Below are 45247 nucleotides of genomic sequence, written 5' to 3'. Positions count from 1 at the left end.
CGTCCTGACCAATCATTGCGTACTTTACGGTTTCAGGCTCGCAAAGTACGCGCTTGCCTTTTTTAGGAATTCAATCTCCCGCTTGCGCAAATCAAGCTCTTTATGAGCGGCTTTGAGTTGACGCTCTAATGTTTGATAGTCTTGGCGACTTGGGCTTTGGCCTTTGGTTGAGGCAGCTTTAGGATTCTTCATGGTTTCATAAATCCAGTTCGTTAATGTACCGTAGTTTATACCCAAATCTCGAGCCACTTCCGCGTAACTCAGCTCGCCTGATAATGCTAAACTCACTGCCTCAGCTTTGAATGAGTCATCGTAACGATTGCGTTGCATTTGACACCTCTCTTTTTACGTTAAAAGGTGTCCGTCAATTCGAGGGCAGATCAGATTACAAACCTTAAACCTTATGGTATCTAGGCTTTATCGGGCATAAAAAAAACGCATGACATTGTCATGCGTTTTAAAATTTGTCGACGATTTTTAATCACGCAATTTTGACAATAAGCGCAAGAATTCAATGTATAACCAAACCAAAGTGACGGTTAAGCTAAATGCGCCGTACCACTCCATGTGTTTTGGAGCGCCTGAATTAACGCCATTTTCAATAAAATCAAAATCCAACACCAAATTCAATGCCGCAACGCTGACCACTAAAAGACTAAAGCCAATGCCAATCACCCCACCTTGATGTATGAATGGAATGCTTGTACCAAAAAACGACATGATGAAACTTACCAAATACAATAAGCAAATGGCACCTGTTGCCGAAATAACCATTAACTTGAAGTTTTCGGTGGCGCGAATTAACCCCGATTTATAAGCTAAAAGTAAAGTTGCCATTGTGCCTAATGTTAAGGCAACGGCTTGTAGTGCAATGCCAGGATAGCGCAATTCAAAAAAAGCAGAAATGGCACCTAAAAACAAACCTTCTGCAGCAGCATAAATGGGTGCTAAGTAAGGCGCGGTGTGGGGTTTAAAACTAATGACCAATGCTAAAACAAGCCCAATAATTGCGCCCGCGATTGACAACATGTTTGCCATGCCCGCATTGTCAGGATTCTGCATGACCATTGACCAAGGCCACGCAGAAGTCAATGCCACTATTAACAACAAAATACCTGTTTTATTGACCGTGCCATCAAGAGTCATGCGGTCTGCCTGTGTACCAATACTTGGCTCGAAAGTCTTGTCACTTAGCATTGGGTTGCCTGAGCGAAATTCCATCATTATTTCCTTATAAAAACAGTATTTAAACTCTATTTTTGCATATCAAAACTTAATAGACATTAATTAATAAGCAAAAAATAGAAACAAAAACGCGTACAGATTCATACTGACACTTAGCAGAGATAATACATTAAAAACATATGAAACCACATTTTTTAGTGGCGCTTTATAGATACCAGTGGTCGTCTTGCAAATAAGATGACGTTTGCGTATGTGGCATCAGTCGTCTCATGGCATAATTGAGTTATACATTATCACAAAAATAAATGATTTTTTTGTTTGCTGAAAACACCAGCTTATACTTTATAAGGACGTGAATCATGAAAATAATACGTAATGGCTTGATTTTGCTTTCAACCTGCCTATCGCTGACCTCACATGCTCAACAAGATTTCACAATGTCTGCTGGGGTCATTGGCTCAGTTTTTGAAGATGAGAACCGAGATGGTGTTCGAAATAAAGGCGAAGCGGGAATGCCAGGGGTTCGTCTCGTGACTCAAGACGGTTTATTTGTCGAGACTGATGCAAATGGGCTATTTCACATCAGTGACCTCGAGTCACAAGGCCGCTATTTTTCAATTAAATTAGATGAGCAAACGTTGCCTGGAGACTACGAGTTGACAACACAAAATCCTCAAGTCAGATACGCTTCCAGCACTTTGAGTAATTTTAATTTTGGTGTGGTTCAACGCAAAAAGTAAGCTGTGCAAAAAGGCTTTGAATATTTTTGTGTTGGTCTTCGTCAAAATTAAGGGTAGAGCGCTCACAAAGACCTCACCGAAGGCACAGAACTTGGTATCATTCAGCCTTAGATAAAGGATTTCTCCATGCTATTGCTATTGAATAAACCATTTGGCGTTATTTGCCAGTTCACAGCCCAAGACGGTCATACAACACTCAAAGAGTTTGTTAAAGTGCCAAACGTGTACCCAGCAGGTCGATTGGATACGGACTCAGAAGGCTTGTTGGTCTTAACAGATGATGGTCGATTGCAAAATCAAATTAGCCATCCAATGCATAAAAAGCCCAAAACATACGTGGTACAAGTGGAGGGCACGCCTTCTGATGCCAGTCTAAAAAAATTGCGTGCGGGTGTGTTGTTAGGTGATGAAACGACTTTACCCTGCCAAGCTGAAATTATTGATGAGCCATCGTGGTTGTGGGAACGTCATCCCCCCATTCGTTACCGCGCGAGCATCCCTACACACTGGTTGCAAATCACCTTAACTGAGGGTAAAAATCGTCAAGTGCGTCGCATGACCGCCGCAGTTGGTTTACCCACGTTGCGCTTAATTCGCACGCATGTAGCAGGTTATAGTTTATTTGATGATGGACTGTTAATGTTAGGCGATGTGCGCGTGGTCGATGCCACACCAGCCCCACCATCACCCGCGCGTTCTGCACCCGTCAATCACCGCCGTGGCTCATATCAACCTAATTTTGTCAGTAAAAAATCAGGTAGCATGCCGACCAATATTCGCAGTGCGCGAGTTGGCGCAGCCAGTCAAGCAAGTCGCGATCGCCGCAACTCAGCAAACGCCATCAGAAAAAAATCATCATAATTTACAATGGGTTGTGATATGAAGTTAAAGTTAAATGGTTCTTTCGCTTTTACTTTGTTTTTGTCTGTTTCTTTGTTACAGGCATGCCAAAACACGGTTCAAAATGAGAAGCAGAGCTTGTCAGAAACCCGTTTTGTTGCCTTGAATCAGCTCAAAAATATTAAGCTGGAAGTGGCTGATGACGATGCGAAGCGACAGGTCGGCTTGATGAACCGTCCAAGCATGGCGGACAACGCGGGCATGTTATTTGTCTTTGATGAAGAAAAACCCTATTGCTTTTGGATGAAAAATACTTTGATTCCATTGACCGTGGGATTTTTAGATGTCAATGGTGTATTGGTGCAAACTGAAGACATGCAGCCGCAAACTGAAGTTGTTCATTGCGCCCGTTCAGCGGTCAAGTACGCTGTTGAAATGAATCAAAATTGGTTTAAAAGCCAAAATGTTGAGGTGGGCACTCAACTTTTAAAGGTTTCTCCGTAAGCATAGTCATCACATGAGCCATTTCATCGAGCAACTCAACGCGCCTCAACCCGCCAGCAGTCTTTTCTTTGCGCTGCGTTCAGCACCCCGCAAGCAGCAAGTGCCGCTACGGGCATTGTATACGCTGCATAAAAAATGGCGTGAAGCCTCTGAATATGTTGACCAACATCAAGCGGTGACCACATTAAACTGGTGGCATCATGAATTGGAGAAAACGCTCGCTGGCGAGATTAACCATCCTGCTTTAATTGAGTTGAAACCTTTTTTTTCCGCAGAAGATAAAAGCCCCACTCAATTTTTCAAGCAATTGCAAGGTCTATTGCATGGACACATGCATTGGCATCACCTGACGCGCGTGGATACACTTGCGCAGCTTGAGCCAACTATTGACGCCATTGCGGGCTCATTTAGCCAAGCTTGGCTTGGTTTGACATATGGCTCAGACAGCCTTGAGTTAAATAATTATGCTCAAGCTGCGGGTCGAGTCATTTGGTGGGTCGACCATACCCGTCACATTGGGCATGAGTTGACGCCATCGCGTTTATGGTTGCCCATGGTTTGGTTAAAAGAGTTAAACTTACCAGCTCATTTATTATTAAAAAAAGATGCGCCAATTGCTGAGCGTTCTTTTCATGGGGCAGATTTAATGAAACGATTGCTCCAACAAGGTCGTTCGTCTTTGTCCGAATACGAACAAGCATATCGTTCTTTGAATCGTGAGCAACAAAAAACGGTGCATAGCCTACATGTGCTTGTTGAGTTACGTAAACGTCTATTAGATGAAATAAATGCTCATCCAGCTGAAGTTTGGGAGGGCGTTGTCAGCCTGTCTCCACTTCAAAAATGGTGGGCTACAGCTAGGCTTTGATGGTTATAAGTACTTGTTTTAAAGTACTTTCTTTAAGCCAATAAGCCAACTCAGTACACAATCAAAAATTAAACACACTGACCGCCTGCAGCAGGGCGGTTGCTTGCGCTCGTTTACGTAACAATACAAAAGCAAATCAAAGAAAACAAAAAAGCAATTTATATAACATTTAAAATGTTTTTATCTGTATCTTTATGCTTTTATATTAAATATTATATTTTGCAATTTGTTTGAATTGTGAAGCATGTTTCTTAATGGATTTAGAATGAGTTTATTGAATAAGCGTCGAGTTTGGCCTCACTTAAGCGCGTTGGCATTGGCTTTATTATCAACGTACACACAAGCTGCGCATGCGGATGATGCTAAACGGTTAAAAGTTGGTTTGGTGTTGGGCGGCGGCGGTGCTCGAGGCGCGGCTCATGTGGGCGTCATTAAAAAACTTGAAGAGTTACGCATCCCCGTTGATTGTATTTCGGGAACAAGCATGGGGGGCTTGGTGGCTGGGGCTTTTAGCACGGGCATGTCATCTGAGCAAATGAGCCAAGCCTTAGCTGACGCAGATTGGCGGGATATGTTTAATGATTCACCGAATTATGCCGAGTTGACACCGCGTAACAAAAATATTTCTCAAACGTATATCCCCGCAAGTGAAGCGGGCATCAAAAATGGACATTTGAAGTTTCCATCGGCTGTTTTGGGTGGACAAAAAATTAAGTTTTTTATTAATCAATTGGTAGAAGCGGATAAAGCGCCTCAAATGATTGAGAATCAAAAACTGCCTTTGTCTCTTATTGCAACGGATATCGTCACAGGTCAACGGGTTGCGTATCGCAATGGTGACTTAGCAACGGTTATGCGCGCCACCATGTCTGTCCCCGGCTTAATTGCGCCTGTTAAGTATAATGGGCGAACCTTGGTGGATGGCGGTTTGGTTGACAACGTGCCGATTCGAGAAGTCAAAGAGATGTGCCACCCTGATGTCGTCATCGCGGTGAATGTGGGTTCACCGTTGCTTAAAGAAGAGGAAATTGAGTCTTCACCGTTGTCGGTGACCGCTCAAACATTGAATTTATTGACCGAGCAAAACGTTACACAATCTTTGGCCATGTTAAATCGTCAGCAAGACGTTTATATTCAACCAGATTTAGACGGCATTACGGCGGCTGATTTTGAACGCAACCAAGAAACAATCAAGCGTGGCTATGCTGCTGCCAATCAAGCCGAAGCTCAATTAAAAAAACTGTCACTGACAGCAACACAATACAGTGGTTGGCGAGCTGAGGTACAGAACAAACCAAGACCGAGTCCAATTATTGATAAAGTCGAAGTGGTTGAAGGTAATGCGCAAGACAGTATTAACCTTACTCAACAGATTAAGCAAAAACCCAATGAGCCTTTAAACACGACTCAATTAAAAAATGACCTGTTATATGCCTATGGTGATGGTCGCTATTCGAATATGGATTATCAGTTACTGTCAGACCATGATAAAACGACCTTACGTGTATTGCCAACAAAAAAACCTTGGGGACCAAATTATGCAAGGGCAGGGCTGAACTTTTCTTGGGGAACGCGAGAAACAGCGGCATATAATTTACGTTTAGGTTATCAAATGACCGAAATCAATCGCTTAGGTGGCGAGTTGTTATTTAGTGGGCAATTAGGCAATACCAACCGTGCAGTTGTAAACTGGTATCAACCGATTGACTCTCGCCGTAGACTATTTACGGATGTTTCTGTGGGGTACAGCGACCAAAAAGTGAATGTCTACCAAAATGGCCGAGCCCAATCTTCTTACAACACGAACCTCACAGAAGCAAGTGCCGCACTCGGTTTTAACTTTAACCGCTATGGTGTCATGAAACTGGGTGTGGTTCAACGCCGTCCTCATGCCAGTTTAGACATTGGCTCGGAGAGCTTACAGACAAGTAGTACCGCTCAATCAGCGCACGGTTGGTATGTGTCCGCTGATTTTGATCGAATGAATCAACTGTATTTCCCCACAAAAGGTTGGCTTGCTCGTGCCAGTTATTTTGATATGAATGATTACAGTAAAGTGTCCGCTGAACTTCAAGGCGCTTATAGCATTAAAGACTTTGTTTTCACTGGCAAATTGGCTTATACAGGTTCACCCAAAGGTCAGTTGCCTCTTAGTGATGCGGCATTTTTAGGTGGGGCCAATAACTTGGCAGGTCTTAGTAATCAGCAGGTCATTGGAGATAATCTTCAATATGCAGGCTTAAGGGTTGAGCGTGTCTTGAGCAAAATGCCGTTGGGTATACGAGGAGATTTGCGTCTAGGACTATCAACGGAGATAGGTAAAATGAGAACCCGCTATAGTGAAACCCAAGGCCAAGGCTGGATTAAATCTGGCAGCATCTATCTTGGTGGTGAAACGCCTGTTGGACCATTGTATGTGGGCGTGTCTAAGGCGACAAATAATAGTCCGCGTGTGTATTTATTCATTGGCACGCCATGAGCTACGCGCAATTAGCCCCTTATGGGTTTCATTGCCGCTTAAACGGTTCAAGTATTAACTTCTATAAGTTTTAACTTAAAAAGCACGTGATTAAACGTGCTTTTTAGTTTTTCAATCAAAGACGAACATGCTTTCACGTGCTTTCACCGTGGAAAAAATATAGAACTTGTACGAATATTGAGGTTGGATTTTTAGTATCATATCAATCTATTTTTATCTTTATATACTTTATTTTGCATTTTGATTTTTGCTCATTCATTTAACATCGTTTGCCTTAACTCAAAGACAAAAAAGACAAAGATTAAAATCGATATACGTGCTAAGTGAGGGGTATATTTTTTGCTTATATGAACAGCACATTTAACCATGTAGGAACGTATGAAATTCAAACCCAAGATGATTGGTCTGGCACTGCTTGGAAGCTCTAGCCTATTTTTATTAGGCTGTAGCCACTTGTCAGAAGACTACAAAGCCCCTGATTTAGAGCTACCGTCTGTTCCAGAGGGGGTTAAGCAAAGTATTTCCTCCACATCATGGTGGGCGTCTTTTGGTGACCCTGTTCTCAATGGCTGGGAGCAAGAAGCATTGGCACACAACTGGGATTTAGTTAAAGCCTACGCACGTATGGAGGAGGCACGGGCTGGTTTGGCGAGTACTCAATCGTTGATTACACCTAGGGTTGACGTCGTCGGCGGGCTTTCAGGTTCGCGCTATAAAGTTGGAACGAACACTTCAGTTGACGAGCTTAATCGCCTCACACGCAGTGCATCAGTTGGTTTGGCGTTGAACTGGGAGCTGGATGTATGGGGGCGCGTCAAACAACTCAATGAAGGCGCCAAAGCGCGTTGGAGCAGTTCTGAATTAATGCAAGATGCCACGGCGTTGTCTATTTCTGGATTGGTGGCCGATACATATTTTCAGTGGCGAACATTGCAAAGCAAACTTGCCATCACCCGTGACGCCGTAGAGCAACTCAAAAAAATCACTGATTTGGAGCGTCGCAGATGGAAAGCGGGGCTGGGTACGGAGTTAAGTTATAGCCAAAGTTTAGCCGAATTAGATTCTGTAGAATCCAAGTTGCCTTTGCTGGTTGAAGCAGTAGGGCGAGCGGAGTTGGCCCTTCAGGTTTTAGCAGGTCGTCCACCGCGAGACATAGAGCAAGCACTGCCGAAAAAGACAGCCGCGATTAAAGTTCCCGCCACACCTAAAGTACTTGATACTCAACTTCTGTTGCGACGACCAGACGTGGCCGCAGCAGAATGGGCGCTTAAGGCGGCGTACGCCGATGTCAATGTCTCTCGCTTGGAACGTTATCCGCGCTTGAATTTATCCATCTTGGGTGGCTTGCTCGCATCGAGCAGTGCCGCCATAGCGGGCGTCCCCCTGTGGTTAGATACGGGTTTAAATGCAGCTGCACCATTGTTTGATGGTGGTTTGAATGCCTCCAAAGTAGATGCAAGTCTCGCACGCCGTGATTATGCCAAAGCACAGTACCACCAAGCGGTATTGCAGGCTTATCGAGATTTACAAGAAGCCGTCTTGGCTCAGACCAGCAGCGATCGTTATGTGCTCATGGTTGAAAAGGAGCTGGCTTCAAGAGAAAGGGCACTCCAATTAACACAAAAAAGCCGTGATGCGGGTCGAAGCAGCCAGTACGAAGTCCTCGCCGAACAACTCAAAGTTTTACAAGCGAAGTTGACGCTGAGTGATGCGAAACAAGCCCAATGGCTGTCACGCAGTCATTTTTTCAAAGCAATTGGAGGAAATTTATAATGCTATTTCATGTCTATAACGAAGAAAAGCCCGCTGGCTTTTTCATACACGAGCCAGACGGCTTGTATCGAGCCATCTTGGATGCCGATTGGATTTTATATTTGTTATTGCCGTTGCTTTTGCTTGTCGCAATTTTTGCACTGATGTATTTATGGCGTTTGCATGAGATTCCCAAGCACAAAGCCGAACATAAAAAAATGATTCAAGCTGAATTGGTCAGTGCATTAACCATACTTGGGCTATTTGAGCATTGGGTGTGGGCTGTGGCCTTGTTTATTGCTTATACCAACTGGAACAGCGTCGAAGAATTTTTTGTTAATGTGCTTCGCCGTTCTCGTGAAATTGAGCCCATTGCAGCCCAAGAAAACGCGGCATCTAACGCCCCCCAATCCCCACAAACTGCCAGCCCAGAAGGTGAAGCATCATGAAAATTGTTTTAGTTCCTTATATTTTAATTTGTTGGCTGCTGCTCAGATTTGGCGTTGTTAAGCGTTCGCTCGGCAATTTTATTGCCATGGGGCTTGGCGGGGTGCTTTTGCTGTTCATGTTATTTACGTTTACACGCTTTTACGCTGTATTGGACTTAACAGGCTCCTCAACAGTAAAAGCGCCGCATATCGTCCTCAACTCACCTGCGGGAGGCGAGATTGACAAAATTTTCGTGACCCACAACCAAAAAGTTAAAGCAGGTGATTCTATTTATAGCTTCAAAACCGATCGCTATGAAATCGCCTTGACCGCCAAACAAGCAGAACTGTCACGGCTGAAAGCTCAATTGGACAAACTTAGAAACGATTTAAAACGTTTAGAGCCTTTGCGCAACGACGTGGTGTCACAAGCAGAATATGACAACAAACAAATCGAAGTGACCAATCAACGAGAATTAGTCATCAAAGCCACTCAAGATATTTCTGATTTACAGTGGAAAATCGACCATGCCTTGGTTCAAGCCCCAACAGACGGGCAAGTCAATGTGATTTACGCTTCAGAAGGGCAATACTTTGGTGAGCAACGACCATCGGCGATTTTGATGTTCACAAACAAAAAGTTCATTGAAATGCGCATACCCGACCAATCATACGCGTTCATTAAGCCACAGGCATTTGCGGAGTTTTATGTAGACGCATATCCTGGAAAAATCTTCCGAGCGCGGGTACAAAGTGTCACCGAATCAACAGGAGAAGCCCAAGGTTCATTGTTGTCGACGCCGCAAAGCGTCACGCAACAAGTCATGAAAAACAGCAACGATATTGGTCGCACCGTTATCTTAGAGTTTGAAGAGCCTGCAGGCGTACACATTCCAATTGGAGCCACAGGACAAGCGTGGATTGCCGCAGAAAAACCTGTGCACATTTTAGGGTTTTTGGATGTCATCGCGGGCATGTTGCTCCGTTTTGCAGCCGCAGAGTCTTATCTCAAAGCGTTGTAATCAATATTAAATTATCGTAAAAACACAGATGCGTGCATAGGCTCATGGTCCTATGCCCTCTGTGTTTTTTGTATTTTTTTCCTTTGAAAAGGCGGGCTAAAATTAGGTTTTCGACCTCAAGCCAAACTTATCGGATAATATGCTCGTTCTTTATTTTGTACAGGCACTCGTTCTGTTAAAATGAACAAAACTTAACAGCTCAATCAGCTAAATCAGCTCAACATCCATGACATCACTTATCCAAAAATACAATATTCCCGGCCCACGTTACACCAGCTACCCAACTGTTCCCTATTGGAATGAAAACGACTTCACAACAGAACTCTACCTTGACAGCTTAACCCGCTCCTTTATTGAATCAAACGTAAAAGAGGGCATAAGCCTATACATTCACCTGCCATTTTGCGAAAGCCTGTGTACTTTTTGTGCATGCCACAAGCGCATCACAAAAAACCATAGCCATGAAGAAGGCTATATTCAAGCAATCGCACGCGAATGGCAAATGTACCTTGAACATTTCAAAAAACATACGGGCGAGACGGTCAACATCAAAGAAATTCACCTCGGCGGCGGCACGCCCACATTCTTTTCTCCTGAAAACTTACAGCTCATGATGAACAGCTTGCTTAAAGATGTTCGCGTTGCGGATGACCATGAGTTCAGTTTTGAAGGGCACCCGAACAACACAACACGCGAACACTTGCAAAGCCTTTATGATGTCGGTTTTCGCCGAGTCAGTTTTGGTGTGCAAGACTACGATGCCCGCGTACAAAAAGCCATTCATCGCATTCAACCCTTTGAAAACGTAGAAAAAGTTCACATCGCTGCCCGCGAAATTGGCTACACCTCAATCAGCCACGACCTGATTTTTGGGCTGCCATTTCAAACAATCGACTCCGTGCGCAACACCATAGAACAAACATGCGGCCTCGCACCCGATCGGCTTGCGTTTTATAGCTACGCACACGTTCCTTGGATTAAAGGCAACGGGCAACGTGGTTTTGACGACCAAGATTTACCCAGTGCCGAGCTTAAACGTGAATTATATGAGCTTGGTAAAGACCTATTTGCCCAAAACGGCTACATCGAAGTTGGCATGGATCATTTTGCCCGAACCAACGACGGCTTATGCCAAGCCATGCACAACAACACCCTGCACCGCAACTTTATGGGCTACACCACAACCACGACACAGCTCATGATTGGCCTTGGTGTTTCAGCCATTAGCGACTCATGGTATGGCTTCGCGCAAAACGAAAAAAACTTAGACGCCTATCTCCAGCGCGTAAACAACGGCGAATGGCCGCTCATGCGTGGGCATCTTCTCACACAAGAAGACCTTATCATCCGCCGCCACATCCTCAACCTGATGTGCCGACTACATACTGGCTGGCGTGATGAATCCATGCAATTTACCGCCTTAAACGACACCTTATCGCGCCTTACTGAAATGCAAAACGATGGACTATTGCACATAGACGACAACAGCCTGACCATCACCGAGCTTGGACGACCATTTGTGCGCAATGTGTGCATGGCGTTTGATTTAAGGATGCTGGCGAAACAGCCCGAAGCACAGTTGTTTTCAATGACGATTTGATGCTTGGGTGTACCGTTTATTTTTAAAAAAATACTCAACACTTGATAAATAATATGCCATCCCATAAAACCCAATTCACCGCCCCAAAATCCGACAATGCGCGCCTAGCACGGCTGTGTGGTGTCCTTGATGAAAATCTGCGCCAAATCGAGCAGGCCTATAATGCGACCATTGTGCGTCGAGGTTCGCGTTTTAACATCAGCGCTTCAAGTGCATCACGAGCCGCTGAGGTCAAAGAAGCCTTGGCGCATTTTTATGATATGGCGCGGCGTGATTTGTCGATTGATGACATTCAGTTGGGCATTGTGTCGTTGCAAGCGGGTTTCATTAAAAAAAGTAAGGGCGATTTGACGACCGATGAGCAACGTCATGATGCACGGGTATTGTTGCATGCAGCGCGTGCAGTGGTTGATGCTGATGAGTCTCGATTGCCTAGCCATGCGCTGGCGCAACACCTGCCGACGCTTGATGATGCGGGGCCAGTGTTACAAACACGTCGCCCTGATTTGCAGGCACGCACGCCGCGCCAAAAAACCTATCTTGAGAATATCTTATCGCACGACATTACCTTTGGCGTTGGCCCTGCGGGTACGGGCAAGACGTATCTTGCTGTTGCGTGTGCCGTTGACGCGCTGGAGCGCGATACGGTTAAACGCATTGTTCTGACCCGACCTGCGGTTGAGGCGGGTGAGCGTTTGGGCTTTTTGCCAGGGGATTTGACGCAAAAAGTCGATCCGTACTTACGCCCGTTGTATGATGCTTTGTATGATTTGATGGGGTTTGATAAAGTACAAAAACTCTTTGAAAAACAAATGATTGAAATTGCGCCACTGGCTTATATGCGCGGACGCACCTTGAATCATGCGTTTATTATTTTAGATGAGGCGCAAAACACCACGCCTGAACAAATGAAAATGTTTTTAACGCGCATTGGCTTTGGCGCGCGCGCTGTGGTGACGGGTGACCCTTCGCAATTGGATTTGCCACGCGGGATGAAAAGCGGCTTGGCGGATGCGGTACAAACGTTGCAGAAAGTCAAAGGCATTGCTTTTTCAGAGTTCACCAGCGCGGATGTGGTGCGTCATCCTTTAGTGGCGCGAATTGTCGATGCTTATGAGGCAAAAGCCAAGGCGGCGGCGAAAGAACAAGCACGCTTGGAGAAATTAGCTCAACTTGAGCGCGATGTTAAGAAGCAGGGTGAATGATATGTCTAAACTTAATTTGTCCGTGCAATACGCTGACACCAGCCATAACTGGGGCGATGTGTTGCCCAGACCGTTGTTGCGCCGTTGGGTCAAAGCGGCTTTGCAAGTCGATGCCGCATTGACCATCCGCTTTGTAGATGAAGTAGAAGGGCGGCGGCTGAATGCTGAGTTTAGAGGCAAAGACTATCCGACCAATGTATTGACGTTTACCTACGATGACGACATCAATGAGTTACCTGAAGAAGTGCGCGCAGCGATTGCAGCGGATGAAGGTGAGCAGATTGAGGCGGATATCATTTTGTGCGGTGCGGTGCTGCAGCGTGAAGCGGCAGAGCAGGGCAAAACCATCATTGAGCATGCCGCACATTTAGTGGTGCATGGTGTTTTGCACGCCCAAGGCTTTGACCATATCGAAGATGAGGAAGCGGAAATTATGGAAAATTTGGAGACGCAGATTGTGCAAGGATTAGGATTTGTCGACCCATACGCGGCTGAACGACAAGGTGCGCAACCGCTATGAAAAAGAACAGTTTTTTTGAACATTATTTGCATGTACTTGCCCAACAAGGCTACAGCCCCGATTACGCACAAGAAGCGTGTGCTAAACGTTTGCAGCGCAATGAAGATGACTGGATTGCATTTAAAGAAAAACGCTCAAACAAATTCAAAAAGTTTTTTAGCAAAGCAGAAGTGCCCACAGGGGTTTATCTTTGGGGCGGCGTGGGGCGTGGTAAAAGCGTTTTGATGGATACGTTTTATGAGCATTTGCCATTAAAACGTAAAATCCGCATTCACTTTCATGAGTTCATGCAAAGCGTCCACCGTGAGCTTGAGGCTTTTAAAGGCACGTCAGACCCACTGGATGCCGTGGCGGCACGTGTTGCAGAAAAATACCGCTTGGTTTGTTTTGATGAGTTTCATGTCTCGGACATCGCGGATGCCATGATTTTGTACCGTTTGCTTGAGGCATTGGTGAAAAACGGCGTGGGTTTCATCATGACGTCAAATTACAAACCCGATGATTTATATCCAGATGGATTGCATCGCGACCGCATTTTGCCCGCGATTGATTTAATAAAACGCATGTGTGACGTGGTCAACGTTGACACAGGCGTTGATTATCGCAAGCGCAGCTTAACTTCGGCACAAACCTATTACACGCCCAATGATGAAACTGCTGAACGGGCATTGAAGCAATTGTTTCATAGTGTGGCAGGCGCAAGCGAAGGAGAGAGCCTGCACATTGGTCATCGAGACATCAAGGCGATTGCATTTGCAGGGCGAGTCGCATGGTTCGATTTCAATGCACTATGCGCCACCGCACGCTCACAAACCGATTATTTGGAGTTACTTGGACGATTCGACACATTCATCGTGTCAGATATTCCAGTCATGTCGCCAGCCATGTTTGCAACGGCACGGCGTTTCACATGGTTAATTGATGTGATGTACGACCACCGAACCAAGCTGTTTATCAGTGCGCAAGCCGAAGCCACAAAGTTGTACACCGAGGGGCAAATGGCGAATGAGTTTGCCCGCACAGTGTCGCGCTTAACCGAGATGCAGTCGCAAGAATATCTCGAAGAAGCACTGATTCCTGTTAAACATTTATAAAGACTCGCATTTTGACTGTTGATTTTCATTGTCACTCAACCGCGTCTGATGGCGGGCTTGCTCCCGCTGCCTTGGTGACTCGTGCCTTTTCAAACGGTGTGACGCAGCTTGCTCTCACCGACCACGACCAGTTGGCGGGTTTGGCCGAGGCTCGAAGCAGGGCGGATGAATTGGGCATCAAGTTCATCAATGGGGTTGAAATTTCAGTGTCATGGCGCGATTTAACGGTACACATTGTCGGTTTAAACATTGATATACACCACGCACCGCTGGTCAATGGCTTACAAAAAATGGCGAATAGTCGTCATGCCCGAGCTTTAGAAATGAGTGCGCAATTAGAAGCCGTAGGTATCCAAGGGGCTTTTGAAGGTGCTTTAGCCCATGCGAATGGACGTTTAGACTTGCTCAGCCGCACGCATTTCGCCCGTTTTTTGGTACAAAAAAAGAAAGCTTTCAACGTCCGCGCCGTCTTTATGGATTATCTTGTTGCAGGTAAGCCTGGTTTTGTTGAACACCGTTGGAGCTGTTTAGACGATGCGGTGACTTGGATTCGTGGGGCAGGTGGTATACCCGTTTTAGCGCATCCTGGCCGTTACACGCATACGGAAGAGGGCGGCGAGAGTGATTTGTTTGAACAATTTATTCAAGCGGGCGGTCAGGCGGTGGAAGTCGTGACGGGCAGCCACAGTAAAAAACAATATCGTTTTTACGCTGAAAAAGCACAACAGTACGGCTTGCTGGCATCGGCGGGTTCAGACTTTCATGCAAAAGATGAAAGTAAAATGGATATTGGAAAAGTTCCGCCGTTGCCCGCTGGACTGACGCCTGTTTGGTCGTTGTGGTCATGAATGCTTTTTTGGCATACGCTCAGTTGCTAAATTCGGTAAAATGCAGCCTTTATAAGCTTTTGAAAGCTCTGTTATGAATATTGATATGGCGGAATTAATCCGCGATTTAACCATCTATATTATTCCAATTATCTTTGCAGTGACATTGCATGAGGCCGCTCACGCTTACGCTGCTCGTTATTTTGGCGACAACACGGCGCACAGCATGGGGCGAACCTCTCTTAATCCGATGGTTCACATTGACCCCATCGGAACAGTCGTGATGCCTTTAGCGATGTTTATTTTCACCAACGGCAATTTCTTTTTCGGCTACGCTAAACCTGTACCCGTCATTACATCACGGTTACGTAACCCCAAAGCAGACATGGCAATGGTTGCCTTGGCGGGACCAATGGCCAATGCGGTCATGGCTTTAGGCTGGGCTGTTTTTGCGCTTTTAGCGGCTACCTTTTTACCGACGCAAGAATTTTTTAGTTTAGTGGCTAGGGCTGGTGTTTTAAGTAATTTGTTGATGTTCGCGTTCAATTTATTTCCATTATTGCCGCTGGACGGTGGTCGAATATTGGCAGGAATATTGCCAGACTCATTGGCACGCCCTTTCTCTGCGATTGAACAATACGGCACATTTATTATTTTATTTTTAGTTATTTCAGGTAGCGGTTTGATTGGGCAATATTGGATTTCACCGATTATGAACATCATGGCTAAAATCATCAGTGCATTGGTGTTTCCGCTGGCTCGCATCCTTGCTTAATGTCGTTTTTTATAGGTGTTTACAATGTTTCAAGAACGTGTTTTATCTGGCATGCGCCCAACAGGGGCTTTGCACTTAGGCCATTATCATGGCGTGTTGAAAAACTGGGTTCAGTTGCAAAGCGAATATCCATGTTTGTTTTTTGTCGCTGATTTACACGCACTGACCACACATTACGATGATCCAAGCATCATCCAAACCAGTACGCACGAAATGGTCATTGACTGGTTAGCGGCAGGGGTAGACCCATCTCAAGCCACGTTATTCGTTCAATCGCAAGTGCCCGAGCATTCTGAGCTGTTCCTTTTACTCGCCATGTCTACGCCGCTGGGTTGGCTTGAACGAGTGCCCACCTACAAAGAGCAAATTGAAAAGCTGAAAGAAAAAGACTTATCCACTTATGGTTTTTTAGGCTACCCCTTGCTCCAAGCCGCAGACATTTTAATCTACCGCGCTCAACATGTGCCCGTTGGTGAAGACCAAGTGCCTCACTTAGAAATGACGCGTGAAGTTGCGCGCCGCTTTAATCACTTGTATGGGCGTGAACCCAATTTTGAAGCCAAGGCTCAAGAGGCCGTGAAAAAACTGGGTAGTAAAATGGCTCGTCAATACAACGAGTTGCGCACGCGATACCAAGAGCAGGGTGAAGACGAAGCGTTAGAACGTGCGCATGCCTTATTGGACGAATCAAAAAATATTGCTCAAGCCGACAGAGAGCGTCTATTCGGTTACTTAGAAGGCAGTCGAAAAATTATTTTGGTTGAACCACAAGCGCTTTTAACCAAAGAATCGCGCATGCCTGGCTTAGATGGGCAAAAAATGTCAAAGAGCTATGGCAACACCATCGCCATGCGTGAAGATCCTGAGTCTTTGACTAAAAAAGTACGGACCATGCCCACAGACCCAGCTCGAGTGCGCAAAACTGATGCAGGTGACCCAGAGAAATGCCCAGTGTGGTCTTTGCACCAAATTTACAGTAGCGTTGAGACCTGCTCATGGGTACAAGATTCATGCCGCAATGCAAAAATTGGCTGTTTAGAATGCAAACAGCCCGTCATAGATGCCATGCTCAAAGAGCAGCAACCTATTTTGGAGCGCGCACAACAATATCTTGATGACCCAACTTTAGTGCGCAACATTATCGCTGACGGCTCTGAAGATGCGCGCAAAATGGCGCAAGAGACAATGCGCGATGTCCGAGAGGTCATGGGCTTGTAATAATTTCGAAATGCCATCTTGAAAAAGATGGCTCTATCACCATTTAAATCATATATTTTTTAAGAGGCTCTTATTGCCTCCATGTTTAATATTGTCTTTAACACTGTCAAAATCAAAGGTACAAAATGTCTGAGTACGATACAGAACAACACCCAACTCAACAAGACAACCCAGAAGCTCAAAATAACGAACGTTTGAGCGATTCAGAACCTTTAAACGCTTCTGAACACGAGCCGTTAGAAGACGCACCAAGTCCATTAATCCTATTAGAAGAGCAAGTTGCTCAATTAAAAGACCAATTGCTTCGCACTCACGCAGAAATGGAAAATGTGCGTCGCCGCGCCAGCGATGATGTCAGTAAGGCGCACAAATTTGCTATTGAAAAGTTTGCGGACAGTTTATTGCCCGTACAAGAGAGCCTTGAAAAAGCACTGGCCGATAATTCAGGGGATTTAAACACCTTACGTGAAGGCGTTGAACTGACCTTCAAACAACTCTCATCCGCTCTAGAAAAAGGCGGAGTTGTCGTCGTCGATCCTAAAGGTGAGTTATTTGACCCGCATTTGCATCAAGCCATTTCTGCCACGCCATCGGAGTTGCCCGCCAATACCGTCATTGAGGTACTGCAAAAAGGGTACAAAATTGCAGATCGTGTCTTGCGACCTGCCTTAGTCATTGTGGCCGCGTCATCAAATTAAATATTAAAAAGCCGTGTTATAACGGCTTTTTAATATTGAAAGATAACAATCCTCGTTAATGACGGGGATTTTCTATAGCATCGTGATTCAATAAATGAAGACATACACACCAAGCGAAACCACCTCTAAGCGAAACTGGGCTCATATTGGAGAGTCGGGTTCTTATCTTGGTATTTGGTTCTTGTATCAAACACACCGGTGGTTAGGCAGGCTACCATTTAGACTGGTGTTATTTCCAGTTATCCTTTATTTCTTTTTAGTGAGACGGTCTGCTCGGCAAGCCTCGATGGAATATTTATATCAAATGAGCCTTTTTGTACCGACGCTGAAAGCAAATTTTTTGACGTCATTTAAACATTTTCTGACATTTGGAGATGCACTTTTGGATAAAGTGTTGGCGGCATCAGGGCACCTTACACTCAATAACATTGAGGTTGAAGGGCGAGAACCTGTGCAAGCATGCATCGACAAGGGTCAAGGTTTTGTATTATTGACTGCGCATCTAGGTAATATGGAGGTATCTCGCATTTTGGCGAAGTACCGAAAAATTCCATTGAATATTCTCGTTCACACTCGACATGCTGAAAAATTTAATCGGGTATTGCGGCGTTTAGACCCACAATGTCAAGTTAACTTAATACAAGTAACGGAGTTAAATACATCGCTTGCTATCAGTTTGTCTCAAAAAGTTCAAGCAGGTGAGGGCGTCGTTATTGCTGCAGACCGCATTCCAGCTAGCGGCAACATGAATCACATGGTGCCCGCAGATTTTTTAGGACGCACAGCTTATTTTCCTATTGGCCCGTATGTTCTGTCACATCTACTTCAAGTTCCAGTTTTTTTTGTAACTTGTGTTCGTAAGCAAAAAAGTTATCACATACAGTATGAGTTATTTGAAACTTGTATAAGCATCTCTAGAAGTTCGCGGGAAGAGTCCTTACGGATTTATGCACAAAAATTTGCACATTTGCTTGCGGTACGCTGTAAACAAACGCCTTTACAGTGGTATAATTTCTACCCTTTTTGGCATGCAGACCTATGAAAATCAAACAATTGAATCAGCATTTGGCATATACCGAAACGGCTCTGAAACCACAGTTTCACGATCTTGACCCCCTCGATATTGTTTGGCATGGGAACTATGTAAAGTATTTAGAAACAGCGCGATGTGAACTGTTAAAGTCCATTGGCTACGATTATCCAGAAATGAAAGAATCAGGGTTTGCGTGGCCTGTGGTTGATATGAGATTAAAATATATTCGACCAGCGAGATACGGTATTGAATTGATTATCGCGTGTGCAGTGACCGAGTGGGAAAATCGCTTGAAAATCAATTATGAAATTAGAGAACGTGCGTCTGGGGTTTTAATTCACCGTGCCTACACGATTCAAGTTGCGGTCAATCTAGAGTCTTATCAGATGTGTTACCAGTCGCCTGAAGTCTTAGGGCGTGCTCTTAAAACGATTCGAGTCTGAAATTTTAGAATATCATTATGAAAAAACTTTTTTTCTGGTTAAGTATTTTGGTGGCTGCGTGGGGATATGCATCCATTGCTCAAGCTGCAGGAGACGCCCAATTACTCTCAAAAATTGCCAATCTTGCTGCCAAGCCAGAAGCCATGAGTGCAAATTTTACACAGACGAAACAAATTAAAGGTTTTCGCTCCCCAGCGGTATCATCTGGAAATATTATTTTGGCTCGTCAAAAAGGAATGCTGTGGCGGACTCTAACGCCTTTTCAATCGGTTCTTAAAATAACTGAGACTGGAATCGTTGAAACGCAAGGCAACCAAGTTAATCAAATCGCCAGCGGTCAAGGCCTAAAAAATGTTACAAAAGTTATGTCTAGTCTGTTGTCAGGTGACTTTTCAGATTTGCAGCAGTATTTCAGTTATACGGGCTCTATTCAATCCAAGTCTTGGGTGCTTCACTTGACACCTAAAGATAGTCAAATGTCTCGAAAAATATCTAATATCCAACTTTCGGGTGATTCATTTGTCAAACGCGCTGTTATATACGAAACCAATGGAGACGTGAGCACCATTGTTTTTACTAACACCCGTGCAATTTCAGCCAATGGTCTGACTTTTTAAAGTTATCATTTTTAAAAATTAACACGTTTTATTTTTTGTAATTATTTATGAATATTAAGCCGAACAACAACAATTCTTGGCAAGTAATCGTCTTAATATTTTCTGCAGTGTTGATGTTGGGGGTTTTAGGTTTCAAATGGCCCTCTTCTTCAAGTTGGATTAGCAAGAATCCTTTGACACTTTTGCCTCATGGCTACAGTGGTTTATCGCCTCAAGATCAAGTTTTATTAGAAAAAGCACAACAGCAACAAAGACGCACTTCTGAAAAACAAATTATTTTATTATTCTGTGCAGATAAACCAGAGCAGGCAGAGAATGCCTTGAATAAGGCTTCGCAAATTTTGGAGCAATACCAAAATATCATTGAGCCCAGCAAAGTTCAAAATCCAGAAGTCATTCAATCGATCATTGATTTTTACTCCCCCCATGTTTACCAATTGTTGACGGATGAGCAAAAACAAAAAATTCAGAATCAGAGCGACCAAGAGTGGATTGCTGAAGTCAAGCGCAACTCATTGATGCCGTTTTCGGTTGGCCTGTCCTCCGCCGATGACCCTTTTGCTAATCTCCAAACGTGGCTGTTACACCAATCAAAAAAAACCGCGGTTTACCAAGGGGATACAGGCCACTGGGAAACTGAATTTGATGGAAAAAAATACCAAATACTGTTTTATCAATCTGTAGATGAAGGCTTGAGCTTGGATGCCAATAGCCAGTTGTTGGATATTTTGGAGCAAATTAAACACTCAATAGCCCAAGACAATTCAAATGTTTTGGTTCATATGGCAGGTATTCCATTGCATGTTGCTGCAGCCACAAAACAAGCAAACTATGAAGTGAGCCTATTCGGAAGTATTTCTACTGTAGCGGTCTTGATTTTGCTATGGCTGGCATATCGCAGCATACGAGCGACATTGGCGGTTACTTTGAGCTTGGCTTATGGAATGCTGCTGGCTTTTTTTGTCACGTTATTTGTATTTGGAGAAGTTCACATCTTGACCTTGGTGTTTGGTACAAGCTTAATTGGGGTGGCCGAAGACTTTGGTTTCCACTTCTTAGCCGCCCGTCAAAACATGCGACAAAGCCATATGGCGGTGGTGAAAAAACACATTGCTCCAGGTATGTTTTTTGCGTTTTCAACAACAATCTTGTCGTACTTATTTTTAGGTTTCCCCCCCTTTCCTGCGCTAAGACAAATTGCCGTTTTTTCTGCAACAGGAATTACTGGAGCCGCTGCATTCGTCTGGGTATTGTTTCCATTGCTGTTTAAGCAGATGGGCGAACCAACTCAATTAAATAAGTTGTTTGCCCGCTCATGGCGAGTTTATATACACTTAGCTTTTCACTTTTCTACAAAAGCAAAAGTTTTAGCAGGGCTTGGTTTCGTCTTGTTGATTGTGATAAGTTTGTCTCGCTTAACCTTTAAAGATGACTTACGCCAGTTACAGAATTCGCCTCAATGGCTTTTGGAGGAGCAACGACTTGTTGGACAAGTTTTGCGTGAATCAAATAGCCAATTTCTCCTCATTACGGCACCGTCTGAGCAACAGTTGTTAGAAAAAGAAGAGCAGCTGCGTTCAGTACTGGAGCCTACTTTAAGTTCATTTCCAAATATCCATTATCGTGCAATTTCCGAGTGGATTCCTTCCATTCAAAGGCAACGGGATAATGAGACCATAGCAATACAAAAATTTAAAAGTATAAAAGATAGATTGGGGTTAACAAAAGAACCCATAGAGTCGACTTACATAACACCAACAGAAGCGTTGAGTCAGCCTTTTGCAGCAATCCTAAAATCTCAGTGGCTCGGCGAGCAGACTGATGGTCGTTGGGCTTCGGTGGTGAATATTTTAGGCCCTATTAATGCCTCGCAACTAAAGACCATTGAGAATTCGACTCAAAAAATGGATGGTGTCATTTGGGTTGATAGTGTGGCTCAATACAGTCAGTTACTCGCAAAATACCGAAATATAATCATCACCTTGCTCATATTGTCATATTTGGCAACGTGGTTTTTACTCAGAGCAAGATATAACCGTCACGCTTGGTTAATTCTTTTGCCGCCAGCACTGTCTAGTCTTTTGACATTGGTTGTATTGAGTTGGCTGGGCATTTCTGTCCAATTATTTACGGTCTTACCATTGCTGCTTGTTTTGGGTATGGGAGTGGACTACGGTATTTTTCTTGTTGAACACGTCAAGGAGCAGGAAAAAATGTGGATGGTAACTTGCTTAAGTACCATCAGCACTATTTTATCTTTGGGTATGCTTGGTTTTTCACAAACACCAGCCCTGCATGTTTTAGGTCTCAGCTTGGGGCTTGGCGTGACTTTTTCCTGTGTGTTAGCGGCGTTTGTTGGTAAGTATGTCGCTAAACAAAAACTGTTGACCGCAGAATAAGGTTATTTCTCGTACAACGGTTTCTCGGTAAAACTGCGATAAAGTAATTTGGGAAAGCGCAATAACATACCGAAGAACAAACGAGTATGCATCCAGCTGATGAGCGCATTGTCTTTGAACGCTAGAAAATGTGAAACGCCATTTTGTGGGTAACATACTTTGGTGGGAACATTGATAATTCTAATGCCTGCCCAGTCTGCTTTTACCACTATTTCTGTATCCCAACTCATTCTCTTATTGAAGTTACTTTGCTGGAATAACGGTGTAATTTGTTGAAGAGGATAGATTCTAAACCCACACATTGAATCTTTAATTCGAAATGAAAGGGTATTGATCCACACCCAAACATGAGTTAAATAGCGAGCAATTAGCCTGCCTTTAGGGACTGTATGATCAAACTGAGGAAAACCGCAAATCAATGAGTCAGGGTTGCGAGACGCAATATCTAAGAACTTTGCTAAATCAGACAAGTGATGCTGGCCATCCGCGTCTATTTGCAGTGCATGACTAAATTTTGCCTTAAATGCGTAAGACATCCCCGTCATTACGGCTGCACCTTTACCCTCATTACAATCATGTGACAATAAGGTGACCTTGCTTGGGCCATAATGTCGTGCCAACTTTTTTAGTTTGTTTGAACATTCATGGTCGCTGCCATCATTGACCAAAATACAATAAACATTGTTGCTTAAGACCTCGCTCAGTACGTCATCTATCCGTTGTGGATGGTTGAATACGGGGATTATGACTGTTGGTTTAAACATTATCACTCTCCCAAACAATCACGCCTGAAGCATGTCGGCCCGTATTGGATTCATAGCTAAAATTAGTACTCATTTTAGTTGGATTATGAGAAAGCATTAAGTTGATGACCTGTTTTGGCTTTATTATTTGCGAAAATTTCAGTAGTTTTATGGCGTTAACATTCGCGTGATGTAAGTCAAATTCAATTTTGGCATACTCAACAGCCCAGTCCAACTGGGCAATCCCTGGCAAGATGGGCTCGTCTTTAAAGTGTCCTTTAAAATATTGCAACTCTTGCGGAATTTCAAGCTCAAGGTTCGAGTGTAAATTTGAATGAGTGATATTAATTATTTTTGGATATTTAACCATTGGGGGCGTCTCTAGAATAGATAAAATGGTGGGGTACTCTATTTTATCTTGGGCGTTACGTGGGATTTTTTCTACAAACCGCCAACGTCGTGGTATAGCTAAACTTTCGAAATGCGTTTTTAAAAACGACTTTAAATAGTCGACTATTTCACTGCGGCTTTTTGTTTTGTATAACTGAAAACCATTAGGCGATAATTCAATGACTGCACCTAAAACCGTGCGTTGAAGAATTTTTATGACCGCTACGTTAGCAGAAGTTATCCAACTTATAGTTTGCAGTTGTTGCTCCATGTGGGTGAGAGAAATTCTTTTTTCTTCTAGTTTAATCACTCGATCCGCTCGACCTAATAGCTTGAAACTCGGGAATGGGGCATGTTGTACGGCTACTTTATCAGCACAGGTGTACCAGTGTTTAGGTTGATTTAAATGGGGGGCTTGTATACATAACAAACCGTCCTCATCCATTTTGATTTGAACATTAGGTAATGGCGTGAAAAAGTCCTGTATTTCTGATTCTGGATGGCTCTTTTTAAATCCAACAGCACCCGTTTCAGTGCTTCCATAAATTTCGACAACGCAGCTTTTCCAAATATTTTGCACACTCTGAACATGTGTATCAAATAAAGGACCGCCCGCAGAAAAAACATGGGTGATTTGGGACTTTAAAAATTGCCAACTGCTTGTGTGTGTTAGTCGACTTAAAAAAGCAGGCGAGCTTATCAATGTAATATTGGCTGCCTTCGTTGAAAGTAAACTTTCTGGAAAAAGAATGGTTTCAGTTTTAATAGGGCGGAGGTTAACAAGCGGTAGGAGGAGCCTAAATATAAAACCAAAAAAATGCTGATGACTAACTGTGGCGTAGATTTGTGTATTTTTTAATATGGATTCAAACAGAAGATTTAAAGAAGCCAATTCTTCATCTAACTGCCGAACATGTTTTTGAACGGGTTTAGGAAAACCTGTTGAACCAGAGGTCAAAAAATAGAATGGGGTATCGAGTTTTATACTAGATGATGGTGATGATTTTCGCCTAGCATCGGTCGTATTGGACAAAAAAGTGTAGCTCAAAAGCTGTTCATGAGGTGTGAAATCACCGACAAACCCACCGACCCATTTTGACAAATGCACCATTGTTCCTGGGAGCTTATCATTTGGAATATACACGACTTGCTCAGCGTAAAGCGCACCTAAGAATGCCGCAGCAAACTCGTCAATTTTATCAAAATACAAAGCCCAATTTAATCGAGGTAACTCACTCCATGTCTGATACCACGAAAAAACTTTTTGAGAAAACTCAATCCAATTCACAGGCGTATCATCTAAAAAAACGATGCTTTGCCCGTTGGGTCGTATGAGCTGTTGATGTAAAAACTCAAATGGTTTGCTCATGGCGAGTCCGATAAATTTTTCGATAAAACCATTCAACCACAAACAAAAAACCCATCAAAATGTAAGCGATGAAGCCGTTATAAACCGTCCAAATTTTCAAGTCGTCGTGAAATATAGTCCACGCCGAGATTAAGCCATTCAAAACAAAAAACACGCACCAGACCTTGGTGACATTACGGGTGTAGATTATTGCGTGTGATGGAAACGTTTGGTTTTTGTCAAAGCTGAGTCGAGCAAAGCGTTCAATAATGGTTTGCGATGCATATAAACTCGAATAAAAAACACTAAGCATTGCAAAATTTATAATCAGTGGATACCACCGCAAAGGCATATTGCTATTGAAGTAGTAGGACAACAAGCAAATTAGTATACCCAAAGCTGCAATCACGCCATCATAAAAATAGCGCACTCGAAGCAAGAAAAATCGAGCAATTAGGATTGGAGCTATGATGAAAGAAATGAGTTGTATCGAAATTTTGTCCAATGAAAAATACAAGACAAAGGGATAAGCAATTGTTATCAAAGTGAAAATCAATAAGAGTATACGTTTCATTCCTTTTCACCAACAACAAATAATTACTGCGCCGCTTCGAAGGCTTTAACAACATCATCAATGGTACGTACCGATTTAAACATTTCTGGCTCAATACGTTTATTCGTCAACTGACGCATTTTGACAATTAAATCAACGGCGTCAATGCTATCAATATCCAAGTCCTCATACAATCTAGCTTCAGGCTTAATGATTTCGGGATCAACGCCAAAAAGTTCTTGTAAGTTTTGACTCAATACTTGGTAAATTTGTTCTCTGTTCATATTATTTATCAATTGATGGTGCGATTTTCTGAAACCATTTTTGCCAAGGACTGGATACTTGAAAAATATTGGCTATTTTCAGCGGCATTTGCAGAAATTTGTAAGCCGTATTTTTTTTGCAGAGCCACCCCTAACTCCAAAGCATCTATCGAATCTAGACCTAAACCTTCGACAAAAAGAGGGGCAGAGCTATTAATTTCTTCTGGGGCAATATCCTCTAACATCAAAGTATCAATAATGAATTTTTTAAGTTCAAATTCCAAATCATTCATTGGGGAGTCTTTCAGAAAAATAGCGAGTCAAGTCTATCGTCAACTGGCGTGCAGCAATACCCGCATTGCTGTCGCTGTAATTTAAAACGGGGAAGTCACTTTGAACACTTAGTGAAAAATGCATTTTTTGAGGAGGGATATTATACCACCTTTCACCCTTCCGTAAAGTCGGTGGTGTGCAGCAAATTAAAATGGGCACAATAGGACTTTGAGCTCGAAGCGCAATATTGGATGCGCCTCGCTGTAGTTGATAACCTCGACCCGTTTGTGTTCGGGTCCCCTCGGGAAAAATGATGAGGTTGGTTTGATTAGACAACCTGTCTACGCAATTCATAATCAGTTCTTCTGGATTCTGTGCGTCATTGGCAATATAGCCAGCCGCTCGAACGACCCCCATCATGACTGGATTCTTAAAAATCTCTTTTTTTATGATGCAATCTACATCATCTAAGAATGCAATTAAAAAAACCACATCTAATAAAGTGGGGTGATTCGAAATGATAAGAAGTCCGCGCCTTTGCTTGAGCTTATCGAACCCTTGAGTCTGATAAGATAAAACCCCCATCATTCGCATAAACTCGATGAAAAAGAAGAAGCATTTTTGAATGGCTGAGCGTGCTATTTTTCTACAAATCTTCTTATTGGGTATCATTAGTAATATCGGGAAAAAGATGATGCCTAAAACAATCCCACCTAAGCCGAATACAGTGAAACTCAAGCCTGTCGCAAATAAACGCCAATAGTAATTAAAAGATTTATTAGATTTATTTTGTATCGTTTCCATCATGACCAATTCTGTGGATATGCCATTGAGTGGCGTTTGAAAGGTAAGACCACGATTTTTGTTGTTTATTTAAGAACCAAGCAAAAAAATCCAGTTCTGTAGGCACATCGGTCATCATTGGCGTGAATTCATCTTGTCGGTTTTGCCAATCAATCGAGTAATCATTGCCAACAGAAATCAAAAGTGCATACGCAAATACGGCGGGCTGTGTAAATTCTAAATCAGCAGAATATTGTAATGGAACCGTTTCGTCATACACGACAAGTAATACGTCTTTTTGGTTGTCGTAACACTGAGCCGTTGTTTCAACAAGGGCGTTGACCAAACCGTCCCGTCCTGCCGCTAGAGAGGTAATCTCTTGGTTGTTGTGTTGTAATATCGAAATGTTGCCCGCAACAGCATTGTGGACGGACAAGCCAAAGTTGAGTGAAGACAAAGATTCTCGGTGCGCTAATTGAACCAATAATTCTGTAGATTTTGCTAAATCACCGTGTCTGGAACAATATACTTGAGCGACTTCATTCGAGCGAGGAATATGGTCGACCACATGATAAACCATACGGGTTATTCGATTCAGCCGCCTGCGTTGCATGGGGGGAATCGCTGATGAATTGGGTGACTCATCTCCATTGGGGCAAAATGGGACAAAGCTCCATTGAACCCAATCTTTTGCATCACATAGACCTGGCGCCCAAGCAGACCAGCCTTTAATTGAAAAGTGTATTGTTGATTTCATTTTTAACCATGCTGGATAGCCCATGCACCAATATAAGAAGTGCATGGGAGCTTAAAATGCTGAACATGTGTTCCATTATTATCAACCCAACGTTGAGATTCACTCTTTGCTACGTTGAGTTGTGAGAAAAAGGAGTAATCTTTCATTGAGGTCAAAGGCTTTTGATACGCTTTAGCCAATGCTTCTTTTGCAGTCCAATATTGATAAAACCACATGGCGTTTTGGCCATTTTGTGTCACCCAGTCGCGCTCTTGTTCGTGCGCCAAAAACAATGCCATTTCGAACATTGATGCTCGAACTTTAAATTTTTCAATATCGATACCGACAGGTTGACCATTGCTATTGATTATAGCCGCCACCCAATCGTTGCTATGAGAAAGGCTAATCGTCGTATTGACCTTCGTTTGATTGCTCCATATTTCAGGTGCACCAGCATTATTATTGATGATTGACTGATGAAAGTTATTTGGTGAGTGCTTATTTAATAAATACTGTCCAACAAATCGGCCCGCAAGATAGTTTTTTCGTGTTTTTGAAGTCGTTTTGGTTTGAAACTCAAGTTCTTCAGTCCTCGACAAAAAGGAGCGTGGCAAAAAGTGAATGTCATCCATCTTAGACAAGGGCATTAATGCCATGTGGCAGCCAACATCACAACAGATTTCATGAATTTGTTCGATATCAAACATTGGCATTTAATTACTTAATCAAATCACCGCGTAAGGCTACGCCAGAAGCTAAAAAGCCAACATGACACTCATATTGCGTGTTGCTGGAGTAAACATTTTTTTTATAATAGCTCACGATGTTGTCCACTTTGCTTGCACCTGCTTGTTTAGCCGAATTTTGCAGTGCAATCAAAGAAGAAAGCATTGCTCTTTGACATGTAGCATCATTTGCTTTACCAAAAGCATTGGTCTTACGATTGGCCACAACACCTGCTTTTAATATCGTTCCGTTTGTTGCCTTTGCAAAATTAAATAAGACGGTTCGATCCAATTTTTCTTGAGCATCAGCTGAGTTCAAAACATCAACAATGGGTAGATAGACCACTTCGTCGCTTGCTTTAGTATTTGCAGGTAAAAAAACATGTGTGGCAACAGTTAAAATAACGAGCAATTTATTTAACTTCATATCGTTTTCCTTTAAGTAGCACTTATTCACATCGCTTGAAAATCAAGGAGGTGTTGATGCCTCCAAACGCGAAGTTGTTACTCATGATGTATTCAACTTTTTTGTCGGTATAACCTTTTTGTACAAAGCCCAAAGGCGGCAACCTGCCATCAATCTGCTTCAAATTAACCGTTGGACAAAACCAGCCTTCATGCATCATGTGAATTGACAGTATGGCCTCTATTGCACCGCAAGCGCCAAGTGTATGTCCCATATAACTTTTGAGTGAACTCATGCACACATCTCTTTGAAAAACATTCCATGTGGCAATGCTTTCACTGATGTCACCATGTTCAGTGGCTGTTCCATGTGCACTGACATACCCAATCTCACTGGTCGGGATTTTTGCTTGTTTTAAAGCCAATCTGAGTACACGTTCCATTGTTGTTGCCTGTGGTTGTGTGACGTGGCAACCATCACTGTTTGTTCCAAAAGCAATTATTTCTGCGTAAATTTTTGCACCACGAGCTTTGGCGTGCTCATACTCTTCAAGTATTAAAGTAGCCGCGCCTTCGCCCAGAACGAGACCATCACGGTCCGTATCAAAAGGGCGAGGGGACTCTTCGGGGGTGCTATTTTTGGTGCTGGTGGCAAAAAGGGTATCGAAAACTGCTGCTTGTGTGACATCTAGCTCCTCTGCGCCACCCGCAACCATTGCGACTTGTTGTCCTGAAGCAATTGCTTCGTAGGCGTAGCCAATGCCTTGGCTGCCAGATGTGCAAGCACTTGAGGTTGTGATGATGCGCCCCGTTATTCCAAAAAATACGCCAATATTAACAGGAGCCGTGTGGCTCATCATACGAATGTAGGTCGTGGCATTGACGCCATCTACCCGTTTTTTCACTGGGATTTGCCCAAAATCGCACAACGCATTTGGAGAGCCAGAAGATGAGCCATACGAAATGCCAACCTCACCAGATTTTATCCAAGGATCGCCCAATAGCTGCGCATCTTTAAGTGCTTGCTCCGTAGCGAGAGTTGCCATGAGTGCTACTCGCCCCATTGAGCGGATGGCTTTTCGATTATAGTGCGGCGGTAGTTCAAAATTTTGAGCAAAAGCACCTAAGCGCGTATTTAAGTCCGCATACTCATCCCATTCATGAATATACTTAATAAAATTTTGCTCTCTTTTTAAGTTTAGAAGTATGTCTGACCAATCATGTCCAACAGGAGTGATGCAGGCCATTCCAGTAACAACGACTCGTCTTGGATAAGAATTCATCCGAACATCCCTCCATTGACCGATATGACTTGGCGCGTGATGTAGGCCGCTTCGTCTGACATTAAGAAATTGACCAATCCAGCCACTTCTGCGGTTGTCCCCATGCGTTGCATCGGAATGATTTTTAATGCTTCAGCTAGCACATGAGGCTCAACCATGTCGGTATCAATAAGTCCAGGAGCAACACAATTGACCGTAATTTTCCTTTTCGCCAGCTCAACGGCCAAGGCCTTCGTTGCGCCAATAATCCCAGCCTTTGCCGCACTATAGTTCACTTGGCCTCGATTACCCGTCATCCCCGACACAGATGAAAGCGTAACAATTCGCCCAGATGAGCGTCTTTGTATCATGGGTAAAACCAGCGGACGAAGCACGTTGTAAAATCCATGCAAATTAGTATCTATCACATCATCCCATTCCTTATCCATCATTGCTGGGAATGCGTTGTCGGCTGCAATACCCGCATTGCATACCACACCGTAATAACATCCGAATTGCTCAATATCTTGAAGAAGTTTGGCTTCAGTATCTTCCCGTTGGGTGACATCAAAACATAAACCTCTTATCTGGTGCTCAAACTTTTGAAAGGATTTTAAGGACGTCATTGCTGATTCTATTGCGCTTTGCTTACGCGCATGAAGAACAACGCCATAGCCTGATTCTAGTAGGCGTTGTGCAATGGCAAAACCAATACCTCGGGTAGAGCCAGTAACTAAAATATCTAGTTGATTGGGATTGGGCAGCATTTTTTATCTTTCCAAATTCAGGTATTGGTGTTTGTGGCGTTGGGCTGGTATACGGACAACCTTGCTTGTGCCAATAGTTGTCCATCCTGATTGACAACTTGACAATCAAACGATCCCAAACCTTCAGATGACTGGAGCAAACACTCACAGCTAACAGTTAAAGTATCGCCTACCTTAAAATAAGGGGTAAAACACATGAACTCACGCGTACCCAACAAATAGCCAATGGGCGCATGGTATTCATTATTGATTAAGTTTGCTCTGGCATTGAATCCAGACCAAGCGGCCGCAGATTGAGCCATAAACTCGATTCCAACATAGGTGGGAATTTTTTGATTTTGTGCAAAAAGATGAGATTCATCCAAATAAATTTCTGTGGTTATTTTGTTGTCATCACACGAAACAATCGCATCCACCAACGCCATGGGTGACTCGTGCGGAATATATGGATGTGCTGGGCAAGGAAGAGTAGGGCTGTTTGTCATCATTTTTCCTTTGTGAAAATTAAACAGGCATTACTACCACCGAATCCAAAAGAATTAGTCATGGCAACGTTCAAAGACTGAGTTGTATTACTATCTGCTGTAACAAAATTCATCTGCGGAAGGCTATCGTCAGTTTTGCCAGACATCCAGTGAATGGGTAGTCGTGATGCTTCATCACATTCGCTGGATTTATTTTGCATCAAGGTCAAGCAACAGAAAAGTGCCTCAATCGCACCCGCGGCTCCCAAGGTGTGACCCGTTAAGGGTTTTGTAGAACTCATTTGAGTTTTGGAGTATTTAAATATTTTATCAACGGCAATTGCTTCCATTGCATCATTTTGCAACGTGGCAGTGCCGTGTAGGTTGAGATAATCAATGTCTGAAGGAGAAAGCTCTGCTCGAGTAAGCGCTTTTCTCATACAACTTTCTGCCCCCAAACCCTCTGGATGTGGAGCCGCCATGTGGTGAGCATCTGATGCCTCTCCCCAACCTTTAAGACACAGCTCTGACGGCTGCCGTGTCATGATAAATAAAGCTGAAGCCTCTCCGAGATGGATGCCTTTACGCTGTGCTGAAAATGGCTGACAGCGTCCACCATCAATTGCATCTAAGGCCAAAAAGCCGCCAGCTGTGAGTTGACTTAGCACATCTGCGCCTCCAACCAAAACGACGTCACACAAATTTTGTTGCAGTAACCTAGCACCTGAAATAAATGCTTTTGCGCTTGAGGAGCAGGCTGTTGAAATGATATAAGCGGGGCCTTGAGCTTCCAACAGCCATGCCATAAATTGAGCTGGATTGCCGTACTCTTGCTGTTGGTAACGATAATTTTCAGGCAATGTCGCATTCTTTTCGAACGCTTCGATTGCATTCTCACCCGACTCAATGCCTGCATTACTTGAACCCAAAATGACTGCAATTCTATTTTTTGGAATGGATTGGGTAATGGTTTGCCATTGAGGCTTGATGAGTTGAAAATTTCTATATAGAAGGGCGTTTATTTTTGTTAAAAACTGAATAGGCAGATTTTTGGGAAGTGTTTCCTCTTGAATTTCAGGAAAAATACGACCTAAAAAAATGGGTTTGTTGGGAGTGAAACTATCAATAACATAATCATTTGAGGGTTTTTTTTCACTCAATAGCGCAGATGTCAAGTATTCTCGACCCTCGCCTAATGCGCAAACGCCATCAAATGCATGTATAAAGACTTTACAAGGTTCCATAATAATTTTTTAGCCACTTAATCACCGATTGCATCAACTGTAATCGCATATTGATTTTGTTGATTGATTAGCCGAGTACGTTTTAAACTTTGATTCGTCGCATCCGAAAGGTTGTAGTAAATTTGATAAATAACTTCAGAATTGCAAGTTAGCTCTCGCATATTCGGAGTACTGAGCAAATGACAATTTACAGGCAAAACTTGACGTAATTTCTCTGCATCTGCATAGAGTATTTGTATATCTTGGAATACTTGCTGAGGTTGAAGAAACTCTGGAGCATAAGTCTCTTTTTCGATTCTAGTTGTGTAGCCATCAAAATGAAGTGACATCAACCGTTGCCCAAATTTTAATAAGACCAGTTGAACAGCCTGATTATTAACTTCCAACACTGCTTGAACTTGATGTTCCTGATTGTGTGCTTTGATATTCAATACCTGCGTCTGGGTAAAACTGACACCCCAGTCTTTAGGCTGGAGTAACGGCATCTCAAATCTTTTTTGCGGTATGACAATGTCTTGCGACGTTTGAACATGCGAGCAGGCAGTTAAGATTTGCAATAATGAGAGCAACAATGCCAAAAGTACAAGTTTAAAGACATTCACATTCATGTAGTAAGCAACTCGTGAAGAGCCATCAAGCGCCTTTTTGATTGATATACAAATGGATTATCAACATCCCAAGCATAACCAGCCAAAATTGATGAAAGCATATTGCGAATATCCGTTTGTTGTCTTTTGCTAAATACAATGTCTTGGAATTTACCTTCATACCATGCTTCGACATAAGTCCTGAAAACATCCACGCCTAAGCGCAAAGGTTGTTCAAAGTCCTCATTCCAATCCACTGGATTGCCTTCGCGCTCTTGAATTAAGCAATTGGCGGCTAAACTTGCAGATTTAACCGCGATGGTAATTCCTGACGAAAATACAGGATCTAAAAACTCCCCCGCATTACCCAATAACGCATAGCCTTGTCCAACCAGTGATTTAACATTAGCTGAATAACCTATTATTGTTTGAACGGGGATTGGCCAATTAGCATTTGATAACAAATGTGACAAATAATCATCTTGATGAACCAAGTTTTTCAACTTTTCATCATAAGAAGCACCCTCGATTTTTTTAAAGAAAGTGCTTTCAGCAACGACACCAAATGAACACCTGCCATTAGAGAAAGGAATGAGCCAATACCAAACATCAATATGGCTTGGGTGAACCGTAATTAAAATTTTATTGCGATCAAATGTTTTATCCGAGATATTGTCTTCAATATGAGTAAAAATAGCCTGACGAACGGGTAAAGTAGAAGGGCTTTCTAAATTTAACAACCTTGGAAAGACCCGAGCAAAGCCACTCGCATCCAAAACAAAATTTGCTTTGACTTGGTATTTTTCATCATTCTCGTGATTGCAGACAGTCACAATGCATTTTTTCAGCGCAGCATCATACTCATAAGATATTACTTCTTGACGGAATTTTATGATTGCGCCTTGTTTTTCGGCTTCTTTAATTAAAACCTGATCAAAATCAGCGCGTTGGACTTGAAATGTAGTACCCCAACCAGAGGAAAATTTCTCCCGAAAGTCAAAATGTGTGCGTTGCCCTTGATAGGAAAACTGAGCACCATTTTTAAATTGAAAGCCATAATCCACAACAGCTTGCAACATTCCTGCCTCTTCAATGAAGGCCATGCTCTGAGGTAGCAGACTCTCGCCGATTGAAAATCGTGGGAAAGTACTTTTTTCTAAAATCAGAACATCAATAGGTGTTTTTGATTTAGTTCTTAAAATTCCAGCAGCTACTGAGCCAGAAGGGCCAGCCCCAATAATCAACACATCCGTTTCAATGATATTCATTATAAAAACCTTATTGGATTTTTTAAAAGCCTCAGAACCAGATTCAAAGTTAAATCATTGCATGTAAGCTTTAGTTTAAGCACAAGGAGCTTATTGAAATTTTACCTATGTAAAAAGAAAGCAAGAAAAAACGTAATTCTAGCATAGAGCCATAGGTATTGGATTAACTTTATGAAGGAATGCTAACTAGTCATGCTAAAAACTCAAAATATTAAGACTAATTGCAAAAAAAGTTTTAGCAAATTGAACTAACTTTGACCCAATTGTCTCACGGTGAGTTTGAAAGAAATTTATGACCAAAAAATACAAAGGTTGCGTAAGCTAATAAAAAAATACCGACCTTGAAGGTCGGTATTTTTTTATTATTTTTACTTCTCGACAAAAGCCCGCTCAATCGCATAATCACCGGGTTCCCCCATGCGCGGCGACTCAACGAAGCCCATGTCATTCAGCATTTGACTGCTTTCTGCGAGCATGGATGGTGAGCCACAAATCAAAACGCGGTCGTGTGCGGCGTTGAGCTGTGGCAAGCCTATGTCTTGTGCCAGCTTGCCATTTTTGATTAAGTCCGTGAGACGACCTTGATTCTTGAATGGTTCGCGTGTGACGGTGGGGTAGTAAATCAATTTTTGCCGCACCTCTTCGCCAAAGAACTCATTGGCTGGTAGTTCATTTTCAATGAAATCTTTATAGCCCAGCTCGCTGACCATGCGCACGCCATGAATCAACACGATTTTTTCATAACGCTCATATACTTCTGGGTCTTTGATGATGGACATAAATGGCGCAAGTCCCGTACCCGTAGCAAATAAATACAGGTTTTTGCCTGGCAATAAGTTATCTTGTACCAATGTCCCTGTGGCTTTTTTGCTCACGAGAATCTCATCGCCAACTTTGAGGTGTTGCAAGCGTGAGGTCAGAGGGCCGTCTTGTACTTTAATTGAATAAAACTCGAGGTGTTCTTCATAATTTGCGCTAACAATCGAGTAGGCGCGCATGAGCGGACGACCATCGACCATTAAGCCAATCATGACAAATTGACCGTTAATGAAGCGGCAACTTGGGTCGCGTGTGCAGGTGAAGCTAAAAAGCGTGTCGTTCCAATGATGAACACTGGTAACGGTTTCGTGATTGATATTAGACATAAAAATTTGATGTTCTTTAAAAGCAAAAAAGACAGGGTTGTCGTGCAGTATATGCGGCAACGCTAAAAAAAGTTCCAATTCAATACTTAAAGCTTAAGATGGGTCTTTAATCAGATATTGCAATTTATCGGTTTTTTTCGCCCATTCGTCAGCGTCAGGCAACGCGGACTCCATGCGTGAAATCGTTGGCCAAGCCTTCGTCAACTCGGCATTCAGTGCAATCATATGCTGTTGGTCGGCGGGCACGTCTTCCTCTGCAACAATTGCTTCTACAGGGCATTCAGGGATGCACACCGCGCAGTCAATACACTCATCAGGGTCGATGACTAAAAAATTAGGGCCTTTTTTGAAGCAGTCAACGGGACAAACGTCCACACAATCAGTGTAACGACATTGAATGCAGGCTTCGAGTACAACGTGAGTCATGGGTCTTCCTTTTAAAAGCGGATGATGCGGGCGTAGCGGTCAATACAATGTCTTTGTATCGTTTTATCCGTTTCACCTAAAAATACAAAAGCCGTATTTTAGCGCAATTTACGCTGTTTTGTTGAGGCGAATGCGCCTTGCAACGCTATAACACATGATTTTTACAGTAAAAAATACAAAAAATATCCTTCATCGTAAAAATCGCTACAATGGGCACGTTTTTACTTCTGGGTTAGGTCATGTCAAATATCAACACAAACAAACGCGCCCTTATTCTTTTTGCCCACGGTTCGCGACAATCAGGTTGGCGCGAGCCATTTGAGCGGGTGGCACAGCGGCTTGAACAGCAAAATATTGATGCTCAAGTCGAACTGGCATTTTTGGAATTTATGCATCCAACCTTAAGTGAGTCTTTGGAAAACGTCATCACACAAGGTATTCATCACATCACGATTGTGCCGATGTTCTTTGGCGTTGGTAACCATGTTGCGCGTGATTTAGATGAATTAATTCAAGCAGTTAAGCAAAAACACCCTTACATTCAACTGTCCGTAGCGCCTGCAGTGGGGCAAAGTGATAATGTTATTCAAGCAATGGCAAGCTATGCCGCATCTTTCACCCGTTAATGCGCCATCACTGCGTGCGCTCATCATTTATCAGCCAAAGCCAAGCCCACAAGCAACACACACGGCGCATCGTGTAGCTCAAAACCAAAATCGGCCAACTGCCCCAATACCGTGCGTTGCTCGCTTTGGTTCGACCAACTCACGCCTTGCATGATGAGGGCAGGGGTGTTGGGTGAAAAGCCTTTGTCCAATAAACTGTGGGCAATTTGCTGCAACTGCCGTCCCGCCATATAAAAAACCATGGTCTCATTGGCATCGGCGTGCGCATCCCAAGCATGGTGCGGCTGGTTTTGCCCAACGCTGGCGGTCATCAGGCGCACGCTTCGCGATACACCCCGACGAGTTAAAGGGGTCTGTGCCGCAGCCGCAGCCGCCAGTGCCGCAGTGACACCTGGGACAACCTCAACATTTAAGCCAGCCGCTTTTACCGCGCTCATTTCTTCGTCTAAACGTCCAAAAATTGAGGGGTCGCCACCTTTTAGACGCACGACGCGTTCAAAAGCCAAGCCATTTTCAACCAGCAATTGATTAATCTCATCCTGCGGTCGTGAGCGACCCAAGCCGCAACGCTTGCCGACATCAATCAGAATCGCATCGGATGAACAATGCGTCAGCAAGCTCGCATCAATCAGCGCATCAAACAGCACGGCTTGAGCCGATTGCAAGGCTTTCAACCCCCGCAACGTAATTAAATCGGCAGCCCCAGGGCCTGCACCGACAAAAGTGACCGTGTGTGTACTCATCTTGACGTGGCTTTTTTTTCAACCGCGACATAAATAACCACATTGCTTTCATCGACGTATTGCTCAAAATCGCTAGAAAAACGGCGTTTATAGCTGCTGTCACCTTTTTCAAAATATGTCCAAACTTGCGCCCAGCCGTCAATGATGCGTTGAGGCATGCTGCCTTGGGTTTCAAAAGCCATGTATTCGCCAGCCTCAACCGTCACAACGCTCAAATCACTGTTGATTGCGTCCAATGCCACATCCTCGGCATCGGCGGCCTCGGTGTTCAGTATCCGTACACCCGCGGTCAGGTCAAATGCGCCGTGCTGATTGGATTCGTAATTGTTGTACACGCCATAAATGGGCGTACTCGGTTCACGATTCGGAATGCTGCTGATTAAGTCGCGCCCGAAAAAATCGCGCCAAAGTTGCCCAATTTTAGCCGTGTCAGGATTCATTTCATCGCTGTTGCGCGAAGACACCGACAGTCCTTTGACTGTAAACGCAGGGAAAGTGACAATCTGTTGACTCATGATGCCCCTCCGATTACGCAAACATGCCAGCGGCCAAGGTTTGATTGCTCACCTCATCAATGACGATGAACGCGCCCCCCGCCTTAATCTCGGCATAAGCATCAATTGGCAGCGCATGTTGCAACTGCACATTAACCCGAGCAATTTCATTCATTTTCAAATCGCTGGCACTTGAGTGCTCTTCCAAGGCGTGGATGTCCAACTTGTAATCAATCGCATTGATGCGCGCCGCTACCGTTCGAGTTCCGTGCTTAATCAAATACTTACGCGACAAACTTAAAGTATCATCTGAAAACCAGCACATGTCCGCCGCACGGGTTTTACTCACTTCAGCCGCTTGCGACGCGATGTTAATCCAATCTCCGCGCGAAATATCAATGTCATCCGCCAAGGTCAAAGTGACCGATAAACCCGCATACGCATCATCGCGTTCGCCATCATAAGTATGAATGCCCGCAATGGTCGTTTCACGATTTTGCGGCTGAATCACGACGGTATCGCCCACGCGCACCGTACCCGATTCGATGCGGCCTGCGTATCCACGAAAATCATCGATTTTATTGCCATCATGACGCACCACCTGCTGAACGGGAAAGCGCAATGCTTGAGCCGATTCGTCAGGCACTTCCAATGTATCCAGCAGCTCAAGCAGGGGCGAGCCTGTATACCACGACAACTCATCCGAAGCGTGCACCACATTATCGCCCTTGAGAGCCGACAACGGTATCGGCGTGAAATGCGCCAAGCCCACCCGTTCAGCCAAGGCTGTGTAACTGTCCACAATGCGGTTGTATTTGCTTTGGTCGTAATCAATCAAATCCATCTTATTCGCCGCAACAATCACATGCTTGACACCAAGCAACGCCACCAAGGCAGAATGTCGCTTGGTTTGCGTCAACAACTCCACTTGCCCAGCCACTGAAAAATCAATTTTACCCACATCAATCAAAATAATCGCCGCATGCGCGGTCGACGCGCCCGTCACCATATTGCGCGTGTATTGCTCATGCCCTGGGGTGTCGGCGATGATGTACTTGCGGCGCGGCGTGGCGAAATAACGATACGCCACGTCGATGGTGATGCCTTGCTCGCGCTCGGCCTCCAAACCATCCGTCAACAGCGACAAATCAACGCTGTTGTCATACGAGCGGTTGTGTTTAGACTTAGACACAGCACTGAGCTGGTCCACAAAAATGCTTTTAGAATCATACAGTAAGCGGCCAATGAGGGTGGATTTGCCATCATCGACGCTGCCTGCGGTGATGAAGCGGAGGAGGCCTTGGTTGTGGGTGGTGGTCATTATTTTTCCTTTGTATAACATTTGTTCATTAGCATGAGATCCATATAAGTTTCTTGATGATGGAAGCTATTTGGCATTAGTAAGCATAAATAAGGCTAACTTGTCACCAAGATCTGCAGCTTGTTTCCAAAAAAACCGCGCCTTTTTCATGTCTTTTTTGGCAACACCAAGCCCATTTTGGTACATCACTCCTAAGCTGTATAATCCATTTGGGTCGTTTAATTTTGCTGCCTTTTCAAACCAAAATAAAGCAGTTTTATAGTTTTTTTTGACGCCATCTCCTCTTAAAAAGAAGCCTCCGTATCCAACCATGGCATCAGATACGCCTTTATTAGCTGCTGATTTATACAGACTCATTGCTTTTGGATAATCAATGCCTTTACCTGAAACTCCAAACTGATAATAGAACCCTAGGCTATTTTCTGCCTTTGCATAACCTTCGTTTGCAAGTTGCTCATAATATGGGAGTGCTGCCGAATAGTCCTCTTTTTCAAAAAAACACTCTGCAATTTGATATCTTTGGAGTTGGGTGTTATTGTCAATGGCTAACAGTTGGCAATTATCTTCCTTCACCGTTTCTGCTTTTGACTGACAAGATAAAAACAACATAATCATCAATAAAGATGGAAAGAGTAGATGCTTTATTGGTTTCATTGAAAGATTTAGTAATTAATAGTTCATAGGGTGCAATAAGTGTTTTTGCGCATTGCGCCGCGTGTCTTTAATTAGCCACTGCGTTTAAATTTACAGTGTATGGCGTTTGCGGCTTGTGACGCTTTGCACTGCATTGTTACGTGGGAGATTGCGGGTCAAGCCCGCAATGACATTTTCAAGGCCGTTGCGAGTCAAGCTCGCAATGACGTTTTGCCCCAGTGTTTAAAAATAACCTTCTTTTTTCCGTTTTTCCATTGACGCTTCGCTGGTTTGGTCGTCGAGCCGCGTTGCGCCGCGTTCTGTAATCGTGGTTTCGGCGGTTTCGGCGAGGATTTTATCGACGTTGTCCGCGCTGGAGTGTACGGGGCTGGTGCAGGTCATGTCGCCGACGGTGCGAAAGCGCACGCGTTGGGTTTTTAAGCTGGCGCGTTCGCCGTCGGTTTGTGGCGGGGTGATGGGCATGTTGGAGACAATCAAGCCGTTGCGCTCAAACACTTCGCGGTCGTGGGCGAAGTAGATGCTCGGTAGTTCGATGTTTTCGCGTGAAATGTATTGCCAGATGTCCATTTCGGTCCAGTTGGAAATTGGGAAGACGCGCATGTTTTCGCCTTTGTGTACGCGGGTGTTGTACAAGCTCCACAGCTCAGGGCGTTGCGCTTTTGGATCCCATTGGCCGAAGTCGTCGCGGAATGAGAAGATGCGTTCTTTGGCGCGGGCTTTTTCTTCGTCGCGGCGCGCGCCGCCGATGCAGGCGTCAAAGCCGTGTTCAGCGATGGTTTCGAGCAATGTTACGGCTTGCGCGGCGTTGCGGCTGTCGGTGTCTGGGTTGCGCAGGCGCACCGTTCCTTTGCGGATGGATTCTTCGACGCTGCCGATAATCAAACGTTCACCAAGTCGGTTGATGGTGTAGTCGCGAAACTCGATGACTTCGGGGAAGTTGTGTCCCGTGTCGATGTGTACGAGCGGGAAGGGCAGTTTGTTCGGGCGAAAGGCTTTTAGTGCCAAGTGCAGCACGACCAGCGAATCTTTACCGCCCGAGAAGAGTAAGGCGGGGCGTTCGCATTCGGCAGCGAGTTCGCGCAAGATGTGGATGGATTCGGATTCGAGCCAGTCAAGGTGGGCGCTGTTGAATTGTTCGTTAAAGTGTGTCGTGCTCATAATATATTCTTTAAAAATGAAGCGGGTATTTTAACATGTGACTTTTGGCGGCTGATTGCAAAACCTATTGCAAAACCTATTGCAAAACGTGTTGCAATACATTCATGTTCAGTCTGCGTGTGGGTCTTCTTTTTTCTGGGTTGTGGGTGAAGCAGCTTGTTCGGATACGTGTAAACCACATTCTTTCGAGTCTTGGTTTTCCCACCACCAACGACCTGCGCGGATGTCTTCTCCTGCTTTAATCGCGCGGGTACAGGGTTCACAGCCAATTGATGGATAGCCTTTGTCGTGGAGCGGGTTGTAGGGCACGTTGTGTTGCGATATATAGGTTTTGACATCGTCAAACGTCCAATCCGCGATGGGGTTGAATTTTTCCAAGCCGTTGGCTGCGTCAAATTCGTGTACGTGCAGATTCGTGCGCGTGACGGACTGTTCACTGCGTTGTCCTGTGAGCCATGCTTTTTGCCCCGCCAATGCGCGTTTGAGTGGTTTGACTTTGCGAATGTGGCAGCAGGCCTTGCGTAAATCGACCGATTCATAAAAGGCGAATTTGCCATGCGCGGCGATGTAGTGTTCAACATCTTGTGCGTCAGGCACAAACTCGGTTACGCTTAAACCATAGTGCGCTTGGATGACTTGTACCATCTGGCTGGTTTCGTTATGCAGCAGCCCAGTTTGTAAGGTGAAGATGCCAATTGGTAATTTGGCCTTGGCAATCATGTCGGTGATGACCATGTCTTCTAACGCCAACGAGTTGGCGAATACGGCTGGGCTGAAATCAGCTGCGATGCGCTCAAGCGTGAGTTGTGTGGCTTTGATTTTATCGGCAAGTGTGCTCATTTTATGCTCCTTGACGTACAAAAAATGGGCGGGCGTCGTCGGTTGAGCCTTGGTAGGGTGTTGTAAATGCGTTCAAGGCTCTTAAAGCAGAGTCGATTTTTTGGTCTTCGCGCAAAGACAAGGCGTTAAAACCGACCCGCGTCATGTAAAACACTTGGTCAACCAATACGTCGCCGATGGCGCGTAATTGATTTTTAAATCCTAAGCGGTTGCGCAAAATATAAGCAATAGAATAGCTGCGACCATCGGTGAACTTTGGAAAATCCAAGGCAATAACAGGAAATGCCGACCAGTTAAGGTCAAGATGCTCAGGTTCAACAGTGTTGTTCAGCCACACGCCAACATCATGGCGGTTATGCAGTGCGGGTTGCGCTTGCCACGTCGCCAAGGGCACGATGACTTGACCCGTGGGCACGTTTAATGTGGCCTCATCTTCGCCCTCGGTGGCGCGGAGCAAGTGCCAATCATCGGTAGCGGGTTGTTGATTCAAAATGAATGGTTTGGCCATGGTTACTCTCGGTGTTATCTGATTTTTATCTGCTTTTGGTTTAAATTTTGGTTTGAAGTTTGTTCAATGTGTACTTAAAACCGTTTTAGTGTTTCGGTGGGTAGACATTTTCTTTAAACGGGGCGATGCCTATGCGCTGGACGGTTTCGAGAAAATGTTCACCATTTTGTTTGTGAGCAAGATAAGTATTGATGATTTTTTCAATGACGCTAGGCACTTCATCGGCTTTAAATGATGGGCCAATAATTTTACCAATGGTCGGTTTATAGCCACCTATGGTTGAGCCATCTGAGCCACCGAGTGAAATTTGGTACCATTCATTGCCATCCTTGTCTACTCCTAAAATGCCGATGTGACCGACATGATGATGACCGCAAGAGTTCATGCATCCTGAAATATTCAATTGAATATCGCTTAAGTCGTACAAATAGTCGAGATTGTCAAATTTGTCTTGAATCGCATTGGCAATTGGAATCGACTTGGCGTTGGCGAGCGCACAAAAGTCACCGCCAGGGCAGGCAATAATGTCGGTCAACAGACCGATGTTTGGCGTCGCCAAACCTTGTGTTTTAAGCGCGTCCCAAACGGCTTTGAGGTCTTCTTGTGCAACATCGGCGAGGATGAGGTTTTGTTCATGGGCAACGCGAATTTCGCCGAAACTGTATTGCTCGGCTAAGTCAGCGACAAAGTGCAGTTGCTCCGTAGTGGCGTCACCAGGGGCGACTTTATTGGGCTTAAGTGAGACCACAACGGCACTGTAGCCTTCGACCTTATGCGGCTTGACGTTGCGTTCGCGCCAGCGGGCGAATGCCTTGTCTTGTGTGTCAAAATTAACAGCAGGGCGGGCAGGGTAGGTGCGTTGGGTGAAATGGCCGCGCACGCGTTCTAATTCGTCTTGGGTTACGGTGGAGGGGCCATTTTCTGCGAATTTGAACTCTGCTTCGACTTGACGAGCAAATTCCTCTGCGCCCAAGGCTTTGACTAGAATTTTGATGCGGGCTTTATACATATTGTCCCGACGACCATAGCGGTTGTAGACCCGCAAAATTGATTCGCAATAGCTCATCATGTGTTGCCAAGGCAAAAATTCTCGAATCACCGCGCCAACAATGGGCGTGCGCCCCAAACCGCCACCGACCAAAACGCGAAATCCGATGTCGCCCGCATCGTTTTTGACAATGAATAGACCAATATCATGAAATGACGTGGCCGCACGGTCTTCTGTTGAGGCACTGACGGCTATTTTGAACTTGCGTGGCAGGTGGGCAAATTCGGGGTGAAATGTGCTCCATTGGCGCAAAATTTCGCAATACGGACGTGGGTCAACCAACTCGTCGGCGGCAACGCCCGCAAACTGGTCAGAGGTGATGTTGCGGATGCAGTTGCCCGAAGTCTGGATGGCGTGCATTTGCACATTGGCTAAATCTTGCAAAATATCAGCCGAGCGTTCTAAGGCGGGCCAATTGTATTGAATGTTTTGGCGGGTTGAGAAGTGGGCGTAGCCGCGATCGTACGTGTGAGCGATGTCCGCTAAAGCATGTAATTGTACCGACGATAATAATCCGTAAGGAATAGCAACGCGCAGCATCGGGGCGTGACGTTGGATGTACAAGCCGTTTTGCAAACGCAAAGGGCGAAACTCATCTTCAGACAGCTCGCCTGATAAATGGCGATTGAGCTGGTCGCGGTATTGATTGACGCGCTCTTGAACGATGGCTTGGTCTAGGTCAGTGTACTTGTACATAGTTAAATCTCAAAATAAACGAAAAGAATGCGAACTCAAAGCTCGTAAGTATAAAGGTTTTAAAGTGCAAACCATTGTACTTACACCAGCAATTTGTAACCCGAAATAGTTAAAATGACAGCCAATAACATACGCAGTAAGCGTTCAGACGCCTTGGCCGACCAGTGGCTGCCGAGCCAAATTCCAGGAATAGAACCCAGCAACAAAACCAGCAGTAAATTAAAATCAACAGAACCTAAGCTGGCGTGTCCCAATCCTGCAACCAAAGTTAAAGGTACAGCGTGAGCGATGTCGCTACCAACCAAACGAACGGCTGGGCTGTGATTATACAGTGCATACAATGCAACCATGCCAACAGCACCCGCACCCACAGAGCTAAATGTAACCAAGAATCCCAAAACGAGACCCAACAATACGGTCATGATTTGGCGATTTTTCGGGGCGTGATTTGAGTGAAAACCATGGGGGTGCTGTTCAACTCGCTTTTTACGTAACAATTGAGTTAAAAAAATCGCCGCCGCCGTTAAGAACAACATGATGCCGAGCACTTTTTTCATGTACAAATTGACAACATCTGAGTCAATACTGGCGTTGCGCAGCCACCATAAAGTCAGCAGGGCTGAGGGAATGCTTCCCAAAGACAATAAACCTGTGATGCGCCAATCAATGTTGCGGTGTTGCTGATGCTTGACGACGCCAAACGCTTTTGTAATGGCGGCGAATAATAAATCAGTGCCTACGGCCAAAGATGGTTTAATACCAAAAACAAATATTAACAGCGGCGTCATGAGCGAACCACCGCCAACACCCGTTAGGCCAACAATGATGCCGACAAGAAAGCCAAGTCCAATGTAGAGCGGATCAAAAATCATGAACATCCTTTTTTAATGACAAAGTGGGGGGGATCAAACAATCAAAAATAGATAAACAGCATTATAGATATTGAATATGTATTTTCAAAATAATGAATTGCAATTTTATATTCTATTTTTATATAAAGAGATTTTATAATTAAGGGGATGTCGCAAATATCATCCATGCCGTACTTGATTTGCCCTCATTTCAACGGACATTTTAAGCAGCTATTTTAGATGCTGCGGATTCAAATTTTACAGGGCTTTGGTATCCCAATTTTGAATGTTTGCGTTTGAAGTTGTAATAGGCTTCAATAAACCAGAAGATTTCGCGTCTGGCGTGCTTCATTGACTCAAAGGCAATGCGATAGACATGTTCGACCTTGAGCGTGTGGAAGAAGCTCTCACAGGCGGCATTGTCGTAGCAGTTGCCTTTGCCGCTCATACTGCATTTCAAGTCATAAGCTTTAATCAATCGCTGATAGGCTTGCGAACAGTGCATTGATGCGCTCACCAAAAGCCCAACCAATCACCCTGCGTGAGTACAAGTCAACCACCACTGCCAAATACAGCCATTGCTTCTTCACCCGAATGTACGTGATGTCAGCCACCCATTTGGTATTCGGTGCATCGGCGTCAAAGCATTGGTTGAGCAAGTTAGGCGCTGTGGGTAGGT

The 45247-nt window shown here is 44.2% G+C and carries 50 protein-coding genes; 21 read left to right on the top strand and 29 right to left on the bottom strand.

Going from position 1 to position 45247, the window contains the following annotated elements; genetic code table 11:
- Nucleotides 1-24: 24 nt before the first annotated feature.
- Both DFR44_RS08115 and DFR44_RS08110 read right to left on the bottom strand, forming a co-directional pair.
- Nucleotides 25-330: a transposase gene (locus DFR44_RS08115; protein WP_133620012.1), complete on the bottom strand. Its 306-nt coding sequence runs from the start codon at nt 328-330 to the stop codon at nt 25-27.
- A 147-nt stretch (nt 331-477) separates the two neighbouring features.
- Nucleotides 478-1224 carry a Bax inhibitor-1/YccA family protein gene (locus tag DFR44_RS08110; protein ID WP_211336921.1) on the bottom strand — a complete coding sequence of 249 codons (747 nt, stop codon included), beginning with the start codon at nt 1222-1224 and terminating at the stop codon, nt 478-480.
- 320 nt (nt 1225-1544) lie between these two features.
- On the opposite strand from DFR44_RS08110, the gene DFR44_RS08105 reads away from it, so the two are divergent.
- The 20 genes from DFR44_RS08105 to DFR44_RS08010 all read left to right on the top strand — a co-directional run bounded on the left by DFR44_RS08105 (nt 1545) and on the right by DFR44_RS08010 (nt 22247).
- Nucleotides 1545-1925, top strand: a complete 381-nt coding sequence (locus tag DFR44_RS08105) for an SdrD B-like domain-containing protein (RefSeq protein ID WP_133620897.1) — start codon at nt 1545-1547, stop codon at nt 1923-1925.
- Nucleotides 1926-2051: 126 nt separating this feature from the next.
- Entirely contained in the window at nt 2052-2786 is a 735-nt protein-coding gene (locus DFR44_RS08100) for a pseudouridine synthase (RefSeq protein WP_133620895.1), read from the top strand.
- 18 nt (nt 2787-2804) lie between these two features.
- Nucleotides 2805-3269 carry a DUF192 domain-containing protein gene (locus DFR44_RS08095; protein ID WP_162845211.1) on the top strand — a complete coding sequence of 155 codons (465 nt, stop codon included), beginning with the start codon at nt 2805-2807 and terminating at the stop codon, nt 3267-3269.
- Nucleotides 3270-3282: 13 nt separating this feature from the next.
- Nucleotides 3283-4137 carry a squalene/phytoene synthase family protein gene (locus DFR44_RS08090; protein ID WP_133620891.1) on the top strand — a complete coding sequence of 285 codons (855 nt, stop codon included), beginning with the start codon at nt 3283-3285 and terminating at the stop codon, nt 4135-4137.
- 265 nt (nt 4138-4402) lie between these two features.
- Entirely contained in the window at nt 4403-6616 is a 2214-nt protein-coding gene (locus DFR44_RS08085) for a patatin-like phospholipase family protein (RefSeq protein ID WP_162845210.1), read from the top strand.
- Between the two features lie 378 nt (nt 6617-6994).
- The gene (locus tag DFR44_RS08080) at nt 6995-8389 is read left to right on the top strand and encodes an efflux transporter outer membrane subunit (RefSeq protein ID WP_133620887.1); all 1395 of its coding nucleotides are present in this window, start codon (nt 6995-6997) and stop codon (nt 8387-8389) included.
- Entirely contained in the window at nt 8389-8817 is a 429-nt protein-coding gene (locus DFR44_RS08075; RefSeq protein WP_133620885.1) for a hypothetical protein, read from the top strand. The genes DFR44_RS08080 and DFR44_RS08075 overlap by 1 nt, the downstream gene beginning before the upstream one ends.
- Nucleotides 8814-9818 carry an HlyD family secretion protein gene (locus DFR44_RS08070; protein WP_133620883.1) on the top strand — a complete coding sequence of 335 codons (1005 nt, stop codon included), beginning with the start codon at nt 8814-8816 and terminating at the stop codon, nt 9816-9818. The genes DFR44_RS08075 and DFR44_RS08070 overlap by 4 nt, the downstream gene beginning before the upstream one ends.
- 226 nt (nt 9819-10044) lie before the next feature.
- On the top strand, nt 10045-11418 hold the full coding sequence (gene hemN, locus DFR44_RS08065; protein ID WP_133620881.1) for an oxygen-independent coproporphyrinogen III oxidase: 1374 nt from the start codon (nt 10045-10047) through the stop codon (nt 11416-11418).
- Nucleotides 11419-11471: 53 nt separating this feature from the next.
- Nucleotides 11472-12623, top strand: a complete 1152-nt coding sequence (locus tag DFR44_RS08060; protein ID WP_133620879.1) for a PhoH family protein — start codon at nt 11472-11474, stop codon at nt 12621-12623.
- Between the two features lies 1 nt (nt 12624).
- Nucleotides 12625-13143 (top strand): rRNA maturation RNase YbeY, encoded by a 519-nt coding sequence (gene ybeY / locus DFR44_RS08055; protein ID WP_246012088.1) that lies wholly within the window; start codon nt 12625-12627, stop codon nt 13141-13143.
- On the top strand, nt 13140-14237 hold the full coding sequence (gene zapE / locus DFR44_RS08050) for a cell division protein ZapE (RefSeq protein ID WP_133620875.1): 1098 nt from the start codon (nt 13140-13142) through the stop codon (nt 14235-14237). The genes ybeY and zapE overlap by 4 nt, the downstream gene beginning before the upstream one ends.
- Nucleotides 14238-14248: 11 nt before the next feature.
- On the top strand, nt 14249-15085 hold the full coding sequence (locus tag DFR44_RS08045; protein ID WP_133620873.1) for a PHP domain-containing protein: 837 nt from the start codon (nt 14249-14251) through the stop codon (nt 15083-15085).
- 73 nt (nt 15086-15158) lie between these two features.
- Nucleotides 15159-15839, top strand: coding sequence for a site-2 protease family protein (locus DFR44_RS08040; protein WP_246012087.1), 681 nt, complete (start codon nt 15159-15161; stop codon nt 15837-15839).
- 24 nt (nt 15840-15863) lie between these two features.
- Nucleotides 15864-17057, top strand: a complete 1194-nt coding sequence (locus tag DFR44_RS08035; RefSeq protein WP_133620871.1) for a tryptophan--tRNA ligase — start codon at nt 15864-15866, stop codon at nt 17055-17057.
- Between the two features lie 125 nt (nt 17058-17182).
- Nucleotides 17183-17755 carry a nucleotide exchange factor GrpE gene (gene grpE, locus DFR44_RS08030; protein WP_133620869.1) on the top strand — a complete coding sequence of 191 codons (573 nt, stop codon included), beginning with the start codon at nt 17183-17185 and terminating at the stop codon, nt 17753-17755.
- 286 nt (nt 17756-18041) lie between these two features.
- Nucleotides 18042-18797 (top strand): lysophospholipid acyltransferase family protein, encoded by a 756-nt coding sequence (locus DFR44_RS08025; RefSeq protein WP_162845209.1) that lies wholly within the window; start codon nt 18042-18044, stop codon nt 18795-18797.
- Complete coding sequence (locus DFR44_RS08020; RefSeq protein ID WP_133620865.1) at nt 18794-19231, top strand: acyl-CoA thioesterase; 438 nt, start codon at nt 18794-18796, stop codon at nt 19229-19231. Before DFR44_RS08025 ends, DFR44_RS08020 begins: the two co-directional genes overlap by 4 nt.
- A 17-nt stretch (nt 19232-19248) precedes the next feature.
- Complete coding sequence (locus tag DFR44_RS08015; RefSeq protein ID WP_133620863.1) at nt 19249-19848, top strand: LolA family protein; 600 nt, start codon at nt 19249-19251, stop codon at nt 19846-19848.
- 47 nt (nt 19849-19895) lie between these two features.
- Complete coding sequence (locus tag DFR44_RS08010; RefSeq protein ID WP_133620861.1) at nt 19896-22247, top strand: MMPL family transporter; 2352 nt, start codon at nt 19896-19898, stop codon at nt 22245-22247.
- A gap of 2 nt (nt 22248-22249) precedes the next feature.
- Here DFR44_RS08010 and DFR44_RS08005 read toward each other — a convergent pair whose 3' ends face one another.
- The 16 genes from DFR44_RS08005 to fdxA all read right to left on the bottom strand — a co-directional run bounded on the left by DFR44_RS08005 (nt 22250) and on the right by fdxA (nt 35629).
- Nucleotides 22250-23011 (bottom strand): glycosyltransferase family 2 protein, encoded by a 762-nt coding sequence (locus DFR44_RS08005; protein WP_133620859.1) that lies wholly within the window; start codon nt 23009-23011, stop codon nt 22250-22252.
- Nucleotides 23004-24791, bottom strand: a complete 1788-nt coding sequence (locus DFR44_RS08000; RefSeq protein ID WP_133620857.1) for an ApeI family dehydratase — start codon at nt 24789-24791, stop codon at nt 23004-23006. Before DFR44_RS08000 ends, DFR44_RS08005 begins: the two co-directional genes overlap by 8 nt.
- A gap of 534 nt (nt 24792-25325) precedes the next feature.
- Entirely contained in the window at nt 25326-25565 is a 240-nt protein-coding gene (locus DFR44_RS07995) for an acyl carrier protein (RefSeq protein ID WP_133620855.1), read from the bottom strand.
- Nucleotides 25566-25573: 8 nt separating this feature from the next.
- The gene (locus DFR44_RS07990; protein WP_133620853.1) at nt 25574-25837 is read right to left on the bottom strand and encodes a phosphopantetheine-binding protein; all 264 of its coding nucleotides are present in this window, start codon (nt 25835-25837) and stop codon (nt 25574-25576) included.
- On the bottom strand, nt 25830-26621 hold the full coding sequence (locus tag DFR44_RS07985) for a lysophospholipid acyltransferase family protein (protein ID WP_162845208.1): 792 nt from the start codon (nt 26619-26621) through the stop codon (nt 25830-25832). Before DFR44_RS07985 ends, DFR44_RS07990 begins: the two co-directional genes overlap by 8 nt.
- Nucleotides 26602-27357 carry a beta-ketoacyl synthase chain length factor gene (locus tag DFR44_RS07980; RefSeq protein WP_162845207.1) on the bottom strand — a complete coding sequence of 252 codons (756 nt, stop codon included), beginning with the start codon at nt 27355-27357 and terminating at the stop codon, nt 26602-26604. The genes DFR44_RS07985 and DFR44_RS07980 overlap by 20 nt, the downstream gene beginning before the upstream one ends.
- 2 nt (nt 27358-27359) lie before the next feature.
- Nucleotides 27360-27992 carry a 4'-phosphopantetheinyl transferase family protein gene (locus DFR44_RS07975; protein WP_162845206.1) on the bottom strand — a complete coding sequence of 211 codons (633 nt, stop codon included), beginning with the start codon at nt 27990-27992 and terminating at the stop codon, nt 27360-27362.
- Nucleotides 27993-28053: 61 nt separating this feature from the next.
- Nucleotides 28054-28488 carry an excinuclease ABC subunit A gene (locus DFR44_RS07970; protein ID WP_133620845.1) on the bottom strand — a complete coding sequence of 145 codons (435 nt, stop codon included), beginning with the start codon at nt 28486-28488 and terminating at the stop codon, nt 28054-28056.
- Nucleotides 28489-28510: 22 nt separating this feature from the next.
- Entirely contained in the window at nt 28511-29749 is a 1239-nt protein-coding gene (locus DFR44_RS07965) for a beta-ketoacyl-ACP synthase (protein WP_133620843.1), read from the bottom strand.
- Entirely contained in the window at nt 29746-30495 is a 750-nt protein-coding gene (gene fabG / locus DFR44_RS07960; protein ID WP_133620841.1) for a 3-oxoacyl-ACP reductase FabG, read from the bottom strand. The genes DFR44_RS07965 and fabG overlap by 4 nt, the downstream gene beginning before the upstream one ends.
- Before the next feature lie 17 nt (nt 30496-30512).
- Nucleotides 30513-30983: a hotdog family protein gene (locus DFR44_RS07955; protein ID WP_133620839.1), complete on the bottom strand. Its 471-nt coding sequence runs from the start codon at nt 30981-30983 to the stop codon at nt 30513-30515.
- Nucleotides 30980-32203: a beta-ketoacyl-ACP synthase gene (locus DFR44_RS07950; RefSeq protein WP_133620837.1), complete on the bottom strand. Its 1224-nt coding sequence runs from the start codon at nt 32201-32203 to the stop codon at nt 30980-30982. The genes DFR44_RS07955 and DFR44_RS07950 overlap by 4 nt, the downstream gene beginning before the upstream one ends.
- Nucleotides 32204-32220: 17 nt before the next feature.
- Entirely contained in the window at nt 32221-32811 is a 591-nt protein-coding gene (locus DFR44_RS07945) for a DUF3261 domain-containing protein (protein ID WP_133620835.1), read from the bottom strand.
- The gene (locus DFR44_RS07940; protein WP_133620833.1) at nt 32808-34058 is read right to left on the bottom strand and encodes an NAD(P)/FAD-dependent oxidoreductase; all 1251 of its coding nucleotides are present in this window, start codon (nt 34056-34058) and stop codon (nt 32808-32810) included. The genes DFR44_RS07945 and DFR44_RS07940 overlap by 4 nt, the downstream gene beginning before the upstream one ends.
- Nucleotides 34059-34426: 368 nt before the next feature.
- Nucleotides 34427-35203, bottom strand: coding sequence for a ferredoxin--NADP reductase (locus DFR44_RS07935; protein ID WP_133620831.1), 777 nt, complete (start codon nt 35201-35203; stop codon nt 34427-34429).
- 93 nt (nt 35204-35296) lie between these two features.
- Complete coding sequence (gene fdxA / locus DFR44_RS07930) at nt 35297-35629, bottom strand: ferredoxin FdxA (protein WP_133620829.1); 333 nt, start codon at nt 35627-35629, stop codon at nt 35297-35299.
- Nucleotides 35630-35868: 239 nt separating this feature from the next.
- Between fdxA and DFR44_RS07925 the strand changes: the two genes are divergently transcribed.
- On the top strand, nt 35869-36255 hold the full coding sequence (locus DFR44_RS07925) for a sirohydrochlorin chelatase (RefSeq protein ID WP_133620827.1): 387 nt from the start codon (nt 35869-35871) through the stop codon (nt 36253-36255).
- Between the two features lie 23 nt (nt 36256-36278).
- On the opposite strand, the gene cobA is transcribed toward DFR44_RS07925, so the two are convergent.
- From cobA to DFR44_RS07870, 11 genes are all read right to left on the bottom strand, one after another.
- Complete coding sequence (cobA, locus tag DFR44_RS07920) at nt 36279-36998, bottom strand: uroporphyrinogen-III C-methyltransferase (RefSeq protein ID WP_133620825.1); 720 nt, start codon at nt 36996-36998, stop codon at nt 36279-36281.
- On the bottom strand, nt 36995-37513 hold the full coding sequence (locus DFR44_RS07915; protein ID WP_133620822.1) for a GyrI-like domain-containing protein: 519 nt from the start codon (nt 37511-37513) through the stop codon (nt 36995-36997). Before DFR44_RS07915 ends, cobA begins: the two co-directional genes overlap by 4 nt.
- A 13-nt stretch (nt 37514-37526) precedes the next feature.
- Entirely contained in the window at nt 37527-38813 is a 1287-nt protein-coding gene (locus tag DFR44_RS07910; RefSeq protein WP_246012086.1) for a sulfate adenylyltransferase subunit 1, read from the bottom strand.
- 66 nt (nt 38814-38879) lie between these two features.
- Nucleotides 38880-39467 carry a tetratricopeptide repeat protein gene (locus DFR44_RS07905; RefSeq protein ID WP_133620818.1) on the bottom strand — a complete coding sequence of 196 codons (588 nt, stop codon included), beginning with the start codon at nt 39465-39467 and terminating at the stop codon, nt 38880-38882.
- Between the two features lie 222 nt (nt 39468-39689).
- Complete coding sequence (cysD, locus tag DFR44_RS07900; RefSeq protein WP_133620816.1) at nt 39690-40625, bottom strand: sulfate adenylyltransferase subunit CysD; 936 nt, start codon at nt 40623-40625, stop codon at nt 39690-39692.
- A 108-nt stretch (nt 40626-40733) separates the two neighbouring features.
- Complete coding sequence (locus tag DFR44_RS07895) at nt 40734-41465, bottom strand: phosphoadenylyl-sulfate reductase (protein ID WP_133620814.1); 732 nt, start codon at nt 41463-41465, stop codon at nt 40734-40736.
- Between the two features lies 1 nt (nt 41466).
- A complete protein-coding gene (locus DFR44_RS07890; protein WP_133620812.1) occupies nt 41467-41973 on the bottom strand; it encodes a DUF934 domain-containing protein in 507 nt (168 codons plus the stop codon).
- Nucleotides 41974-42058: 85 nt separating this feature from the next.
- The gene (locus DFR44_RS07885; protein WP_133620811.1) at nt 42059-43717 is read right to left on the bottom strand and encodes a nitrite/sulfite reductase; all 1659 of its coding nucleotides are present in this window, start codon (nt 43715-43717) and stop codon (nt 42059-42061) included.
- Nucleotides 43718-43797: 80 nt separating this feature from the next.
- Nucleotides 43798-44589: a sulfite exporter TauE/SafE family protein gene (locus tag DFR44_RS07880; protein WP_133620809.1), complete on the bottom strand. Its 792-nt coding sequence runs from the start codon at nt 44587-44589 to the stop codon at nt 43798-43800.
- Between the two features lie 202 nt (nt 44590-44791).
- Entirely contained in the window at nt 44792-45073 is a 282-nt protein-coding gene (locus DFR44_RS07875) for an integrase core domain-containing protein (RefSeq protein WP_133620807.1), read from the bottom strand.
- Nucleotides 45039-45247: DDE-type integrase/transposase/recombinase (locus tag DFR44_RS07870; protein WP_162845205.1), on the bottom strand; the 209-nt coding region annotated here is incomplete at its 5' end. The genes DFR44_RS07875 and DFR44_RS07870, both read right to left, overlap by 35 nt.

Origin of the sequence: Hydromonas duriensis, assembly GCF_004363775.1 — a bacterium.
Lineage (GTDB): Bacteria > Pseudomonadota > Gammaproteobacteria > Burkholderiales > Burkholderiaceae > Hydromonas > Hydromonas duriensis.
Note: the sequence above shows the minus strand (reverse complement) of the source record. Positions and strands in the feature narration are given on the sequence as shown.

Excerpts from the sequence above, each read along its gene's own strand:
- DFR44_RS08115 (WP_133620012.1), bottom strand. The coding sequence starts at position 330 with ATGCAACGCAATCGTTACGATGACTCATTCAAAGCTGAGGCAGTGAGT.
- DFR44_RS08110 (WP_211336921.1), bottom strand. The coding sequence starts at position 1,224 with ATGATGGAATTTCGCTCAGGCAACCCAATGCTAAGTGACAAGACTTTC.
- DFR44_RS08105 (WP_133620897.1), top strand. The coding sequence starts at position 1,545 with ATGAAAATAATACGTAATGGCTTGATTTTGCTTTCAACCTGCCTATCG.
- DFR44_RS08100 (WP_133620895.1), top strand. The coding sequence starts at position 2,052 with ATGCTATTGCTATTGAATAAACCATTTGGCGTTATTTGCCAGTTCACA.
- DFR44_RS08095 (WP_162845211.1), top strand. The coding sequence starts at position 2,805 with ATGAAGTTAAAGTTAAATGGTTCTTTCGCTTTTACTTTGTTTTTGTCT.
- DFR44_RS08090 (WP_133620891.1), top strand. The coding sequence starts at position 3,283 with ATGAGCCATTTCATCGAGCAACTCAACGCGCCTCAACCCGCCAGCAGT.
- DFR44_RS08085 (WP_162845210.1), top strand. The coding sequence starts at position 4,403 with ATGAGTTTATTGAATAAGCGTCGAGTTTGGCCTCACTTAAGCGCGTTG.
- DFR44_RS08080 (WP_133620887.1), top strand. The coding sequence starts at position 6,995 with ATGAAATTCAAACCCAAGATGATTGGTCTGGCACTGCTTGGAAGCTCT.
- DFR44_RS08075 (WP_133620885.1), top strand. The coding sequence starts at position 8,389 with ATGCTATTTCATGTCTATAACGAAGAAAAGCCCGCTGGCTTTTTCATA.
- DFR44_RS08070 (WP_133620883.1), top strand. The coding sequence starts at position 8,814 with ATGAAAATTGTTTTAGTTCCTTATATTTTAATTTGTTGGCTGCTGCTC.
- hemN (WP_133620881.1), top strand. The coding sequence starts at position 10,045 with ATGACATCACTTATCCAAAAATACAATATTCCCGGCCCACGTTACACC.
- DFR44_RS08060 (WP_133620879.1), top strand. The coding sequence starts at position 11,472 with ATGCCATCCCATAAAACCCAATTCACCGCCCCAAAATCCGACAATGCG.
- ybeY (WP_246012088.1), top strand. The coding sequence starts at position 12,625 with ATGTCTAAACTTAATTTGTCCGTGCAATACGCTGACACCAGCCATAAC.
- zapE (WP_133620875.1), top strand. The coding sequence starts at position 13,140 with ATGAAAAAGAACAGTTTTTTTGAACATTATTTGCATGTACTTGCCCAA.
- DFR44_RS08040 (WP_246012087.1), top strand. The coding sequence starts at position 15,159 with ATGAATATTGATATGGCGGAATTAATCCGCGATTTAACCATCTATATT.
- DFR44_RS08035 (WP_133620871.1), top strand. The coding sequence starts at position 15,864 with ATGTTTCAAGAACGTGTTTTATCTGGCATGCGCCCAACAGGGGCTTTG.
- grpE (WP_133620869.1), top strand. The coding sequence starts at position 17,183 with ATGTCTGAGTACGATACAGAACAACACCCAACTCAACAAGACAACCCA.
- DFR44_RS08025 (WP_162845209.1), top strand. The coding sequence starts at position 18,042 with ATGGAATATTTATATCAAATGAGCCTTTTTGTACCGACGCTGAAAGCA.
- DFR44_RS08020 (WP_133620865.1), top strand. The coding sequence starts at position 18,794 with ATGAAAATCAAACAATTGAATCAGCATTTGGCATATACCGAAACGGCT.
- DFR44_RS08015 (WP_133620863.1), top strand. The coding sequence starts at position 19,249 with ATGAAAAAACTTTTTTTCTGGTTAAGTATTTTGGTGGCTGCGTGGGGA.
- DFR44_RS08010 (WP_133620861.1), top strand. The coding sequence starts at position 19,896 with ATGAATATTAAGCCGAACAACAACAATTCTTGGCAAGTAATCGTCTTA.
- DFR44_RS08005 (WP_133620859.1), bottom strand. The coding sequence starts at position 23,011 with ATGTTTAAACCAACAGTCATAATCCCCGTATTCAACCATCCACAACGG.
- DFR44_RS07995 (WP_133620855.1), bottom strand. The coding sequence starts at position 25,565 with ATGAACAGAGAACAAATTTACCAAGTATTGAGTCAAAACTTACAAGAA.
- DFR44_RS07990 (WP_133620853.1), bottom strand. The coding sequence starts at position 25,837 with ATGAATGATTTGGAATTTGAACTTAAAAAATTCATTATTGATACTTTG.
- DFR44_RS07985 (WP_162845208.1), bottom strand. The coding sequence starts at position 26,621 with ATGGAAACGATACAAAATAAATCTAATAAATCTTTTAATTACTATTGG.
- DFR44_RS07980 (WP_162845207.1), bottom strand. The coding sequence starts at position 27,357 with ATGAAATCAACAATACACTTTTCAATTAAAGGCTGGTCTGCTTGGGCG.
- DFR44_RS07975 (WP_162845206.1), bottom strand. The coding sequence starts at position 27,992 with ATGGCATTAATGCCCTTGTCTAAGATGGATGACATTCACTTTTTGCCA.
- DFR44_RS07970 (WP_133620845.1), bottom strand. The coding sequence starts at position 28,488 with ATGAAGTTAAATAAATTGCTCGTTATTTTAACTGTTGCCACACATGTT.
- DFR44_RS07965 (WP_133620843.1), bottom strand. The coding sequence starts at position 29,749 with ATGAATTCTTATCCAAGACGAGTCGTTGTTACTGGAATGGCCTGCATC.
- fabG (WP_133620841.1), bottom strand. The coding sequence starts at position 30,495 with ATGCTGCCCAATCCCAATCAACTAGATATTTTAGTTACTGGCTCTACC.
- DFR44_RS07955 (WP_133620839.1), bottom strand. The coding sequence starts at position 30,983 with ATGATGACAAACAGCCCTACTCTTCCTTGCCCAGCACATCCATATATT.
- DFR44_RS07950 (WP_133620837.1), bottom strand. The coding sequence starts at position 32,203 with ATGGAACCTTGTAAAGTCTTTATACATGCATTTGATGGCGTTTGCGCA.
- DFR44_RS07945 (WP_133620835.1), bottom strand. The coding sequence starts at position 32,811 with ATGAATGTGAATGTCTTTAAACTTGTACTTTTGGCATTGTTGCTCTCA.
- DFR44_RS07940 (WP_133620833.1), bottom strand. The coding sequence starts at position 34,058 with ATGAATATCATTGAAACGGATGTGTTGATTATTGGGGCTGGCCCTTCT.
- DFR44_RS07935 (WP_133620831.1), bottom strand. The coding sequence starts at position 35,203 with ATGTCTAATATCAATCACGAAACCGTTACCAGTGTTCATCATTGGAAC.
- fdxA (WP_133620829.1), bottom strand. The coding sequence starts at position 35,629 with ATGACTCACGTTGTACTCGAAGCCTGCATTCAATGTCGTTACACTGAT.
- DFR44_RS07925 (WP_133620827.1), top strand. The coding sequence starts at position 35,869 with ATGTCAAATATCAACACAAACAAACGCGCCCTTATTCTTTTTGCCCAC.
- cobA (WP_133620825.1), bottom strand. The coding sequence starts at position 36,998 with ATGAGTACACACACGGTCACTTTTGTCGGTGCAGGCCCTGGGGCTGCC.
- DFR44_RS07915 (WP_133620822.1), bottom strand. The coding sequence starts at position 37,513 with ATGAGTCAACAGATTGTCACTTTCCCTGCGTTTACAGTCAAAGGACTG.
- DFR44_RS07910 (WP_246012086.1), bottom strand. The coding sequence starts at position 38,813 with ATGACCACCACCCACAACCAAGGCCTCCTCCGCTTCATCACCGCAGGC.
- DFR44_RS07905 (WP_133620818.1), bottom strand. The coding sequence starts at position 39,467 with ATGAAACCAATAAAGCATCTACTCTTTCCATCTTTATTGATGATTATG.
- cysD (WP_133620816.1), bottom strand. The coding sequence starts at position 40,625 with ATGAGCACGACACACTTTAACGAACAATTCAACAGCGCCCACCTTGAC.
- DFR44_RS07895 (WP_133620814.1), bottom strand. The coding sequence starts at position 41,465 with ATGAGCACACTTGCCGATAAAATCAAAGCCACACAACTCACGCTTGAG.
- DFR44_RS07890 (WP_133620812.1), bottom strand. The coding sequence starts at position 41,973 with ATGGCCAAACCATTCATTTTGAATCAACAACCCGCTACCGATGATTGG.
- DFR44_RS07885 (WP_133620811.1), bottom strand. The coding sequence starts at position 43,717 with ATGTACAAGTACACTGACCTAGACCAAGCCATCGTTCAAGAGCGCGTC.
- DFR44_RS07880 (WP_133620809.1), bottom strand. The coding sequence starts at position 44,589 with ATGATTTTTGATCCGCTCTACATTGGACTTGGCTTTCTTGTCGGCATC.
- DFR44_RS07875 (WP_133620807.1), bottom strand. The coding sequence starts at position 45,073 with ATGCACTGTTCGCAAGCCTATCAGCGATTGATTAAAGCTTATGACTTG.